Genomic DNA, 41,615 nt, shown 5'->3' with positions numbered 1-41,615 from the left:
GAGGGGGCCACGATCATGGCGCTGCGGATCGAAAAACTGCCGGCAGGTCCGCAAAAATTGGCCCAGGCGCTCGTTGCGTGCGACGGGATCGCCGCCGTGCAGATCGGCGCAACCGACGAGGCGCGGACGTTGGTGCCGACGACTGAGAAGGGCATGCGGAAGGACGAGGGCTTTTTCGCCGGGCTTCTGCTGGTCGAGGCACTCGACGAGGCCTCGTTGCAGGCCGCCTTGCAGCAGGCGCGCACGATTGCGCCTGACGTCATGGACCGGGCGAGCGAGCCGGAAGTCTATCAGGGTATGTTCGCGCTCGACGCCCGCATCGCGGATTTCGACTGATGGCCACGTTCTCGCTCGCCGCGTTAACCGTGCTCGAGCTGGCGCCGCCCGAGATGATCGAGCTGGCGGCGCGTTGCGGCTACGACAAAGTCGGGCTGAGGCTGTTGCCGGCAACGCCTGGCGGGGTCGCCTACCGTCTGATGGACGATGCGCCGCTGTTGCGGGAGACACTCCGGCGGTTGCAGTCGACGGGCGTGACCGTCGCCGATATCGAGGTCGTTGCATTCAGACCGGAGACGGATGTTGGCTCCTTCACACCCTTCTTCGAGGCGGGGGCGCGCCTCGGCGCCAAACACATTCTCGTCGCCGCCTACGATCCGGATCTGGCACGATTTTCCGACCGCTACCGGCAGTTTTGCGAGGCGGCGGCACAGTACGGTCTGACGTCCGATCTCGAATTCATGCCCTGGACCAGCGTTCCGGACCTCGAGACCGCAATCCGGCTCGTCGGTGGTATCGATCATCCCGCTGCCGGCATTCTGGTCGATGCGCTGCATTTCGATCGATCGCAGAGTTCGCTTGGGGATCTCCGCACCATCCCCGCGCGGCGGCTGCACTACTGGCAACTCTGCGACGGTCCGGCCGAACGCCCGTCGACGACGGAGCAGCTCATCCATGCCGCGCGCGAGGAGCGGATGTTTCCGGGCGAGGGCGGCCTAGATATCGTCGGACTGGCGAGGGCGATGCCGGACGACCTCACCATCAGCATCGAGGTTCCGACCGTCCAGTTGGCGAAGACTGTTGATGCCGAAACGCGTGCGCGCCGGGCGCTCGCGGCGGGTAAGACCGTGGTCGAGAGGGCGCGCGCGAACTCCTGAAGGAAGGGTGCTCCGGATGCCGGAAGGCGATCGCTCCTGGGACGTCGAGACCGATCTGCTGGTCGTGGGCGCAGGTGCGGCCGGAATGACGGCAGCGCTGGTCGGTGCCCTCGAAGGCCTCAACGTTGTCCTTTGCGAAAAGTCGGAGATGGTTGGCGGGACGACCGCGACCTCTGCCGGTACCGTCTGGATCCCGGGCAGCCGGCAGGGACAGCTTGCCGGAACGCCCGATACGGTCGATGCCGCGCGCACCTATCTGACCGCGATGCTCGGCGAGCACGCAACTGACGAACGCCTGGATATGTTCCTCAAGGCCGGGCCGGTCGTGCTCGACTATCTCGAGCAGAAGACAAACGTGCGGTTCGCTGCGCCGCCGGTCCATCCCGACTACAAACAGCTTCCGGGGGCGGCGATCGGCGGTCGCGCGCTCGGGGCCGTTCCGTTCGACGGCCGCAAGCTCGGCGACGATTTTGCCCGGGTGAGGCCGCCGCGCCGGGAATTCATGGTTCTCGGCGGCATGATGGTCGGGAAGGCGGATATTCCTGCGCTGCTGGCGCCCTTCCGCAACTGGACGAATTTTCGGCACGTCATCGGTCTTCTGACCCGACATGCGCTGGATCGCATCAGCCACAAGCGCGGAACACGCCTGATCATGGGCAACGCGCTTGTCGCAAGACTGCTTGAGGGCGTCCGCCGCGCCGGCGTCGACCTGAGATTTGAGACGGTACTTCGCGAGATCATCTGCGATGGCGACGATGTCGCCGGCGCGGTGCTCTCGGCTCCGATCGGAGAGGTGGCCGTCCGCGCCCGCAAGGGCGTGGTGCTGGCGACAGGCGGCATCGGCTGGAGCCGTGAGCTGCGCGAACGGCTGTTTCCCGAAGCCGCACGCCGCTTTTCGCTCGCGCCTTCATCCAACACTGGAGACGGTATCCTGACGGCCGAACGCGTCAACGCCGTCGTCGAGCGCGACCTCGAAAGCCCGGCCTTATGGATGCCGAGTTCGGTGATGGCGCAGGCCGACGGCCATGTGTCGGTCTTCCCGCACATCATGCTCGATCGTGCCAAGCCTGGATTGCTCGCCGTCAACAAATCGGGGCGCCGCTTCGTAAATGAAGCCGACTCCTACCACGACTTCGTCGCAGCGATGTTGCGCTCGAACGCTTCGGCAGCGACGGCCTTCCTAATCTGCGACCGCGCATTCATCAGGGATTTTGGTATCGGGCTGGTTCACCCCGGGACCAGCAATCTGAGCGGCTTCCTGGAGGCAAAGTACTTGCTGGAGGGCGAAACCATCGGGGCGTTGGCCCACAAGATCGGCGTGGACGGCGACCAGCTTGTTCAAACAGTCGAGCGATACAATGGCTTTGCCGAAATCGGCGTCGACGAAGACTTTGGCCGGGGCTCCAGCGAACTGAACCGGGTCAATGGCGATTCCCGGAGCAAGCCAAATCCGTGCCTGCGACGGATCGGGCCAGGACCATATTATGCGGTGACTGTCTGGCCGTCGGATCTAGCCAGCAGCGCTGGCTTGCGCACCGATTCATGCAGCCGCGTCTTCTCCCGCGACGGGAAGATTCTATCCGGGTTATACGCGGTCGGTACCGACTCATCCTCGATCTTCCGCGGCACCTACCCGGGGCCCGGAACAATGATTGGCCCGGCCATTGTGTTCGGCTGGTGTGCCGCGATGGATGCCGCAGAGGTTCTGCCGGATCTCACGGCCTCCTGCCACAACAGAGGGCTAAGGAGCGGGTGAGTTAGCCGTGAACTTCCAGGGAACTCCGCCCTCGACTGAGGCCCTTCAGCGCGGGCGCGGTTCGCTCTCCAAGACTTGACCGAGAGATCCTGCGTGGAGTTGTCGTTCATTTGGAAATGGCTGCTAAGTATTTGAGCTTCCCAGAGGTCATTTTGGGCCACTTTTCCAAACCCGCCCTGAAATCGTTGAATAATCAAACAGATTTTGATTCCGCCATTCGGAGGTTCGATCCCTCCCGCCCCAGCCAGCGCTTAAGCTGCTGTCTTGCGCAAGGCGGACGTTTAGCTTCGATCGTATGGCAGCGAAGAGCCGAAAACTGCCTCAATAAGCGCTTCACTGCGACCGCATTTTGCGTGGCCCTCGTTTCTTTGGCCGACTGGAAGGATGCAGCCCCCGCACTTCCTGCTGTTGAAAAAGTTCCGCGCAGATGCCACGCAGCCATTGGCTTGCCGGATCGTGATGGAAGCGGGCATGCCAATATTGCTTCACAGTAAACCCGGCGATCGCCAGCGGGCAGTCGAGCACGCGCAGTCCGTAATAGTGAGCCAGCGTTTCGCCAATGTGCCTTGGCAGGGTGGCGATCAGGTCGGTCGTCCCCACGATTGCGGGCAGTCCCAAGAAGCCGGGTAGCTCAAGCGCCACGTCAAGGACTATCCGCTGCTCCTGTAGCGCGGTCCCGAGCAACTGATGTCCAGTGCCGGAGCGAATGAGGACGTGGGCTTCGCGCCTGAAATTCTTTGCGGTGATACGGTCGCGGATCCGGGCATGTTTAGCGTTTGCCAAGCAGACCCAATCCTGCGGAAAAAGTGCCTGTTGGAAATGTCCGGCGTCGAGACCCGAGATGTATCCGAGGGCCAGATCGGCTTCACCGGATTGTAGCATCCGTGGGGTGTCCGCGCCGATCTGTGTCGCCTCGATACGAACGCCCGGGGCGACGCGGCGGATGTGAGCGAGGATGGACGGAAGCAGCGTGACGTGGCTTCCATCCGTCATGCAGATCGCAAAACGGCGCTTTGCGGTTGAGGGATCGAAGTCGGTGCGAAGCTCAGCCAGACGACGCAGCGTTTCCAGGGCCTGCCTCGCCGTGCCGATGAGAGCCTCGGCGCGCGGCGTTGGCAGCATTCCCTCCGCCGACCGGATGAAGAGCGGATCGTCCAGTTCCTTACGCAGTCGCGCCAGCCAGATCGAGATGGTCGGCTGACTTTGACCGAGCTTTTCTGCGGCCTTGGTGACGCTGCCCGTGGCGAATAACGCGTCAAAGAGCCTCAGCAGGCGCGGGTCCAGCAGGTTGGTCTCGACATTATCCGCGTACGTCATTGCGATTCACAATAATGGATATAATGATCATATCATATCTTAATATCGATCGGCCTGCTACCACGCTTCCAGCGCCAAGAAGGGCGCGCGGGGAAGCGTTCGGATGAGGATCTGCTTTATTGGAGCGGGAGCCTTGGGCTCGACCATCGGCGGCACGCTGGCGCGCGGCGGTGCCGAGGTGTGGTTGATCGATCCGTTCCAGGCTCATGTCGACGCCATCAATGCCGCGGGCCTTCGGATGCTCGAAGGCGACGCCGAAACCATCGTGAAGGTCGCCGCTTGCACCTCCGCGGCCCAAGTCGGCGTAGAGGCCGACCTCGTCATCGTCCTCGTCAAATCCTACTACACGCGGGATGCGATCCGCGCTGCAGCGCCGATCATTGGGCCGCAGACGGTTGTGATGTCACTTCAGAACGGTCTTGGTCACGAAGACATCCTTTCGGAGGAAGTTGGTCGTGAGCGGGTCATGGCGGGCAAGACCTACGTTGGTGGCGTGCTGCTTGGCCCCGGTCATGTTCGCTCCGGGGTCATCGGCAAGGAAACCATCATCGGTGAACTTGACGGACGCTTGACGGAACGCGCGCAGCGAATCTCCGAGGCTTTCGATCGTGCCGGCATTCTCACACTGCTCAGCGACAACATCTTGGGCACGATGTGGGACAAGCTCTTTATCAACGTCGCCGGCGGCGGCGTTACCGCCATTACCGGCCTGACCTATGGCGGCCTCTATTCGCTCCCCATCCTGGAGGAATGCGCGCTGGCAGCGATTTCAGAGGGCATCGCGGTAGCGCAGGCGGCCGGTGTGAAGATCTCGATCACCGACCCGCTCCGCGCCTGGACAATGGCATCCGCCGGTCTGCCGCCCGAGTTCAAGACGTCGATGTTGCAGAGCTTGCAGTCCGGCAATCCGACCGAGGTTGACTACATTCACGGCTCCGTCGTGCGTTGGGGCGCAAAGCTCAACGTGCCGACCCCGGTCAATTCTACCCTCGTCGCGTTGGTCAAAGGGCTCGAATACGCCCGCAGCGACTATCCTGGAAAGAGCTGAGACGATGTCGCTGCCTCGCGCTTATATCGAGCACGTCGCGATCCGTGTGCCGGACATTGATCGTCACGTCGACTTCTTTCGCGAGGTGCTTGGTCTCGCCATTCGCGACGAGCAACCCGCCGATGGTGCGCGCCCGCGCCAGGTGTGGGTGCTCGGAAGCGTGCAACTCATCGAGGATCCGAATTTTGTCGGACCGGAGGGGCGTCTCGCCCATCTCGGCATCATGGTCGACGACTACGAAGGCGTGCTCGCCCGCGCCGCCGCATGGGGCGCGAGGGCGTTGCCCGCGGGGCCAAACTGGCTCGAACTGCCGGGCGGGCTCAACGTCGAAATCTTGCAAGCCAGCGCAGGCGCTGTGGAAGCCGCCCTGGCGATCAATCCACGGGCCTAGGGAAAACGCGACATGATCGATGAGCGCTACTGGGACGATGCCAAGGTCGGTGACGAATGCGTCACGCCCTCGGTGACGGTCACCGAGGCGATGGTGAATGCCTATGCCGAGCTGACGGGTGATTTTACCCCGGTCCATGTCGACGAGGAATACGCCAAGACCACACCATTCGGCACGCGCGTCGCGCACGGGCTGTTTGGTCTGTCGCTGGCCGACGGTTTGAAGACCCGTGCCGACTACCGCTTCCTTCCAGGAATGTCGCTGGGCTGGACGTGGGATTTCAAGCTGCCGATCAAGCTCGGCGACACCGTGCACGTGAAGTTCCGTGTCGGCTCGATGCGCATCACGAAGCGTGATGGGTGGGGTATCGTGGTGCTGCCCTCGGAGCTGATCAATCAGCGCGGCGAAGTGGTGCAGCTAGGTGAGCATCGGTTGATGATTCCGATGCGCCCGAAGAACAACGCCGCAGGAGAGCAGGCATGACCGCGCAAGATCTGCCGCTCCAAGATCTGCCGCTCAAAGGCATTCGCGTCATCGACTACAGCCATTTCCTGGCAGGCCCGTTCATGGGCCGTTGCCTCGCCGCGATGGGCGCTGAGGTCATCAAGGTGGAGCGTCCGAAGCAAGGCGATGCGGGACGCGCCCACGGATATTTCAAGGACGGGCAGTCCGGCTACTTCCTGCAGCAGAACATGGGAAAGCAGGGGCTCTGCATCGACCTGCGCGACAAGCGCGGTCTCGAGATGATGATGAAGCTCGTCGACACGGCCGATGTCTTCATCGAGAACTACCGCCCCGGCGCACTCGAGCGCCTCGGGCTCGGTTACAAGGCGCTGTCGGCACGGAATCCCAGACTGATCTACTGCTCGGTCTCCGCTTACGGACACACCGGTCCCTATGCCGACCGTCCGGGCTTCGGTCTGATCGCAGAGGCGATGTCGGGTGCACTGGCGCAACTGGGCACTCCCGGTGAAGCTCCGCCGTTGCTGCGGATGCCGCTGGCAGACATGTATACCGGCATCCACGGCGTAGCAGCCATCAACGGGGCGCTGGTCGGCCGCGTATCGTCCGGCCGCGGCCAACACATCGATTTGGCGCTGTACGACTGCATGGTCTCGATGCACGATTATGCGGTTCAGCGTTACTTCCTCTCCAACGGCGCCGACATGCCGAAGCAGACCGGCAGCGGACAGCCGGACTCGACCGTCTACGGCGTCTTCCCTGCTAAGGACGGTAATCTCGTCATCGCCGCGCAAGTCGATGATGCCTGGCGGCGATTGGCGACGCTGATCGGCGGGAGCGCGTTGGCATCCGACGAACGCTTCGCCAAGCCTGCTGCGCGCAACGCCCATTACGCCGAGGCCATGGAGATTGTGCGCAACTGGACTCTGTCACAGCCGTCTCGAAATGCCTGTCTGGCGGCACTCGAGGAAGCAGGTGTGCCGTCCGCTCCCGTGCAGACCATCGAAGAGGTCGTGAAGGATCCGCAGATCCGCGCGCGTGGCATGCTGGTCGAGCAGGAGCATCCCGTGCTGGGCAAGGTGACGTTGCCGAACCTGCCCTTCCGCTTCTCAGATTGCGACACCACGGTGCGCACTCCGGCGCCGCTGCTCGGCCAGGACAATCGCCGCATTGCAGAGTCGCTGGGGCTGTCGGCCGAGCTCGTCGAGGCGATGGTGCGCGACGGCGTGCTGTACAACGAAGCCGCAGTGCAGGAGTGAGCCATGAGCGATCGTTATGCGGTGATAGGCAATCCGATTGGCTTCAGCAAATCACCCCTCATTCACAGTACTTTCGCCAAGACGACGGGACAGGACCTCGTCTATGAGGCGATCGAGGGCCCCCTCAATGGCTTCAACGGACGCGTTGATCAATTCCGGACCGAGGGTGCCAAGGGGTTGAACATCACCGCCCCGTTCAAGCTCGATGCCTTCGAGTACGCAAACGAGCTTTCGGAGAGCGCCGAGCGAGCTGGCGCCGCAAACTGCCTGAAGTTCGTCGGCGATCGGATCATTGCCGAGAATTTCGATGGGATCGGCCTCGTCCGTGACATCACCCTCAATCTCGGCGTCAAAATGGCCGGCCGCCGCGTCCTGATGCTCGGCGCGGGAGGAGCGGCGCGCGGCGCGATGCTGCCGTTCCTGCGCCAGGAGCCCTCGGAGCTGGTTCTCGTCAACCGAACGCTGTCGAAAGCCGTGGCATTGGCGGAAGAGTTTGCCGGCTGTGGTCCCCTGATCGTCAGCGGCTATGCTGAACTGGCCGATCTCGCGGAGGGCTACGACGTCGTTGTCAACGCGACGTCGGCCAGTTTGCGCGGTGAAATGCCGCCGCTTCCAGGCAATGTCTTCCGCGGTGCGGAGCTGGCGTACGAACTCGCCTATGGCAAGGGGCTCACTCCCTTTCTGCACGCGGCCCGCGCCGAAGGCGTGGCCAAGCTGGCCGACGGCGTCGGCATGCTGGTCGAGCAGGCGGCAGAAGCCTTTGCCTGGTGGCGCGGCGTTCGACCGAGCACGGCTCAGGTCATCGCGGCGCTGACCGTTCCATTGCGCTGACGGGCTATGCCGAGCATTCAACCCAAACCCAGCTTCCTCGTCGGCCTGATCGGCAGCGGCATTGCTGCGTCCCGCACGCCGCCCATGCACGAAGCGGCCGCTGATGCCGCTGGCATCCGCTATCTCTACAAGAAGATAGACCTGAACGAGTTGAAGCTCGGCGTCGAAGCCTTGCCCGAGTTGCTCGCCGCCGCGAAGCGGATGGGGTTTGGCGGATTGAATGTGACGCATCCGTGCAAGCAGGCAATTCTTCCGCTGTTGGACGAGCTCTCGCCGGATGCAGAAGCGCTTGGCGCGGTGAACACTGTGGTCATCAATAATGGTCGAATGACCGGCCATAACACGGACTGGTTCGGCTTCGCCGAGAACTTTCGCCGCAACATGCAAGGCGCCCCGCTCGGCCGCGTCGTCCAGTTCGGCGCGGGCGGCGCGGGCGCGGCAGTCGCTTTTGCGCTGATGAAACTCGGCGTGCAGGAGTTGATCATTGTCGACTTGGACCTGGCCAAGGCGCAGAGCGTGGTGGACGGATTGTCCCCCCGATTTGCAGAAGGGCGCTTAAAGGCCGGCCAGGATGTTGCAACGGCCGTGGCGGCCGCAGACGGAATCGTCAACGCAACGCCGATCGGCATGGACAAGTATCCGGGCACGCCGCTGCCGACGGCCTTGCTGCGTCCCGATCTATGGGTCGCCGAGATCGTCTATTTCCCGCTGGAAACCGCACTGCTGCGCGAGGCGCGGGCCCTCGGTTGCCGCACCGTCGACGGCGGCGGCATGGCGATCTTCCAGGGCACCGAAGCATTCCGCCTGTTCACGGGCATTTCACCCGATCCAGACGTCTTCTTCTCAACTTTCGCATCCCTGGGAGGGTGACACCCGGCCGATGGGCGAGCGGCACGCACAACGCCCGAGAGGAAACGCAAGATGGGCTATACGCTCGATTTCTCGGTGGTTTGGCATGCCATGCCCGCGCTGCTGTGGGGGTGCGTGGGCACGTTGGGTCTGGCGCTTGCCGGCATGACACTGGCGATGATTATCGGCGTCGCCGGCGTCGCGGCACGCGATTCGAAGGCGGCCTGGTTACGTGCCATCGTGATCGGCTTCGTCGAGATCGTGCGCAATACGCCTTTCCTGGTGCAGATCTTCTTTCTGTTCTTTGCACTGCCGCTCATCGGATTGAAGCTCAATCCGACCGCCACCGCCATTATCGCACTCGGCGTGAATGGAGGCGCGTACGCCATCGAGATCATCCGTGGCGGCGTGCAGTCTGTTCACCAAGGACAGGTTGAGGCGGGCTACGCGCTCGGTTTGCACAAAGGACAGGTGTTCCGCTTCATTGTACTCAAGCCCGCGCTTCGCGCGATCTACCCGTCGCTCACGGGGCAGTTCATCATGCTGACGCTGACCTCGTCGATCTGTTCGGCCGTCTCTGCCTATGAACTGACATCGGTTGCGCAGCGCATCGAAAGCGACACATTCCGCAGCTTCGAGGTCTATTTCTTCGTCACCGTCCTCTACCTCGCGATCTCCTGGCTGCTGATGTCGGGCTTCGCGATCATCTCCCATCGCTTCTTCTCATATCCGACGCGCTGAGGAGGACGGAATATGACACCGCATTTCGGTCTTCCCGAGTTCGGCTTCCTGCTGCATGGTCTGCAATGGACGGTGCTGCTGACGCTGGTTGCATTCGTCGGCGGCTGTACAGCCGGCCTGATCGTCGCGCTGTTGCGCACCTCTGGTCACAAGACCGTGGAATGGATGGTCCGGATCTATATCGGGATCTTCCAGGGCACACCGCTGCTGCTGCAACTGTTCGTGGTTTATTACGGCTTGGCGCTCGTCGGGTTGAAGCTGTCAGCGTTCGTGGCGGTCGCAATCGGGTTCACCGTCAACGCTTCCGCCTTTCTCGGCGAGATCTGGCGCGGTGCAATACAGGCCGTGCCGCGCGGCCAGTCCGAGGCGGCAATGGCGCTCGGCCTGCATTATTCCTCCCGCATGCGCGACATCGTGCTGCCGCAGGCGATCCGCATCTCGCTGCCGGCGACCATCGGCAATCTCGTGCAACTCATCAAGGGCACCTCGCTCGCCGCCATTGTCGGCTTCATCGAACTCGCCCGCGCCGGCCAAATCGTATCGAACCAGACCTACCAGCCGTTGCTGGTCTTCGGCGTGGTTGGCGCGATGTATTTCATCCTCTGCTGGCCACTCTCATGGTGGGGCAGCCGGATGGAGGCCAGGCTCGCCCTGGCCAATCAAAGGTAGGAACGGCGCACCTACCCAATCAAACACAGCCATCACCAGGAGGAGGAGAACACCAAATGCTATTTTCGATCACTCGCCGCCAGCTCGGCATCGGGCTACTCGCACTGGCGGCTGTCGCCACCGCGGGCAAATTGCAGGCCGCTACGTTGGAAGACGTGAAGAAGAAGGGTGTCGTTGTCATCGGCATTCAGGGCGATAATGCGCCTTGGGGCTTTGTCGACAGCTCGGGAAAGCAGGAGGGCATCGACGCCGACATGGGGCGTGCCTTCGCTGAATTCCTTGGCGTGAAGGCCGAGTTCTCGCCTCTGGCCGTGGCCAATCGTATCCCGGCACTGACCACGGGCCGTGTGGACATCCTGTTCGCGACCATGGCTATGCTGCCAGAGCGTGCGAAGGCGGTGCAGTATTCCAAGCCGTATGTCGCCAACGAAATTACGCTTGTCGCGGCCCAGGCAACGCCGATCAACAGCAATGCCGATATGGGCAAATATGTCATCGGTGTCCCGCGCTCCTCGACGCAAGATACGCAGGTCACCAACAACGCCCCGTCGGGCACCGAGATCCGCAGATTCGACGATGACGCGGCCACGATACAGGCACTGCTCTCTGGCCAGGTCCAGGCCGTGGGTGCCAACTTGTTTTACCCGCAACGTTTGAATGCCGCGAAACCGGAGCTCGGGTTCGAACCGAAGCTTCATTTCTCCGCTCTGTACAACGGTGCATGCACGCGCCTGGGAGACAAGGAGTGGAACGAGACGGTCAACAAGTTCATCGACCAGATCAAGTCGAACGGCAAGCTGGCCGCCTTCTACGCCAAATGGATGAAGGTGCCGGTCCCGGTCTTCCCGGACTCGGTCCCCGGCGTTCCTTTCACCGTTCAGTAGTCCCTGCGAGCGGCTGACGCGCGATCCGCGTTGGCCGCCGCCCGACAGCGGAGGCAAGCATGCAGGACCAGAACCTGATCGAAATGAAGGGCGTGCAGAAGTGGTATGGCGGATACCAGGCGCTTCGCGATGTCGATCTCACCGTACGCAAGGGCGAGAAGATCGTGCTCTGCGGTCCGTCCGGTTCGGGCAAGTCGACGCTGATCCGCTGTATCAACCGCCTGGAGGCGATCCAGCAGGGCAGTATCGTGGTGAACGGTCATCGGCTGGACGACAGCATCAAGGCGATCGATGTCGTACGTCAGGACGTCGGCATGGTTTTTCAGAGCTTCAACCTTTTTCCGCATATGACGGTGTTGCAGAACTGCATGCTCGCCCCCATTCGCGCACGCCGCATCGGCAAGGCCGAGGCAGAGGCGACCGCGCGAAAATATCTGGAGCGGGTACGCATCGGTGACCAGGCCGAGAAATATCCGGCTCAGCTTTCGGGCGGCCAGCAGCAACGTGTCGCGATCGCGCGTGCGCTATGTATGCAGCCGAAGGTGATGCTGTTTGACGAACCGACCTCGGCTCTCGATCCTGAAATGGTCAAGGAGGTGCTCGATACGATGATTGGCCTCGCCAACGACGGCATGACCATGATTTGCGTCACCCACGAGATGGGCTTTGCCCGCCAGGTTGCCGATCGTGTCATCTTCATGGCCGAAGGGCACATCATTGAGGAAGGCGCGCCCGACGCTTTCTTCCGCAATCCACAGCACGCCCGCACCAGGCAGTTCCTCGGCGAGATCCTTGCCCATCACTGAACGGAGTTCTTCCATGAGTCGTCTTGTCTACGTCCTCAACGGGCCAAATCTCAATTTGCTTGGCAAGCGCCAGCCTCACATCTACGGTCACGAGACGCTTGCGGACGTAGAGCGGGATTGCCGGGCGCTGGCCGGGGAGCTTGCACTGGAGATGCGCTTTTACCAATCGAACAGGGAATACGAGCTGATCGACTGGATCCACGAGGCGCGCGAGACGGCTGCCGGTATCGTGATGAATCCCGCGGCCTTCACCCATACGTCGGTCGCCATCCTGGATGCTTTGAACACGTTCGAGGGTATAGTGATCGAGGTGCATATTTCCAACGTGCACAAACGCGAGGAATTCCGCCACCACTCGTTTGTCTCCAAACGAGCTGATGGGGTCATCGCGGGCTTCGGAACACAGGGTTATCTGCTCGGCTTGCGTCGTGTGGCCAAGCTGCTCGATGAGAAGAAGGGGTAGTATCGCATGAGTGCACCCGTCGGCCTGTCAGTGATGGGAGCGGGTCTCATCGGCAAGCGACACATCGAACACATTCTCGCGCGGCCGGAGGCGGTGCTGTCGTCGATCGTCGATCCGACGCCGGCGGCACGCGAGTTGGCGGTTTCGCTGAAGGTGGACTGGTTTCCATCGTTGCAGGACATGCTGTCCAAGAACCGGCCCGAGGGGGTGGTTGTCGCCACCCCCAATCAGATGCACGTGGCCAACGGCATGGATTGTATCGCTGCGGGCCTCCCGGCTCTCATCGAGAAGCCGTTAGCGGATGACGTCGTCGCGGCACAGGCCCTGGTCGAAGCCTCCGAACGGGCGGGGGTGCCGCTGCTCACCGGCCATCATCGCCGCCACAATCCGATGATCCAACGCGCCAAGGCGGAGATCGAGAGCGGTCGCCTCGACCAGATCGTGTCGGTCCATGGCATGTTCTGGCTGATCAAGCCGGACGAATATTTCGATGTGGGCTGGCGCCGCGAAAAAGGAGCCGGGCCTGTTTTCCTGAATCTCATTCACGATATTGACCTGCTGCGGTACCTGTGTGGGGATATCGCGGCTGTTCAAGCTGCCCAATCCAATCGACTGCGTGGAAATGCGGTTGAAGAGACAGCGGTGATGATCCTGCACTTCGTCTCCGGCGCGCTGGGAACGGTCAACGTCTCCGATACCATCCAGTCGCCTTGGAGCTGGGAATTCACCGCTGGTGAGAACCCGGCGTACAGCCATACGCCGGAGACGTGCTATCACATCGGCGGCACGAGGGCATCGCTGGCTATTCCCCAGCTCGATCTATGGCATCATCCGAGCAAGGCCAGCTGGTGGGCGCCGATCGAGCGCGAGCGGCTGAGCTACGAGAAGGAAGACCCGCTCGGCCTGCAGATCGCAAATTTCTGCCGGGTTATCCGCGGCACGGCCAAGCCTGTGGTGAGCGGGCGCGAGGGGCTGAAGACCCTCAGAGTGATCGACGCGGTCAAACGCGCAGCGGAAACCGGATATCTCGTGTCCGTTTGATACTGGAAAGCCAAGCCGGTTTTGTTCAGATCCTTTGGCTGGTCCTCGATGACGGCGTTGCGGCGGCCCAGGGCCGCCGCAGCCGCATCGGGACGCCGCCGCCGGGCGGCGGGTCGTCGTCATCATCGAGCTTGCGGAGCGCGGCGAGGATGTCCGCGAGCCGGATCGGCTGATCCATGCCGGGAATCTCGCGCAGTGCCGGATGGGATTCGACGGCGTACATGTCCGAGGCCCAGGACGACAATATGATCCGCTTCTCCGCTGTCGAGAGCTTGCCGTCGTCGAGGACGGCGCTTGGCGATGCATAATGCGCAGCGGGATGGAACAGCGCGCCGAGACCGCCGGTGGTCGCATTGGCATTGGTCATCACTTGTCTCCCTCTACACTCCTTTCGAAGGGATGGTCCGATCGGCGGATGGCGATCCGGTCGCCATCCGCCATGGTCGTCGCAGTCAAACGCGTTCGACCGGCCTAAGCCGCCTTCTTCTGCTCGATCTGCGGTGACGCAGCACCCGCGATCTGGATCCGGCGCGGCTTCATGGCTTCCGGAATCTCGCGCAGGAGATCGATGACCAGGAGACCGTCCTGAAAAGCGGCCTGCTTGACCTGGACGTAGTCCGCGAGATTGAACACGCGGCGGAACGGACGCGCGGCGATACCCTGATAGAGATATTCGCGCGTGGCGCTGTCCGGCTTCCGGCCCTCGATGGTGAGCGCGTTCTGTTCGGCGGTTACGCTGATGTCGTTGACGCCAAAGCCCGCCACGGCCAGCGTGATCCGGTATTGGTCTTCGCCGGAGCGCTCGATGTTGTAGGGGGGATAATTGTCCTCGCCCGCCTGGCGCAGCGTGCTGTCGACGAGGTCGGCCAGATGGTCGAAGCCGATGGTGGAGCGCCACAGCGGCGCGAAGTCAAAGGTGGTCCTCATACCAAGTCCTCCAAAGAGCAAGATGGATACGAAGGAGCGCCAGTCAGGAATCGGAACAGATCCGAAGACCCGGCCCGGCGCCCGCGCCGGACCCGATCGGGGCATCCGGCACACCGCTCTCGCGGCGAAAAACGACTTAGAGCGCCGCAAGGACCTTGCAAGAGGGACGCGTAAAATTTTTTCGGTGGCTCCCGGCGGCGTCCGGGAAGCGGCGAGAGAGGGGCTTGACAGCAAAACAAGCCTGAATATTTTTTGCGCCGGAAGATGCTTCTTCCGACACTGCTAATTCGAAAAGGACCGTGAAAGACCGTCAGGAGTGACGACGATGCTCGATCAGGATTTCGCCCGCATCCGCGCGCACCGCAACAACCTCTCTCGTTATCGACGTTTGCTCAAGACTGAGCTGTCGGACATTGAGCGCCAGTTTATCGAACGACGCCTCGCCGAGGAGCAGACCGCGCTCGAGGCTCTCGCCGCCGATGCCTTCCCGGCCGCATTCACCGTTCCGAATACACCATCGGCGATTGCCACGACCGGAGCGGAACGATGAGTGACGTCCGCAACCTCCTCATCAGCGGCAGCGAGAAGGTGATCGGGCACTATCGCGTGTTGCTGGCCGGTGCCAGAAGCGAGAGCGAACGCGAGCTCTACCGCGCCCGGATCGAGCGCGAGCAGCGCCTGCTTGACGCTCTGCGGGGCGGCCTGCCGGATCGATCGGCGGCGTGAACAGGGCGCGCATGTGTCATTCCGGAAATTTGCTGGCGAGCGTGCGGCCTTCCTGCACCAGCATGGCCACGAACGCCGTGATCTTCGGCGGCCGGAACCGGGCCGCGGGGTACACGGCATGGATCCCGCCGGCCGGCAAGCTCCAGGATGGCAGGACATGGACCAGCCGGCGGGACTTCAAATGCTCCGCGGCCAAATAGTCGGGCAGCACGCAGAGTCCGCCGCCGGCGAGGGCTGCGCCCAGCACCGCAGGCGTCGTGTTGATCGAGATCGACTGCCGCATGCGGATCGTGCGGCTGTCGATATCGCGTCTGGTGAAGCGCCAGACCAGCGGCTCGTCGAGCGCTCCGTTGGCGATGAACGGCAGAGCCGCAAGCTCATCGGGCGTCATGCCTCTGAACGCCGCGGCCACGTCCGGCGCGGCCACCAGCAATTGTCGAAACGATCCGATCCGCCTGGCCTGCTGACTTGAATCGTTCAGCCAGCCGACCCGGATCGACAGGTCGATCTGGTTGGCGAGGAGGTCCGTTCGCGTGTCCGACAGGATCAGCTCGACACTGCAAGCGGGATATTTTCGCGCAAACTTCGCCGCCAGCGGCGCGATCATCGTTGCGCCATAGTCGTTCGGCGCGGCGATCCGCAGCATGCCCATCGGCTCGGCATTGGTCTGGGCGAGCTCGTCCACGGCATCTTCCGCCGTGCGCAGGATCATGACGCAACGGGCATGCAGCAACCGGCCGGCTTCGGTCGGCTCGACCCTCCTGGTGGTCCGCAGCAGCAAGGCCGTTTTCAATTCCGCTTCGAGCCGTGCCACCTGCTGGCTGACGACGGTCTTGGTGATGCCGAGGCGCTCCGCAGCGCGTGTGAACGAGCCGGCATCGACCACGGCTGCGAAATAAGCGAGGCGGTTGAGGTTGATCGCTTCCATGCGGTCGTCGCCATTGTTAGCTAATAACAAACAATATGTACCATTATCTGATATTTATCAAATAATGATCGGCCGCTAGGTTTCTCTGCATCGAACATTGGCGGCCCGAAATCATGCAAATCACCTATCTCTTCGACCCTCTCTGCGGCTGGTGCTACGGCGCATCGCCGGTGCTGGAGCAGCTTGCCGCGCACGGCGATGCCACCCTGGTGCTGGCACCGACCGGCCTGTTTGCGGGCCCTGCGGCGCGGACCATGGACCAGCATTTTGCCGCCTATGCCTGGCAGAACGACCAGCGCATCGCGCGGTTGACCGGCCAGCCGTTCAGTGAGGCCTATCGCACTGGCATTCTCGGCAATACCGGCCGCCTGTTCGACTCGGCGGCGGCGACCCTTGGCGTCGTCGCCGTGGGTCTCACTGACCCCATCCGTGAGCTCGAGGCGCTCAAGCTCTTGCAGCGCGCCCGCTACGTCGATGGCCGCGATAATTCCAGCCTTCAAATCGTCGCCGACGTGCTCGAGGGCGCGCAACTGACCGATGCGGCACGGCGCGTGCGGGCGCCTGACGATGCATTGATCGCGGCTTACCAGACGCGGATCGCGGCCGCGCGCGCCGACATGACGCGATTTGGGGCCGGTGGCGTGCCGGCTCTGGTGGTCGGCGAGGGCGCCGGACGGAGGCTGCTCGACGGCAGCATGCTGTTCGGGCGGTTCGATCTGCTGGCCGCACAACTCCGTGCCGCCTGATCACCCAAACCGATTTTCCCTGCAGAGTTCAATGGAGAGAGCCATGTTGTCGAGGAGACAGATCATGAAGACCAGCCTTGCCGCGGGTGCCGCCGCTCTATTCGCGGCCGCCGACGTCGGCCATGCCGCAGAGGCCAAGCTGAGCTGGAAACATTTTCCCGCAGGCCCCAACGGATTTTTCCGTGCGCCCGTCCTGCTTTCCGGTCCGACCGAGGCGGTGCTGATCGACGGCGGCTTCTCCTATCCGGACGGACGCGCGCTCGTCGAGGCGATCAAGGCGAGCGGCAAGAAGCTCACCACCATCTACATCAGCCAATCCGATCCCGACTATTATTTCAGCCTGAAGCCGGTGCGCGAGGCTTTCCCGAATGCCAAGGTGCTGGCGGCGTCCGTGACGCTCGCGGCCATCAAGGCGAATGTGGAGAAGAAGCTCGCCGTCTGGGGACCGCAGCTCAAGGAGAACGGTCCGCAGACGCTCGCCGATGTCGTTCTGCCGGAAGCGTTCGATGGGGCTTCTCTTGCGGTTGACGGCGAGGCGATCGAAATCGTCAACGCCGAAGGTCTCGCCAACCGCCGCTATCTCTTCGTTCCGTCCTTGAATGCCGTGTTCGGCGGCGTGATGGTCTTCTCCGGCGTGCATGTCTGGACCGCCGATACCCCGACCAAGGAGCAGCGCGCAGCCTGGATCGCCAACCTCGACAAGATCGCGGCCCGCAAGCCATCCCTCGTCGTGCCCGGTCACATGGAATTAGGTGTCGCCGTCGATCTTTCCGCTGTCGAGCATACCAGGACATATCTGCTCGCATTCGACGAAGAGCTGGCGAAGGCCGCTGACAGCGCTGCGCTGAAGGCTGCCATGGAAGCGCGCTTCCCGAATCTCGGCATGGGCGTCGCGCTCGATATCGGCTCCAAGGTCGCCAAGGGCGAGATGAAGTGGGGCTGAGGGCAGGGGATTCGCATTCGAGAGCTGTTCCTGCGGCCATCCTTCGAGACGCCCGCCTTTAGGCGGGCTCTCAGGATGAGGACAAGTCCGGGCCCGCGAGCCCGGCGGCAAAGGCCCATGCGCGCTGCGATCTTGCCGTGGCGGCCAGTCCCTGTAATCTGGCGAAAACACCAGGCAAACGGCGCAGGGAAGGAATCGATGGGAGGATTTCTGGAGGGCGTGCGCGTGCTCGATTTCGGGCGCTATATCGCAGGGCCCTATTGCGCGACATTGCTGGCCGAATTCGGCGCTGAGGTCATTCGCGTGGAGAAGCGCGAGGGCAGCGAGGATCGGTTCGTCGCGCCGGTCGGCGAAGGCGGCGAGGGCGCGTTGTTCCTTCAGGTCAACCGCAACAAGAAGTGCGTCACGCTCGATCCGATGAAGCCGGAAGGGCAGGAGGTGATGCGCCGCCTGGTTGCGACCGCGGACGTCGTCGTCGCCAACCTGCCGCCGCAGACCCTGCGCGCGATGAAGCTCGACTACGAGTCCTTGAAAGCGATCAAGCCGGACATCATCCTGACGACCGCAACCGCGTTCGGCGGGCCGGGGCCCTGGTCCGACCGCGTCGGCTTCGACGGCGTCGGGCAGGTGATGTCGGGATCGGTCTACATGACGGGCACCGGCAATCCGCCGTACCGGGCCGCGGTGAACTGGGTCGATTTCGGCACGGCGTTGCACTGCGCGTTCGGCACGCTCGCCGCGCTGATCGAGCGCGGCAAATCCGGGCGAGGGCAAATCGTCGAGGGCGCGCTGCTCGCAACCGCGCTGTCCTTCACCAATGCGACGCTGATCGAGCAGGCCGTGATCAACGTCAATCGCGTGCCGACGGGCAATCTCGGCCAGACCGCAGCGCCCGCCGACATCTACCGCACCCGGGACGGCTGGGTGCTGTGCCAGGTCACGGGACATCCGCTGTTCAAGCGCTGGGCGAGGCTGATGGGCGAGGAGGAGGTGTGGCTGAACGATCCTCGCTTTGCCGACGACATCAGCCGCGGCAACAACGGCGCCATCATCAGCGAGCGGATGGCGCGCTGGTGCGCCGAGCGCACCACGCAGGAAGCCGTCGATGCGCTGGGCCAGGCCATGATCCCGACCGGGCCGGTCCTCTCACCGCAACAGGCACTGGATCATCCGCACATCCGCGCCGCCGGCTTCATGCAGGACGTCGATTATCCCTGCCTGCCGAAGCCCGCCCCGGTGACGCGTGCCGCCGTCCGGCTGTCGGAAACGCCGGGCGAGATCGCGAGCCGCCCGCCGACGCTCGGTGAGCACACCGATCTGGTTCTTGCCGAGCTCGGCTATGACGCGGCTGCGATCGCGGCGCTTCGGCAACGCGGCGTCATCTAGAGCAGCTGCTTCAACGCCTTGGCGTCCGCGGGCGCCGCGCTCTTCTGGTCATTGTCGAAATAGACATAGACGTCGCAGCCCTGCCGCTTCCACGACTTGATGCGCTTCGCCCAGTGCGCCAGCGCCGCCCTGGTATAGTGCCCGTGATAGCGCCCGCCCGGCCCGTGCCCGCGCACATAGACGAAATCCGCAGTGCGCTTCCAGGGCGCGGGCGCATCGTGATGGTCGGACAGGCACAGCGAGATGTTCTCGTCCGCCAGCATTTTGAGGATGCGCGGCTGATACCAGCTCGGATGCCGGAATTCGAAGCTGTAACGCCGTTTCCGCGACAACAGCTTGAAGAAGGAGGCGAGGCGGTCCGCGTCCGCCTGGAATTGCGGCGGCAGCTGGAACAGGATCGGGCCGGCCTTCCCGCCGAGCCGTGAGATGCGGTCCTCCAGCAGCTCGAGGCTGTTGACGGAGCGCTCCGACAGGCGCTTCCAGTGCGTGATGAATTTCGACGCCTTCCAGGCGAACACGAAATCGCGGCCGGTCTGCTCGCGCCAGCCTTTCACCGCTTCAGGCGTCGGCGTGCGGTAGAACACGCCGTTCAGCTCTGTCGTGTCGAACTGTCCGGCGTAGTAGCGCAGCTGCTGCTTCAGCGTTACGCCTTCAGGGAAGAACGGGCCGCGCCAGGAATCGTAATGCCAGCCCGAAGTTCCGATCAGAACGCGCGCCATTGTTTCTGTGCCCTCCGTTGCCTTTGCCGGAGAGGAACGTCCAGGCAGCCGATACGTTGCTGGTGAACCCGCCAACGCAAGGACCGGAACCGATGTACGCGCTGTTCGAAGGCAACAAGCAGATCGGCGATCCCTTTCCGACCGAGAAGGAGGTGTGGGAAGCCGCCTTGATCGAGGGCCTCGTGACCGACGTTCCGGTCGCAGACGAGGAGGGCGGCCGGCTTCTCCCTGCCGGATATCACGTCGCGCCCGTCGAGGAGACGTTCGCGCCGCGGCGAGACTGGAAGCTGCCGCGCGAGATCTCGTGAACTAGTTCGACGCCAGCGCCGCCTTGGCGACTTCCGCCATCCAGCTCGACGCCACCGGCAGGATCGCGTCGTTGAAATCGTAGCGCGGGCCGTGCAGCTCGGCGCCGTCGCGCAATTCGCCGTTGCCGATCCAGACGAAGGCGCCCGGCCGCTGCTGGAGATAGTGGGCAAAATCCTCGCCGGCCATGCTGGGCGCGAGGTCGCGCCGCACCTCGGCCTGCACCTTCTCGGCGGCGATGCGCGCAAGGGCGGTCTCATCAGGCGTGTTGATCACGACGCCGACGCCCATCACGATCTCGGGCGTCACCTTGACGCCAAAGCTCGTTGCGATGCCGGCGCAGGTCCGTTCGATGCCGTCGAGGATGACGTGCTTGACCGCCTCGCGGTGGTACCGCAGCGTGCCGCGGATGGTGACGCGTCCGGCGATCTGGTTCGGCGCGGTGCCGCCTTCGATGGTGCAGAGCGACAGCACAGCGGTGTCGAGCGGATCGACGCTGCGCGAGGCGATCGATTGCAGCGCCACGATCAGATGGCCCGCCGCCATCACCGGATCGCGCGTCAGATGCGGCATGCCGGCGTGGCCGGCATGGCCCTCGATGGTGATGGTGATGCGTCCGCCGGAGGCCATGACGACGCCGTCATGCACGGCGATGGTGCCGGCGGCAAGGCCTGGCCAATTGTGGAAGCCGAATACGCGTTCCATCGGAAAGCGATCGAACAGCCCGGCCGCGACCATCGCGCGTGAGCCGCCAAAGCCTTCCTCGGCCGGCTGGAAGATGAAATCGACCGTGCCGCTCCAGCTGCTGTCGGCGGCCAGCAGCGCAGCGGCGCCGAGCAGCGAGGCGGTGTGTCCGTCATGGCCGCAGGCATGCATCACGCCTGATGTCCTGGAGGCGTAGGCAAGCCCGGTATCTTCGGTGATCGGCAGTGCATCCATGTCGGCGCGCAAGCCGACGCGGCTGCGCGCATGCCCGCGCGTCAAGGTCGCGACGATGCCGTGGCCGCCGATGCCCGCCTCGAAGGGTATGCCGAGCTCGGTGAGCTTGTCCTGCACGAAGGCGGCGGTCTCCTTCTCCTGGAGCGACAGCTCCGGGTGCGCGTGAAGGTGCCGGCGCCACGCGGTCAGTTTCTGGTGCAGCTCGGGTGTCAAGGCAGGACATCTTTCGAATGGTTGCGACCCGCCACCATACCGAAATCTTCGGCCTGTGCATCCGGGTCCAACGAATAGCTCGCGTGCAACCACATCGTCATGGCCGGGCTTGACGGCGTGCTCTAAGGCGCCAGCTTCGCCAGCCCCGACCAGTCGAAGCTGATGCCGTGCCCGGTCCGGTCCGGAGCCAGCGCCTTGCCCTCCTGGAGCACCAGCGGGTGCTCGATATATTTGTCGAGCCCGAAGCCGTGCGCCTCCAGATAGGATCGGTTCGGGCAGGCCGCGAGCAAGTGCACGGTGATGTCGTGCGCGCCGTGGCTGGTGACGGGCAGGTTGAAGGCCTCCGCCAGCCGCGCGATCTTCATGAAGGCGGAAACGCCGCCGCAATTGGTGACGTCAGGCTCGGGATAGGACACCGCGCCACTGGCGATGTAGCTCTTGAACTCCCACAGCGAGCGCAAATTCTCGCCCGCCGCGATCGGCACGCCGCCCGCTTGCAAGATGCGCGCGTGGCCGGCGACGTCGTCGGGGATGATCGGCTCCTCGAGCCAGGTGAGGTCGTAGGGAACGAAGGCCCGGGCGGCGCGGATCGCCTCCTCGACCGTCCATTTCATGTTGGCGTCCACCATCAGCGGGAAACCGTCGCCGAGGTGCTGGCGCATCGCGGAGACCTTCGCGACGTCGGATTTGAGATCGGGCCGGCCGACCTTCATCTTGATGGCGCGAAAGCCCTGGGCGAGATTGCCGTCGGTCTGCGTGAGCAGCGCCTCCACGGAGAGATCGAGGTCGATGCCGCCGGCGTAGCACGGCACGCGCGCGTCGAATCCGCCGAGCAATTGGTACAGCGGCAGTTTGGCGCGCCGCGCCTTCAAATCCCACAGCGCGATGTCGAGCGCGGAGAGCGCCAGCACCACCGGCCCGCCACGGCCGCCATAATGCAGCGCCCACCAGACGTGATGCCAGATCGCCTCGGTATCGTCGGCCTCGCGTCCTTCGATCAGCGCCGGGATCTCGCGCTTGAGGATGTCGGCGACAGCGCCGCCATTGCGCCCGACCGTGTAGGTGTAGCCAACGCCTTCGGCGCCGTCGGCATCGCGGATGCGGCAGGTGATCAGCTCGAACGCCGCGATCTCGCCATGCGTGGAGTCGGAGAGCGTGACGGGGAGGGGGATCCGGTAGAGCCCGGTCTCGATATTTGCGATGTGCGGCATTTGGGCCTCCCTTTCTTCTTATCGTAGGATGGGTAGAGCACAGCGAAACCCATCATCTTCAACGTTGGACGATGGGTTTCGCTACGCTCTACCCATCCTACGCCCTTGCCTCACCGCATCGTCGCGAGCTGCACGGCCAGCGCGCAGGCGCGGTCGTATTCGTCGAGATTGATCCACTCGTCGATCGTGTGCGCCTCGTTCTGGCCGGCGCCGAAGGTCACGGTCGGAATGCCGTGGCGGACCATCCAGTTGGCATCGAGGCCGCCATTGGCGGTGCGGACGTTCGGCGTGCCGCCGACCGCGGAGACGGCCTCGACCGCGCGCTTGATGACGGGCTGGCTGTCCTTCATGCGGAACGGATAATAGTCGGTTTCGGCCTTGAACTTGACCTTGCCGGATTTGCCCTGCGCATTCGTCACTTTCTTGGCCGCCTTTTCGAACGCGGCCTTGTAGGCTTTGGTGATCTCCTTGAAGAACTTTCCGTCATGGCTGCGGCTTTCGCCGCGGACATGCACGTAGTCGGTGACGACATTGGTGGCATCGCCCGCGGGGCGGCCCTCGCCGCCGGTGACGGGACCGACATTGCTGGTGCCTTGCCGCTTGCCCTTCACCACCTTGCCGAACCAGCCGCCGGCCTTCACCTCGGCGAGCGCGAGCGCCATGATCATGGTCGAGGAGATGCCGCGCTCCGGCGCGACGCCGGCATGCGAGGCGCGCCCCATGATCTCGACGGTCCAGCGGTCGGCGCCGACCGCGCCGATGACGACGTTGGAGGCCGAGCCGCCGTCATAGTTGAAAGCCATCACGGGCGAGCCAAGCTCGTCCAGCTTGACGTGGCGCGCGCCGTAGAGCCCGCTCTCCTCGCGCACGCAGAACAACAGCGTGATCGGCGGATGGTCGAGCTTGTGCTTCTCGAGCTCGGCCGCCAGCGTCACCAGCACCCCGCAGCCGCAGCGATTGTCGCCGCCGAGCGCGGTCTTGGCGGAGTTGACGATTCTGCGGCCCGATTTCTTCGGCTTGGCCCCGGCACACAGCGGCACGGTGTCCATATGGGTCATGAACATGATGCGCGGCTGGTTGTGCAGCGCGCCTCGGCCGGGCAGGTCGACGATGAGGTTGCCGGTCTCGGTCGGCACGGGAATGCGGGTGTTGGCATCGTCGAGCCGAATCGCCTTCGCCGGTACGCCGCTGTCCTTCAGCGCGGCCATGAGCTCTCGCCCGATCGCCGCCTCCTGTCCGGTCACGCCCTCGACGGCGAGGAAGCGCATGAGGCGGTCGGTGGCGGCTTTGGTGTCGACAGGCATGAGTTCATTCCCTTGATGCGCGATGCTTGTCAGCATCCCTTGCAGCACGCCGTTGTGCAAGGCGGCCTCGACGCATGAAGGACGGAGCTGCGTTGCCATGCGCGCATGGTCCCGCAGGCGGCGTCGCGTCGCGCGAACACAATGTGTCCGGATGTTGCTGTCAGGTGACAGCGTCGGCTGCGATTCGCTTCTAACTTAAGGTGTTTCTTGGCGCCGCGGCACGCCGATACTTGCCGAAATGCTGGGGACGACGATGCGGATCGCGGCCATTGCCGGAAGTGCCTTATTGTTCGGTGTCGTGGCGGCAAATGCCGCGGATATGGCGGTCAAGGCGAGACCCGCGCCGGTCGCTGCGCAGATCTTCAGCTGGACCGGCTTCTATGTCGGCGCCAATGTCGGCGGCGCCTGGACTCCCGGCAGCGGTGACAGCGATTTCGGACCGCTGTTTCCCGCTTTCGGCGTGCCGCCCCCGGTCGCACCCGTGCTGACGATTGTTCCCGAACAGAGGGGCACCATTCCCGGTGACGGCCGCCACAGCGGTGTCATCGGCGGCGGCCAGATCGGATACAATTGGCAGGTCCAGCAGTTCGCGCTCGGCGTGGAAGCCGACGCGGTCGGCACCGGCTTGAACGGCAGCAGCGGCAGCGCTTCGCGTACCTTCGGCGCTCCGACATTTGCGCCGCCGGTGACGCAGACGGTGACAGTCGATTTCGGTCATATCGACTGGATGGCCACCTTCCGCGGCCGCGCCGGCGTCACGGTGGACCGGGCGCTGTTCTACGTCACCGGCGGCGCCGCCGTTGCCGAGATCGGCGGTTCCAGGACCACCGTCGTCAACGGCCCGGGCATCGGCATTCCGGCGGGAACGTTCACGGCAACGAACGGCTCGACCACGCGCTGGGGCTGGACCGTCGGCGGAGGCATCGAGTGGGCGTTCACCCCGAACTGGAGCCTGGCCGGCGAATATCGCTACACCGACTTCGGCCGCCGCAGCGTCGCCTTCACCGTTCCCGATGGGTTCGGCGGCGTTTTCGCGACGGGGACGTCAAGCTCGCGGCTGACCGTCGAGCAAGCGACCCTCAGGGTCAATTATCGCTTCGGCGGGCCGGTCGTCGCCAGGTACTGAGCTCGGCCACGGGGGCGCTCTGAGAGCGTGGAAGGATGGGGGTGAGCGAGGCGCTCAGCCGGTCCCGCGAAGCGGCAGCGTATAGGCCAGGAAGACCAGCACGCCGATTGCCAGCATCGCTGCCATGAACAGCAGCACCGCCGGCAATCCCGCGAGCGCCGCTACCGCGCCGGTCACCGACTGCACCAGCGCCGCGCCGAGGAAGAAGGCGAGGTTCACGGCCGCCAGCGCCTTGCCCGTAGTCTGCGCGTCGACCAGCTGCCGCGACATGCCGAACAGCAGCGGCTGGGCGGAGGTCGCAAGGCCGATCAGCACAAACAGAACGAGGTCGTATTGCGGCGGCATCACGGGCACGCCGAACAAAACGGACACGGGGTAATGCGGCGCCCCGAGCGCCATCAGCGCCAGCAACAGCGCCCCGGCCATATGCGAGCCTGCCACTAGCGCGCGGCGGCGGCCGAGCCTGCGGTCGATCATGCCGATGCACAGGGGCCCTGCGATCATCGCCAGCGTGAACGCGCCGAGCTGATTGCCGGCCTCGACCCGCGACAAGCCCTTGACGTCCATCAGCCACGGTCCGCCCCAAAGGCCGCGCAGCACCAGCGAGGTTGCCAGCGACACCAGCGCGAGCGCAATCAGCCCTCGCAACGGACGCGAAAGGCCGAGCCTGAGCACCTCGATCATCTGCGACAACGGCGAGGAATCGTCCTTGTGCTCGGCCGGTTGCTGCGGCACCAGCGCGAACACGGCGAGCGCGACTGCAACGCCGCCAGCCGCGGACATCCAGAACCCGGCGCGCCAGCCGTAAGCGTCGACCACGAAGGCGAGCGGGCTCGACGACAGCAGCATGCCGACATTGCCGATCGAGAGGATCGCGCCCGACCACAGCCCGAAGCGGCCCGTCGACAATTGCTTGGCCGCCAGCGTCATCGGGCACATCAGCATGCCGGACGTGGCAACGCCCAGCATGAACTGCCCGACCGCAAAGCTCGCAGCCCCCGTGGCAAAGCCCGACGCCACCGCGCCGAATACGGTCCCCGCGAGCAGGCTCAGCGACACCGGCCGCACGCCAAACCGGTCCATCGCCGCCCCGACCGGGATCTGCGCTGCGGCAAAGGCGAAAGGATAGATCGAGGTGAGGCTGGCGAGGGCTTGCGGCTCGATGTGGAAATCCGCGGCCATGAGGTCGAGGCTGACGGCGGGAATAGTGCGCAACAAGGTCGAGAGCATATGGCCGCAGGCGAGCGCGAGCAGTGCAAAGATCAGCGTGCGGGTGGCGGTGCCCGCGTCGTCGGTGGTGGCCATGGGCGTCCCGTCCCGGAAGGTTTGGATGGGCGTACATGATGACGAGGCGGGCGCCAATGGCGGCAGCGCGACCCCCTCATTCCGGATTGTGGCGTCTCGGGATCAGCGCGCGGAAAGACGAGATACGGGCAGCCGAAGTTTCTTCGTCGGCTACCTCAGGGCCCGCGCGAGCACGACGTTGCTGATCGTCGCCGTTCGCGGGCCCCCTTTGGCCGACGGTCCGCATCGTCAGTGATGGGCAAGATGGAGCCGAACTGATTTCGCCAGTTGCGGACCCAAGCGATGTCAGTTGCCATGCGGCCCCCCTACGTTCGCGCACTCGGCATCGCGCGCAGCCGGCGCAACCTGCTCAGCTCCTTCGTCGCGTCCTTCATCAGGCCGTCAGCGGCCTCGCGTTCCTGGCCGACGACGACGCCCGATGCGAAAGCCTGGGCGCGGCGGTGCGCAGGTGGCGCCGTCAGCGCCGCCTCCGTTGCCAGCTCGCGGTGCGCCATGAAGTCGTTCAGCGATCCGAGCGCGGATTGAATCTGCTTCAGGCGGTCGGATAGGGCTGCAAGCTCCTTGCGGTCGCGATCAGCGTAGAGGCTTTCGAAGAAATCGACGGCGTAGCGGATCTTCTTGATCTTTATCCGCAGCTTGTGGCGCCGCATCGGATCCAGATCGTGCAGGCGCTTGCCCTCCTTTCGCGCCTTCCTGATGCGCCGGTCGAGCAACTCCGCGGCGTAAGCGGCGATCGAACGGTCATCATCGCCGTGAGGCCGTCCGACTTCGATCCACTCGATCACGTCGATCAGCAGGCGGCGGTAAGGCGCCGACATGACCGCATCGCGTGCCCGCTCGAATGCCGCCACCCGTTGCCGGGAGAACCTCTTGCGGATCGCGCGGGCGCCGCGTCGGGGCACGTCCCGTTCGGTGATCGGCCGGATGCTCTCGTTCAGGAATACGTCGATTTCACGCGCCGGCGCCAGCTCGCTCGTGAGCCATTTCAGCTCGGCCTTGATCCGCGCGGTGCTCGCCCGCGGAAGGATATCAGCGAACAGCGAGATGGCCGCACGCAGACGCCGCAGGCCGACCCGCATCTGATGAACCCCTTCGGCGTCCATCTCACGCACCGGATCGGCATTCTCGGTGACCTGACGTAACGTCGAATGCGCGATGACGCGGAACGCCTCGCGCGGTGAGAGTCCGTCCTCCAGCGCGATCGGCTCGGCGTGCTGTGCGCCGCCGCCACCGCCCGCGACGAGCAGGTAGCCGCGCTCGGATTTCGAACGCAGATCGAGCTCCGCCCCGGTTTTGCGTTCGAGATCGCGGGCAAGGCGGAACAGGTCCGCGACATGCCCGGCCTTCAGTTCCAGCTCCAACTCGGCGACGGGCCGCGACCGGTGGCCGGCGCTGATGCGGCCATGGTCGACCGCTAGTTCGATCTGGCTCTTCCGGACGCGCCGCGCCTGCGCCAGGCGATGAATGTCGGTCTGGAAGACCGGCTTCAGCTTGCGAGGAAGCTTTCGCGTCGCAAGATCCCGGAGCGGCGTGTGTCCCGTCTTGTTCAGGTCGGGACGTGCACCGGAAACCTCGTGCTCCCATTCGCCCCGCTTCACGCCATCCGTGCCGCCGGCTTTCACGGTCTGCACGTAGCGCCCCTCGATCTTGCGGACGCGCAGCGTCAGGCCATGGCGCCTGAGCTTGTGCTTGGTCGTATCGTAGTAGGTCGACACGAGCGACTGCTCGGACTGGTCGCCGCGCCGCCCACTCAAACCGCCCGTCCGCAACACTGACGACAATTTTCGCGGCGCAACGCGGAATTTCAGTTCCGTTTCGGAGGCCATGGCGAATTCTTCCGTTTGCTGAATTCAAAGTGGTGCCGGCTCGGGAAGTTCCGGGCCCGCCAGCTTTTCAACCCGCACGCTGCTGCGGGAGCCGCAAAGGCATGGAAACTTCACGGCAACGCCATGAACTGAAGCGGCGCCCGGGGCCGAACCAACGCAATCGCGATCCTCGTCATCGTTCGCGCGTACGGACCAGGCCGGCCGCCAGAGATTGTTCCCGGGAAAACGTGGTATCCTGCGGAGCAGGGAGAACCACGATCTGCGGTTGGCGGCGGCCATGTCTTCGTCCGAGAGTACGAGTAAAACGACCAGTGAAGCGGCCCGCCGCGAGCGGAGAAGGAGCAATTCCTTACTGCTGGTCCTCGCCGTTGGATTTCTCATTTTTGCCGCCGCGGCCGGCGCGCTTTATTATGCGTTGCGGCCGGACACTCTCCGGATCGCCGTTGGACCGTCCGGCAGCGATGACTACAAAGTCATTCAGGCGATGGCCGACACCTTCGCGAGCGAAAGCCGAACTGTCAGGCTGGTTCCCGTCAAAACCGACGGGGCGGTGGAGTCTCTGGCCCTGCTTGGGGCGGGCAAGGCCGACCTTGCCGTCGGCCGCGGCGATTTGGACATGCCCGCCGAGGCACAGACCGTCGCCGTCGTGCGCAAGAACTTCGTCGTGCTGTGGGCTCCGTCTGGACCTGCCGGCAAGAGCTCGAAAAGAAAGCCCTCGCCGAGAATCAAGGAGGTCGCCGATCTCGCAGGGCGCCGCGTCGGCGTGATCGGCCGGACCCCGGTAAACGCCGCATTGCTACGCGTCATCCTGAGCGCCTCCGGAGTGGAGGCGGACAAGGTCGTCGTGACACATTTCGGCACGGACCAGACCGAGGAGCTGGCACGCGATCTTACCATCGATGCATTCATGGCGGTCGGGCCGCTCGACAGCAAAGTCACGTCCGATGCCGTCGCTGCAACTGCGCGCCTGCGCGGCGAGCCGAAGTTTCTCGCCATCGAGACATCGGAAGCGATCGCCCTGAAGCATCCGCGGTATGAATCGGAGGAAATTCCGCCCAGCGTCTTCAAGGCGGATCCGGCCTGGCCGGGTGACAAGGTTGAAACGGTCAGCGTCAGCCATCTCATCGTCGCGAGAAAGTCCCTGCCTGAAACGACGGTGGCCGCCTTTTTCCGTCAGCTCTTTGCCGTTCGCCAGGCGATTGCAAGGCAGGTCCCGGGTGCTGCGCACATTACCAAGCCTGATGTCGACAAGGACACGGAGCTGCCGGTGCATCGGGGAGCGGCGGCTGTCATCGACGGCAACGAACGTACCTTCCTCGACCGATACGGCGATTTCTTCTGGTTCGGGTTGCTGCTTCTCTCCGGGATCGGCTCGGCCGCCGCCTGGTTGCGTCGCTATTTGAATCGCGACGAAAGAGAGGAAACCAACGACCACCGCAAGAGAATCCTGGCCATGGTGTCCAGTGCGCGAACTGCGGGATTGAACCAAGAGCTTGTGGCTCTGCAGCGCGAGGCCGACGCCATCATAGCTGAAACGCTCGAATGCTACGACGACGGCGCTATCGAGGAGGAGGAGCTCGCAGCATTCGGTCTGGTGCTCGGCCTGTTGAGCAACGCCATCGCGGAGAGACGAGCCGCGCTGCAGCCCGCCAACTTCGAAACCGTTCGAGGCGCGGCGAGCGCGCCGCGAGGTTGAGACGACCGGCGCTGCGACGCATCGGCCCGCAAATGCCAACGGATCGAGGGGCGGAGCCGCCTAGATCAACTTCTGCTTGTGCGCATGGGCTTCCGACGCGGTCGAAGTTCTCCGCCCCGACACACATCCTGCCGTCGATCGTGACGCTCTCGTCGCCGTTTCGCTTATTCCATCATTCGGTGCCCGCGCTGTTCGGGAAGAATCGGAACAAAACGGACATTATCGCTCTTAGTCTAGATAGGAGACCTGCTCATGCTGTGCTCAAGGCCGCCACGGGTCATTCGCACGACGCTTGATCTTGCGAACGCAAAGCAGGTCAAGTCCGTTCGAAAGCGCCTCAAGATCTCCGATGCCGATCTGGTCAGGATCGTCGAAAAGATCGGCAACTCTCTGACGGCCATCGAGAAGGAAGTTCAGCTCGAAAAGCTCGAGCTCGTGGAGCAGAGCAGCGCCAAGGATGGACTCAAGGATGGACTCACGTCCCCCGGATAGATTCAGTTACCCGATCGAAAAGGAGAACTCCGATGAACGGCCTGATTTACCTCATAGGATTAGTCGTCGTGATCGCAGCCATTCTGTCGTTCTTTGGCTTGCGTTGACCGTTCTTCTTGTGCGTTCGCGATGCGCCACCTCTTCCGGGTGAATCCGTTCGCAACTTCGCGTGCATCAAATGGATGATTTGCACCAGGTGAATACCATCATCGCCACGACCATTTGCGCGTTCTTCAAGGGACATCCCGACACGCAGATCGGGACCGAAGAGGCCAAGCTGCTGGCGAAGCAGATTGCCCAGGCGCTGGATGAGGCAGGGCTGCAGATTTCCGCAGTCGATCCGACAAACGCGCCGCGCTAGCTTTTCGGCTGGCACCCGGTGATGTGGCCAGTCGCCGGTTGCGCAGCCGGGCAGCCTTTGCAGGTCCTTCGCGACACAGTCCGATTGCGGTTGATCTTGCTGCGGGGCTCGGGATGCCGGCATTCAAGGCGCGACGGCCTGCTTCAGCCGGAGATCGCGCCTGCTAAGCGGTTTGATCCCTCGGATCGTCTGACGCCATCTCCCTCCGCAGTTTTCCTGCCTCATCGAGCAGTTGCCGGATCGCCCTTCGTTCCGCGATCCGCTCCTGTGTGAAGACGCCATGCTTGTGCGCGTTGCGGTTTCCCCAAGGCGCGCCCGATCCGGGCGCGCCTCCGTGCATACGGCAGCGGGGCTTGCCGCGCACGGCCGGCGCGCGGCAGGCGAGGCCGCCGCGGGTGCCGGCGCCGCAGCGCGGGCTCGCCGCCATCGCGCGTGTTGCGGACGTGACCGGCACTCATGCGGTGGCGACTTGCATGACGTCGGCCCGATCGCGTTCGCCGACGTTGCGGGACGGGCCCGGTCCCGCGTCGATCGCGGTGCCCGGCTCGGCAGCGATCAGATGCGCCTGTTGCGTGACATTCCCTACGATCGCGCTGCCGCCGTCCTGCACCGATAGATTCTGCACCGTGATGGGACGCTCGCCGTTGCCGCGATGGCGGTTGAGAGCCTCCATCTGGGCTGCGAAGGTGCGGGCCAGCCGGGTCAATGTGCGTGCGACGCCTTCCTGCTGCGGGATGCCTTCGGCGAAGGCGAGGCGGCAGGCAAAGCGCATGGTCGCGACGTGGACGGACACCATCTGCGCCGTCAACATGGTCTCGAGGGAATCCCGCGGCGCGATGCTTTTCACCATCGAGATCATGAAGGCGAGATTATCCTCATCGGGCTTCTGCAGGATCACGCTGGCTTTCATCAATTGCTTGAGGATGCCATGCAGAGCGTCTTGATCGGCGGCACCGAGCGCCTCGCCCATCAAGTGCTCGCCGGTCTCCGCGTCCGGATGCTGAATTGCGATCCGTTGTCCGGTGAGCTTGACCCGCGGGGTGGGCCTGCTGCCGTACCTGACGATTGGCGTCGTGCTGCTGCGTGTCATGGCTGTTGTCACGTCGATGTCTCCTTTGAGCCCACGGCACGGGCGAGCAGGCCCCTCTGGTGCGAAGCCGACCCTCTCGGTTGCCGTGCGGCGATTGCGTTTTCAAATGTCGATGGTGGGCTTGTGCGCGATCGAAGCGAGGCCCACATGACTGTGGAGGCCGATTGCTCACGCGGATCGCGATGATGGCATTATGGCCCTGTTTTGCCCGACGAGTCAAAATCGATTTCGTAACATCCGAAGGTCTCGGCCTGACGTAAGTCGTTGTTTCGACAAGGGCCGTCTACTGTGCATGGGGTTGTTTTCGCATTTTTTTGTTTGGCGGCGGCGCGCACGTGCCGTGCGGCGGAATGCCGGCGCCCAAACGCGATTGCGAAATCCGGGATGGCCGCTATTCATGATCTTCAGATGCGTCGCACCAACAAGCCTGCACAAGCGGCGCTGCTGATGTCTGGGAGAGAACCAATGCAACGAACCGCCCGCCTGCTGGTCGTCATCGCCGGATTGTGCGCCTCTGCGCTTTCGACGCAGGCCATGGCGCAGAAATATCCGGTGCGGCCGGTCAAGGTCATGGTCGGCTTCAGCGCCGGCGGTCCGGTCGACGTCGTCGCGCGCATCATCGGCGATCGCCTGGGCAACAAGCTCGGGCAGCCCTTCGTGGTGGAGAACCGTGCCGGCGCCAACGGCATGATCGCAGCCGAAGGTGTCGCGCATGCGGAAGGCGACGGCTACACCATGCTCGCCTGCAACTCGTCCACCATCACGCTCAACAAGACGCTGTTTAGGGATATCCGCTACGATCCGGAAAAGGACTTCGCGCCGCTGACCACCGTCGTGTCGGCACCGCTGGTGCTCGTGGTCAATCCGGAGAATCCAAAGACGGCTAATATCAAGACCGTCGCCGATCTTGTCGCCGCAGCGAAGGCCGCACCCGGTGCGCTGGCCTACGGCTCGGGCGGCAACGGCAACCTCGCCCATCTCGCCATGGAACTGCTCAGCCAGAAGGCCGGCATCAAGCTGATCCACGTGCCCTATCGCGGCGGTTCGGCCGCGGAGGTCGGCATCCTCGCCCAGGAGGTGCTGGCGGTGTTCGATCCGCTCTCCGCCGTGCCGCTGGTCAAGGCCGGAAAGTTGCGCGCGCTCGCGGTGTCGTCGGTCGAGCGGCTGCCGTCACTGCCCGATGTGCCGACCGTCGCGGAAGCAGGCTTCCCCGGCTTCGACATCTCGTTCTGGGTCGGCTTCTTCATGCCGAAGTCGACGCCGGCGCCGATCCTGGAGACGCTGCACCGGGAGATCGCCGCGGCGGCCAAGGATCCGGCGGTCGCGGAGAAGCTCGGCTCGCAGGGCGTGGTCAGCGTGCTGACCCCGGCCGAGTACGCCGCGAAGATCGCGAAGGAGACGAAGGAGCTCGCCGAGGTCGTCGCAGCCGCGGACATCAAAGCGGAGTAGGGAGCGCACCTGCTTCCATCGCTATTCGCCGCCGGCCATCTGCGCCAGCCGATCGAGCAGCGGGCGTTGTCCAGCGTTGATCTTTTCCCGCGCCTCTTCGAGCGTGAACCATTCGGCACCGTCGACCTCCGGGAAGACTTGCCGTTTGCCGCTGCGCGGCGGCCATTCCATCTCGAATGTGTTGCTGCGAATGCGGCGCACATCGATGTCGAGCTCGGCGGCGAACGCGGTGACGAGCTTGCCGCCGCGCTGCTTGACCTCGCCAAGCGCGATCAGCGGCCCGGACAGATCGAATCCCAGCTCCTCGGCAAATTCCCGTCGCGCGGCGGCCTCCGCATCTTCTTCGTCCGCATATTCGCCCTTGGGGATCGACCACGCGCCGAGATCCTTGTTGCGCCAGAACGGCCCGCCGGGATGGACGAGAAGGATCTCGATCGCCCGGCGTTTGCGATAGGCGATGATCCCGGCACTCTTCGATGGCATCACAGGTTCCGTGCAAAAGCGGTCCGCTTTGTCTCGGGAAAAAGTGGAACCGGCCGTTTTAGCGCAGGTTAGTAGCCAACGCTTATTTTGATAAAAGGGAGTGAACCATGATCCGCCTGTTGGCAACCACCGCATTGGGGCTGGTGCTGGCGAACGCCGCCTTCGCGCAATCGCCAAGCACGACGAAGTCTGAGCAGACGCCGCAATCCCAATCCAATTCCACGGCGCCAGCGACGACCTCGCCATCCGGCGCGGCCGGCACGCAGCAGACCACATCGCAGCCGCAGCAATCACCGCCGACAGGAACTTCGGCGCAGACGACGCAGAGCACCGCGCCGTCCTCCGGGGCTGCCAATTCCGGATCGGGCACGTCCAATGCTGCGAACAGCACGGACACCTCTCGGCCGCAGAGCGGCACGGCAAGCTCGAACACGACCGGCAACCAGCCCGCGACCCAGCAGGGCGCCAACCCGCCGTCGGCAAACACGAACCAGGCGCAGGATCGGTCCAATCCGCCGCCGGCCAATAGCAATCAGGCCCAGCAGGCGCCCGCTACATCCGGGACCAACCAAGCTCAGCAGGCGCCGACGGCGCCAACCGGCAATCAGGCGCAGGGCGAGCGGTCCGGAACCAACTCTCAGGCGGCTGCGCAGACCAACGTCAATCTGAACCGCCAGCAGGAGACCAGGATCAGCACCTCGATCTCGCGCCTGAACGTTCGGCCGCTGACCAGCGTCAATTTCTCGCTGAATGTCGGCACGGTGGTGCCGCGCGATGTGCATCTGTCGACACTGCCGCCTGACGTGGTCGAGATCGTGCCGCAATATCGTGGCTACAGCTTCGCGCTGGTGAAGAATGAGGTCGTCGTGGTCGATCCGGCGACCTACAAGATCGTGACGGTGCTGCCGTATTCGGGGCAGTCCACGGCAACGACGACCACCCGCGAGCGTAGCGCCAGCAAGTTCTCTGACCGCGATCGCGATGCGATCCGGAAGCATGCGAAAGCTCGTCCCGAAGGCCGGAGCGAACGGCAGACCACCGGTAGCACCGCGCGCACCGAGATCCATGTCGGCGATCGCGTCCCTGATAGCGTCGAGGTCGAGGAATTTCCGAGCACAGTCTACCGTGATGCGCCCGACCTGCGGGAGTACCGCTACATCCATCGCGATACCCGGACTTATGTCATCGAGCCTCGCGAACGACGCGTGATCGAGGAGATCGACTAGTCCGCAGCCGTCGGAAGCCGCCCATCGGGCGGCTTCTCGATCTGTGCGTCAGATCGCCGAACGTTCGCGCGCTGCGATGCGGATGGCGCGAGCCTTGGTGCCCTTCGCCGCGCGGACTGCAATCATGCTCCTCGCCTTGCCGTAGGCCGGGGTTTTCTTGTGGAGCAGGGATACGAACCGCTTGCGCGCGCGGTTGGTCGACAGGCGCGCCGCAAGCTGTTCGGCCTTGCGAATGATGGTCGCGACCGAGGGTGTCAGGTTGACCGGGACCCAGGCGATATCCTTCGCCTTGGAGAGGCTGCCGATGCCCTCGCACGGCGCCTCGCGCGGCAGGTCGATCCTGATCGCGAGCGCCTCCGACCGCTCGGTCCAGTCCTCAGCCTTGGTGCCGGTGATGATGCGGACATAGTCGCGCGTCTCACGTGGCAGCTCGCTCTCCTTGGCGAGCCACTTCTGAACGCGGCCGGGACCGGCATTGTACGCAGCCGCAGCGAGGCCGAGATTGCCGAAATCGTCGCGAAGCTTGCGCAGGAATTTTGCCGATGCGGGCAGCGCCTGCATGGGATCGAAGGGATCGTCGAGCCCGACTTCGGCGGCCGTCCCGGGCATGAACTGCGCCACGCCCTGGGCGCCGGCCTGGCTCACCTCGTTGGACTTGAAGCGGCTCTCCTGCCAGAGCAGGCGGGCAAAGAATGGAACGGGAATGCCGCTGGCCTCGGCGGCCTCGCGAAGCGCGTGGCAAAATCGCTCGGTCGGGGAAACCGGCGCCTGTAGGGCTGGCTCGTCCGCGCGGGGCGGCTCGATCACCTGCTCATGGGCGGCACGCGCGTTGGCGAGCTCGATGGCCTGCACACTTGCGAGGAAGAGTTCGACCACCGGAACAAGTGGGGAGGCCCGATTGTTCTGAATAACGGCGCGGTCGAAAGTTGATGTTTGCCGGGACGCCGACGGATCGAGGTCGCACATCAGAATCATGAACGCGGCGCAAGCCGCGATGACAAATCGCATTTGCGGAGACAACCTCGAACTGTGGGATGAACGGCCAGCGGTGCGCCGGCGATAAGGAGTTTTTAACCGTCCGATTGCGGCAAAGCTGCGGTCTCGTCGGTTCCTTCGGTGTTACTACGGTGTTCCCAAACAGAAACTTCCCGCGGTTTCGCGGATCTCTATTTTGCGAATTGGACGAGCGATCATGATGCGATGGATGCTTGGCGCGGTGATGTCGCTGTGGCTCATCTGCCCGGTGCTCGCGGGCAATCTCGATGCAAAAGCCAATCTCGATGCAAAAGCGGTGAATGATGCCCCGCGGCCCGCAAAACAGCCGGCCACCGACAAGCTCAACGCATCGGTGGTGAAGCTTCAGGTCCTGCTCGATCGTGCGCAATTCTCGCCCGGCGAGATCGACGGCAAGTTCGGCGAGAACGCGCAGAAGGCGCTGAAGGCATTTGCCGAGCAGAACGGTATCGCATCCGAGAAGGCAATTGCGCCCGAACTCTGGGACAAGCTGACGGCAGCGAGCGAGGGATCCATTGTCATCGACTACAAGATCGAGGAGGCTGATGTAAAAGGACCTTTCCTGAAGGAGCTGCCGGCCAGGCTCGAGCAGATGAGGTCGCTGAAGGCGCTGAGCTACACCAGCGCGCTCGAGGGGCTCGCCGAGAAATTCCACATGAGCGCGGATCTGCTCAAGGCGCTCAATCCGGGAAAGTCCTTTGACAAGGCCGGCGAGATGATCGTCGTTGCGAATGTTTCCGCGCGAAAGGAGCTGCCGCGCATTGCACGGCTCGAGGTCGACAAGAAACTGGGAACGCTCAAAGCGTTCGACGGGAGTGGTGCTCTGCTCGCGTTCTACCCGGCTTCAATCGGTAGCCCGGATCGTCCGACGCCGAGTGGCACACTCAAGGTCACGAGCACCAACGAGAGGCCGACTTACCACTACAATCCCGAGTACAAGTTCAAGAGCGTTAAATCCAGGGAGCCATTCGACATCAAGCCGGGCCCGAACAATCCGGTGGGATCGTACTGGATCGGACTGTCGGCGCAGGGCTATGGCATTCACGGGACCGCGGAGCCCGACAGGGTCAGCAAGTCGGCGTCCCACGGCTGCGTCAGGCTGACCAATTGGGACGCCCGCACGCTCGGCGAAAACACCAAGCGCGGTACGCCCGTCGTCTTCCTCGATGCGCCGACGGAATCCTCCTCCAAGCAGAAGAGCAAGACGGCCGGCAAGCGAGCCGCGAACTAGTCCTTGCTAGTCCTTGGGGAAATCCTTGCGCATCGCCATCTCGGCGGCGTCACCCGGCGACAGCACGGTCTGATCGAAGGCCGTTTGCGGCTTCGTCATGATGTCGTAGAGCGAGATGCCCTTGATCGGCTTGCCCATGAGCTCGCGGACGCAGTCGGCGAGCGTGCCGTTGTAGACGAGATAGGGCGGACCCCTGTCCTTCTGCCTCTCGCCCTTCAGCGACGGCCACTTCTTCAGTTCGGCCGGCGCGTCATAGGCGATCGGCGATCCCTCTTTGAACATGCGTTAGGCCCCGGTGGCTAGGATTGCAGGGAATCCTAGGGCTGCCGGGTAAACGCTCGTTAAAGAACTAGTTAAAATCAGCCGGCAATGAAGGCGAGCAGGGTGCCGTTGGCCTTGGCCGGCGGCACACAGATCGCAGCCCCGCTGCGCACCGCTGCCGAACCCAGCGCTTTTTCGGTCGCCGCCAGATCGCCGCTGACGAGCACAAGCGCCGCGCCGCCGCGCTCGGAGAGGCCGGCGAGCGGCACGCCCGGATAGCGTTTGGCGAGCTGGTCCAGCGTGAGATAGACGAAGTCGGCCCGATCGCCGCCAGAGGGCACCGTGACCGCGCCATCGGCCTCGGCGGTCGGTTCGCGGTCGATCAGCCTGCCGAGATGCGCGGCGTCCTTTGCCGGTTCCGGCGTTGCGATCAGCGTCTGCCTGATCCGCTTCGCCGCATTGGCGTGTTTCATCAATTCAGGAATCCAAACCGTCTCACGCGACTTGTGCTGGCAGGCGAAGATGCGCACCCCGCCGGGCGCTTCAGCGGTCGGCCACATGAAGGTGCGGAATTTTGCCGCCGAGACCGTGCCGTTGGGCAAGGTTACCGGGCGCTCGAAATCGGTCGGGCCGATCGGCGTGAAGCCTCGTGCGCGGATCTCCTCCGCGCCTTCAGCGGAATCGACCGCGGTGAAGGCGATGCGCTCGATGCCTTCGCCGCGCTTGTCGAGGAAGGCTCGCGCCGGCGCGTTGTGCTCGGTCGCCGCGACCACGCCCAGCAGCTCCATATAGTCAGGGTCGAACATGATGGTGTAATTGCCGGTGCCCATATGCGCGCTGTGGGTGCCGCGCGGCGACACGGTGAAGCCGAGCTGCCGATAGTTCTCGGCGGCCTTGTCGAGGTCCTGAACCATGACCACAGCGTGGTCGATACCGATGACGTTCTTGAGAGCCACTGTTCTTTCCCCGCGCATGCAAATGACTTTGGGCCGCGTCGGCGGCCGCTGGTCCTGTCTACGCCGGATAGGCGGTCAAGTCATTTTCAATTCGGTAGGAGATGCGGAATTTCATTCCGCGAAATGATCTGTCGCCGCACGGGCAGCATCAGCGGGCCTGCTCAAGATAGGCGGCGAGGATCGCGCGCTCCTCGCCGGTCATTTCGGTGATGTTGCCCGGCGGCATCGCATTGGACCAGGCCGCGACGCGGCCGATCAGGCGGATGTTGCGATGGATATGCTCGGGCGCATCGAGCAGGATGCCCTTCGGTGCGGTCACGATGCCGGCCCAGACCGGCTCGGCGGCGTGGCACATGCTGCAACGGGACGTCACGATCTCCTCGACAGCGGCAAGGGTCGGCTGTGTCGGCAGTGCGCCGGACTTGACCTCGCGCGGTCCTGCGGCGGAGAGGAAGAGGATCGCAATCACGCCGATTGCCGCGACGCTCCACACCCACCACGGCGATTTGCGCCCCGCGTGGCGCTCGTTGAAGAAGTGGCGGATCACGGGGCCCAGCGCCAGGATGATGGCGACGATGATCCAGTTGAAGCGCGTGGCGTAGAGCAGGGGATAGTGGTTGCTGATCATCAGCACGACCACCGGCAGGGTCAGATAGTTGTTGTGGACCGAGCGCTCCTTGCTGGCCTTGCCGAGCTTCGGATCCGGCACCTGTCCCGCGATCAGGCTGGCCACGATCTTCTTCTGGTTCGGGATGATCAGCGCGAAGACGTTGGCGACCATGATGGTGCCGATGATCGCGCCGATCTGGTTGAAAGCGCCACGGCCGCTCAGCACATGGGTGAAGGCATAGGTCAGCGCGACCAGGAACAGATAGCCGCCGATGGCGAAGGGCAGCTCGCGCTGGGCAAGGCCGGTACGGCAGGCGGCTTCATAGAGCAGCCACGCCAGTGCCAGGCTCGCGAGGCTGAACAGGCCGGCCTGAAACGGCGTGAGGTCGGCGACCGACTTGTCGACCAGGAACAGATCGGCCTCGAGATAATACACCACCACCATCAGCGCGAAGCCGGACAGCCAGGTGGTGTAGGCCTCCCATTTGAACCAGGTCAGCTCGTCCGGCATTTGGTTTGGAGCGACCAGATATTTCATGATCCGGTAGAAGCCGCCGCCATGGACCTGCCAGGCTTCGCCCTGGACGCCGTCGGGCAGGTCACTCGTTCGGTTGCCCTTGGGCCTGAGGCTGAGGTCGAGGGCGATGAAATAGAAGGAACTGCCGATCCAGGCGATCGCCGCCACCACGTGGAGCCAGCGCAGCAGCAGGCTCGCCCATTCCGATATGATGGATCCCCACATGATCATCCCGTCAATTGCGACAGCGATGCCGCAGCTTTGATGACCGCAACCCCGCCCTTACAATGTGTCGCACCTATCCGCGGTGTTTTCCAGTACGATGGGCGCAGCTGATGCACATCGTGCGGGCATCGGTTGACGTGGGATGCGGCAGAGCTTCGACCTGTCGCGGTGGTGTCGATGTTCGAGATCGCAGGCCGGGAGGACAATTTGAAGAGCAGAATTTCGTCCGTCGCGATATCTGCGGGGCTACTGATTGCTACCGGTGCGCAGGCCGAGCCGGTGTTGCAGGGCAAGGACGCTTATGGCGATTGGAAGGCTGACAAACCGGGCACGGTCAGGCTGATCCGGCCGCAGGATCTGGTCAGGCCCGGCGCGACGCGGTCGGTTGCGAGCTGGTCGCGCGTGGTGCCGCGCCCGGCCGAGGCTGCGCTTCAGGTGCCGGCAGGCTTCAAGATCGAGCTGTTCGCCGAAGGCCTGCGCGCGCCACGCATCGTGCGGGTGGCGCCGAACGGCGACGTCTTTGTCGCGGAGACTCGGGCAGGCACCATCCGTGTGCTTCGTGCCGGGGAGGGCAACAAGCTCGCGACCAATGAGGTGTTCGCCAGCGGACTAAAACAACCGTTCGGCATCGCCTTCTTCCCGAACGGTGACAATCCGCAATGGGTCTATGTCGCCAACACGGACAGTGTCGTCCGCTTTCCCTATCAGGCGGGCGATCTCAAGGCGCGCGGCAAGGCGGTGACGATCGTGGCAAGCCTGCCGCATGACGGCGGTCATTCCACCCGCGACATCGTCTTCACGCCCGACAATAAGCGTATGCTGGTCTCCGTCGGCTCGCTCAGCAACGTTGCGGAAGGCATCGGCATGCCGCCGGGCGGGATGGAGGCGTGGGCGAAAACGCAACCGCTCGGCGCGGCCTGGGCCAGCGAGACCGAACGCGCGGCGGTGCTGGCATTCAATCCCGATGGCAAGGAGCGGAAGATCTACGCCACCGGCATCCGCAATTGCGTCGGGCTTGCGATCCAGCCGCAGACCGGTCTGCCCTGGTGCTCGACCAACGAGCGCGACGGCCTCGGTGACGATCTCGTCCCCGACTATGTGACCAGCGTGAAGGAAGGCGCATTCTACGGCTGGCCCTGGTTCTATATCGGCGGCAACGAAGACCCACGCCATGCCGGTGCGCGGCCGGATATCAAGGACAAGGTGACGATCCCCGACGTGCTGGTGCAGCCGCACTCGGCCTCGCTCGGTATGGCCTTCTATCAGGGCACGCAGTTTCCGCCCGAGTATCAGAGCGACGCCTTCGCTGCCGAGCACGGCTCCTGGAACCGGTCGAAGCGCACCGGCTACAAGGTGATCCGCATCCGGATGAAGGACGGTAAGCCGACGGGAGAGTACGAGGATTTCGTCACGGGCTTTGTCGTCAGCGACACGGAGGTGTGGGGCAGGCCGGTGGGAGTGGCCGTGGCGAAGGATGGATCGCTGCTGGTGTCGGAGGACGGCAACGGCGCGATCTGGCGGGTGACGCACGCGCCGCAGTGACGGTGCACCCTCTCCCCTTGTGGGCCTGTTGCGTAATCCGCCAGTTGTGATTCCCTAGGGCAAAGCCTTGGAGGTATCGATGGCGGTGAAGCGGACAGGACAGCCGAGCTTTGTGGAAGCGCTGATGCCGAAGGGCGCCGGCGCCAATGCGGCGCTGGATCGGTTGGCTGGCCTGGTCAAGTGGTAC

The 41,615-nt window shown here is 64.0% G+C and carries 45 protein-coding genes and 1 pseudogene; 29 read left to right on the top strand and 17 right to left on the bottom strand.

All coding sequences use genetic code 11. The features are described from left to right. The 3 genes and pseudogenes from CV770_RS29965 to CV770_RS29955 form a co-directional block, all read left to right on the top strand. A pseudogene (locus tag CV770_RS29965) lies at positions 1 to 336 on the top strand (hypothetical protein); the annotation flags it as partial. Next, positions 336 to 1,154, top strand: coding sequence for a sugar phosphate isomerase/epimerase family protein (locus CV770_RS29960; RefSeq protein ID WP_104464929.1), 819 nt, complete (start codon positions 336 to 338; stop codon positions 1,152 to 1,154). The pseudogene CV770_RS29965 and the gene CV770_RS29960, both read left to right, overlap by 1 nt. A gap of 16 nt (positions 1,155 to 1,170) precedes the next feature. Further along, positions 1,171 to 2,910: an FAD-dependent oxidoreductase gene (locus tag CV770_RS29955; protein ID WP_104464928.1), complete on the top strand. Its 1,740-nt coding sequence runs from the start codon at positions 1,171 to 1,173 to the stop codon at positions 2,908 to 2,910. Positions 2,911 to 3,243: 333 nt separating this feature from the next. On the opposite strand, the gene CV770_RS29950 is transcribed toward CV770_RS29955, so the two are convergent. Then, on the bottom strand, positions 3,244 to 4,227 hold the full coding sequence (locus CV770_RS29950; RefSeq protein WP_104464927.1) for a LysR family transcriptional regulator: 984 nt from the start codon (positions 4,225 to 4,227) through the stop codon (positions 3,244 to 3,246). Between the two features lie 103 nt (positions 4,228 to 4,330). On the opposite strand from CV770_RS29950, the gene CV770_RS29945 reads away from it, so the two are divergent. The 12 genes from CV770_RS29945 to CV770_RS29890 are packed head-to-tail and all read left to right on the top strand — an operon-like array spanning position 4,331 to position 13,671. Next, entirely contained in the window at positions 4,331 to 5,275 is a 945-nt protein-coding gene (locus CV770_RS29945) for a ketopantoate reductase family protein (protein WP_104464926.1), read from the top strand. 4 nt (positions 5,276 to 5,279) lie between these two features. Beyond that, positions 5,280 to 5,666, top strand: a complete 387-nt coding sequence (locus CV770_RS29940) for a VOC family protein (protein ID WP_104464925.1) — start codon at positions 5,280 to 5,282, stop codon at positions 5,664 to 5,666. A 12-nt stretch (positions 5,667 to 5,678) separates the two neighbouring features. Beyond that, positions 5,679 to 6,149, top strand: coding sequence for a MaoC family dehydratase (locus CV770_RS29935; RefSeq protein ID WP_104464924.1), 471 nt, complete (start codon positions 5,679 to 5,681; stop codon positions 6,147 to 6,149). Next, the gene (locus CV770_RS29930) at positions 6,146 to 7,387 is read left to right on the top strand and encodes a CaiB/BaiF CoA transferase family protein (RefSeq protein WP_201760104.1); all 1,242 of its coding nucleotides are present in this window, start codon (positions 6,146 to 6,148) and stop codon (positions 7,385 to 7,387) included. The genes CV770_RS29935 and CV770_RS29930 overlap by 4 nt, the downstream gene beginning before the upstream one ends. Positions 7,388 to 7,390: 3 nt before the next feature. Next, positions 7,391 to 8,218 carry a shikimate dehydrogenase gene (gene aroE, locus CV770_RS29925; protein ID WP_091964657.1) on the top strand — a complete coding sequence of 276 codons (828 nt, stop codon included), beginning with the start codon at positions 7,391 to 7,393 and terminating at the stop codon, positions 8,216 to 8,218. Between the two features lie 6 nt (positions 8,219 to 8,224). Further along, positions 8,225 to 9,088, top strand: a complete 864-nt coding sequence (locus CV770_RS29920; RefSeq protein ID WP_201760103.1) for a shikimate dehydrogenase — start codon at positions 8,225 to 8,227, stop codon at positions 9,086 to 9,088. Between the two features lie 51 nt (positions 9,089 to 9,139). Then, positions 9,140 to 9,808 (top strand): amino acid ABC transporter permease, encoded by a 669-nt coding sequence (locus CV770_RS29915; protein ID WP_091964656.1) that lies wholly within the window; start codon positions 9,140 to 9,142, stop codon positions 9,806 to 9,808. Positions 9,809 to 9,820: 12 nt separating this feature from the next. Further along, positions 9,821 to 10,477, top strand: coding sequence for an amino acid ABC transporter permease (locus CV770_RS29910; RefSeq protein ID WP_104464923.1), 657 nt, complete (start codon positions 9,821 to 9,823; stop codon positions 10,475 to 10,477). Between the two features lie 56 nt (positions 10,478 to 10,533). Next, positions 10,534 to 11,361 carry a transporter substrate-binding domain-containing protein gene (locus tag CV770_RS29905; RefSeq protein ID WP_091964652.1) on the top strand — a complete coding sequence of 276 codons (828 nt, stop codon included), beginning with the start codon at positions 10,534 to 10,536 and terminating at the stop codon, positions 11,359 to 11,361. 59 nt (positions 11,362 to 11,420) lie between these two features. Continuing rightward, entirely contained in the window at positions 11,421 to 12,167 is a 747-nt protein-coding gene (locus CV770_RS29900; RefSeq protein ID WP_091964650.1) for an amino acid ABC transporter ATP-binding protein, read from the top strand. A 13-nt stretch (positions 12,168 to 12,180) separates the two neighbouring features. Further along, positions 12,181 to 12,630 carry a type II 3-dehydroquinate dehydratase gene (gene aroQ / locus CV770_RS29895; RefSeq protein ID WP_091964648.1) on the top strand — a complete coding sequence of 150 codons (450 nt, stop codon included), beginning with the start codon at positions 12,181 to 12,183 and terminating at the stop codon, positions 12,628 to 12,630. A 6-nt stretch (positions 12,631 to 12,636) separates the two neighbouring features. After that, entirely contained in the window at positions 12,637 to 13,671 is a 1,035-nt protein-coding gene (locus CV770_RS29890; RefSeq protein ID WP_104464922.1) for a Gfo/Idh/MocA family protein, read from the top strand. Positions 13,672 to 13,696: 25 nt separating this feature from the next. On the opposite strand, the gene CV770_RS29885 is transcribed toward CV770_RS29890, so the two are convergent. Then, entirely contained in the window at positions 13,697 to 14,038 is a 342-nt protein-coding gene (locus tag CV770_RS29885) for a hypothetical protein (RefSeq protein WP_091964644.1), read from the bottom strand. Positions 14,039 to 14,142: 104 nt separating this feature from the next. Further along, entirely contained in the window at positions 14,143 to 14,598 is a 456-nt protein-coding gene (locus CV770_RS29880; protein ID WP_018322651.1) for an Hsp20 family protein, read from the bottom strand. Between the two features lie 325 nt (positions 14,599 to 14,923). On the opposite strand from CV770_RS29880, the gene CV770_RS29875 reads away from it, so the two are divergent. Both CV770_RS29875 and CV770_RS29870 read left to right on the top strand, forming a co-directional pair. After that, positions 14,924 to 15,148 carry a hypothetical protein gene (locus tag CV770_RS29875; RefSeq protein WP_049815116.1) on the top strand — a complete coding sequence of 75 codons (225 nt, stop codon included), beginning with the start codon at positions 14,924 to 14,926 and terminating at the stop codon, positions 15,146 to 15,148. Further along, positions 15,145 to 15,324 carry a hypothetical protein gene (locus CV770_RS29870; protein WP_028143162.1) on the top strand — a complete coding sequence of 60 codons (180 nt, stop codon included), beginning with the start codon at positions 15,145 to 15,147 and terminating at the stop codon, positions 15,322 to 15,324. The genes CV770_RS29875 and CV770_RS29870 overlap by 4 nt, the downstream gene beginning before the upstream one ends. A gap of 16 nt (positions 15,325 to 15,340) precedes the next feature. Here the strand turns inward: CV770_RS29870 and CV770_RS29865 are convergent, their stop codons facing one another. Next, the gene (locus CV770_RS29865; protein WP_091964846.1) at positions 15,341 to 16,252 is read right to left on the bottom strand and encodes a LysR family transcriptional regulator; all 912 of its coding nucleotides are present in this window, start codon (positions 16,250 to 16,252) and stop codon (positions 15,341 to 15,343) included. Between the two features lie 113 nt (positions 16,253 to 16,365). Here CV770_RS29865 and CV770_RS29860 point away from each other — a divergent pair, with 113 nt between their 5' ends. The 3 genes from CV770_RS29860 (at position 16,366) to CV770_RS29850 (ending at position 19,327) form a co-directional block, all read left to right on the top strand. Then, on the top strand, positions 16,366 to 16,998 hold the full coding sequence (locus tag CV770_RS29860; protein WP_104464921.1) for a DsbA family protein: 633 nt from the start codon (positions 16,366 to 16,368) through the stop codon (positions 16,996 to 16,998). A gap of 43 nt (positions 16,999 to 17,041) precedes the next feature. Next, positions 17,042 to 17,941 (top strand): MBL fold metallo-hydrolase, encoded by a 900-nt coding sequence (locus CV770_RS29855; protein ID WP_129590982.1) that lies wholly within the window; start codon positions 17,042 to 17,044, stop codon positions 17,939 to 17,941. 198 nt (positions 17,942 to 18,139) lie between these two features. After that, positions 18,140 to 19,327, top strand: coding sequence for a CaiB/BaiF CoA transferase family protein (locus CV770_RS29850; protein WP_104464920.1), 1,188 nt, complete (start codon positions 18,140 to 18,142; stop codon positions 19,325 to 19,327). On the opposite strand, the gene CV770_RS29845 is transcribed toward CV770_RS29850, so the two are convergent. Beyond that, a complete protein-coding gene (locus CV770_RS29845; RefSeq protein WP_104464919.1) occupies positions 19,324 to 20,046 on the bottom strand; it encodes a DUF72 domain-containing protein in 723 nt (240 codons plus the stop codon). The genes CV770_RS29850 and CV770_RS29845 overlap by 4 nt on opposite strands. A gap of 92 nt (positions 20,047 to 20,138) precedes the next feature. Here CV770_RS29845 and CV770_RS29840 point away from each other — a divergent pair, with 92 nt between their 5' ends. Further along, the gene (locus CV770_RS29840) at positions 20,139 to 20,354 is read left to right on the top strand and encodes a hypothetical protein (protein ID WP_091964635.1); all 216 of its coding nucleotides are present in this window, start codon (positions 20,139 to 20,141) and stop codon (positions 20,352 to 20,354) included. A gap of 1 nt (position 20,355) precedes the next feature. Here CV770_RS29840 and CV770_RS29835 read toward each other — a convergent pair whose 3' ends face one another. From CV770_RS29835 to CV770_RS29825, 3 genes are all read right to left on the bottom strand, one after another. Then, positions 20,356 to 21,504 (bottom strand): amidohydrolase, encoded by a 1,149-nt coding sequence (locus CV770_RS29835; protein ID WP_104464918.1) that lies wholly within the window; start codon positions 21,502 to 21,504, stop codon positions 20,356 to 20,358. A gap of 122 nt (positions 21,505 to 21,626) precedes the next feature. Then, a complete protein-coding gene (locus CV770_RS29830) occupies positions 21,627 to 22,715 on the bottom strand; it encodes a mandelate racemase/muconate lactonizing enzyme family protein (RefSeq protein WP_104464917.1) in 1,089 nt (362 codons plus the stop codon). Between the two features lie 110 nt (positions 22,716 to 22,825). Next, positions 22,826 to 24,019, bottom strand: coding sequence for a M20/M25/M40 family metallo-hydrolase (locus CV770_RS29825; protein WP_104464933.1), 1,194 nt, complete (start codon positions 24,017 to 24,019; stop codon positions 22,826 to 22,828). Between the two features lie 253 nt (positions 24,020 to 24,272). Between CV770_RS29825 and CV770_RS29820 the strand changes: the two genes are divergently transcribed. Next, the gene (locus CV770_RS29820) at positions 24,273 to 25,145 is read left to right on the top strand and encodes an outer membrane protein (RefSeq protein WP_245453893.1); all 873 of its coding nucleotides are present in this window, start codon (positions 24,273 to 24,275) and stop codon (positions 25,143 to 25,145) included. 54 nt (positions 25,146 to 25,199) lie between these two features. Here CV770_RS29820 and CV770_RS29815 read toward each other — a convergent pair whose 3' ends face one another. Continuing rightward, positions 25,200 to 26,450, bottom strand: coding sequence for an MFS transporter (locus CV770_RS29815; RefSeq protein WP_104464915.1), 1,251 nt, complete (start codon positions 26,448 to 26,450; stop codon positions 25,200 to 25,202). A gap of 305 nt (positions 26,451 to 26,755) precedes the next feature. Then, positions 26,756 to 28,276 carry a CYTH and CHAD domain-containing protein gene (locus CV770_RS29810; RefSeq protein WP_104464914.1) on the bottom strand — a complete coding sequence of 507 codons (1,521 nt, stop codon included), beginning with the start codon at positions 28,274 to 28,276 and terminating at the stop codon, positions 26,756 to 26,758. 277 nt (positions 28,277 to 28,553) lie between these two features. Between CV770_RS29810 and CV770_RS29805 the strand changes: the two genes are divergently transcribed. From CV770_RS29805 to CV770_RS29795, 3 genes are all read left to right on the top strand, one after another. Then, a complete protein-coding gene (locus CV770_RS29805; RefSeq protein ID WP_104464913.1) occupies positions 28,554 to 29,972 on the top strand; it encodes a TAXI family TRAP transporter solute-binding subunit in 1,419 nt (472 codons plus the stop codon). A 252-nt stretch (positions 29,973 to 30,224) separates the two neighbouring features. Further along, the gene (locus CV770_RS29800) at positions 30,225 to 30,464 is read left to right on the top strand and encodes a DUF3606 domain-containing protein (protein ID WP_104464912.1); all 240 of its coding nucleotides are present in this window, start codon (positions 30,225 to 30,227) and stop codon (positions 30,462 to 30,464) included. Between the two features lie 178 nt (positions 30,465 to 30,642). Continuing rightward, positions 30,643 to 30,825, top strand: coding sequence for a hypothetical protein (locus CV770_RS29795; RefSeq protein WP_091964622.1), 183 nt, complete (start codon positions 30,643 to 30,645; stop codon positions 30,823 to 30,825). 163 nt (positions 30,826 to 30,988) lie between these two features. Here the strand turns inward: CV770_RS29795 and CV770_RS43930 are convergent, their stop codons facing one another. Both CV770_RS43930 and CV770_RS29785 read right to left on the bottom strand, forming a co-directional pair. Then, entirely contained in the window at positions 30,989 to 31,252 is a 264-nt protein-coding gene (locus CV770_RS43930; protein ID WP_283811404.1) for an HGGxSTG domain-containing protein, read from the bottom strand. 27 nt (positions 31,253 to 31,279) lie between these two features. Beyond that, complete coding sequence (locus tag CV770_RS29785) at positions 31,280 to 31,927, bottom strand: hypothetical protein (protein ID WP_502693621.1); 648 nt, start codon at positions 31,925 to 31,927, stop codon at positions 31,280 to 31,282. A gap of 453 nt (positions 31,928 to 32,380) precedes the next feature. On the opposite strand from CV770_RS29785, the gene CV770_RS29780 reads away from it, so the two are divergent. Then, a complete protein-coding gene (locus CV770_RS29780; protein ID WP_104464932.1) occupies positions 32,381 to 33,364 on the top strand; it encodes a Bug family tripartite tricarboxylate transporter substrate binding protein in 984 nt (327 codons plus the stop codon). 21 nt (positions 33,365 to 33,385) lie between these two features. Here the strand turns inward: CV770_RS29780 and CV770_RS29775 are convergent, their stop codons facing one another. Further along, complete coding sequence (locus CV770_RS29775) at positions 33,386 to 33,847, bottom strand: NUDIX hydrolase (RefSeq protein ID WP_104464910.1); 462 nt, start codon at positions 33,845 to 33,847, stop codon at positions 33,386 to 33,388. A gap of 107 nt (positions 33,848 to 33,954) precedes the next feature. On the opposite strand from CV770_RS29775, the gene CV770_RS29770 reads away from it, so the two are divergent. Further along, positions 33,955 to 35,073 (top strand): DUF1236 domain-containing protein, encoded by a 1,119-nt coding sequence (locus tag CV770_RS29770; protein ID WP_104464909.1) that lies wholly within the window; start codon positions 33,955 to 33,957, stop codon positions 35,071 to 35,073. Positions 35,074 to 35,121: 48 nt separating this feature from the next. On the opposite strand, the gene CV770_RS29765 is transcribed toward CV770_RS29770, so the two are convergent. Then, entirely contained in the window at positions 35,122 to 36,081 is a 960-nt protein-coding gene (locus tag CV770_RS29765) for a lytic transglycosylase domain-containing protein (protein WP_104464908.1), read from the bottom strand. A gap of 184 nt (positions 36,082 to 36,265) precedes the next feature. Here CV770_RS29765 and CV770_RS29760 point away from each other — a divergent pair, with 184 nt between their 5' ends. Further along, complete coding sequence (locus tag CV770_RS29760) at positions 36,266 to 37,318, top strand: L,D-transpeptidase family protein (RefSeq protein WP_104464907.1); 1,053 nt, start codon at positions 36,266 to 36,268, stop codon at positions 37,316 to 37,318. 6 nt (positions 37,319 to 37,324) lie between these two features. Here CV770_RS29760 and CV770_RS29755 read toward each other — a convergent pair whose 3' ends face one another. The 3 genes from CV770_RS29755 to CV770_RS29745 form a co-directional block, all read right to left on the bottom strand. After that, positions 37,325 to 37,600, bottom strand: a complete 276-nt coding sequence (locus CV770_RS29755; RefSeq protein ID WP_091964609.1) for a hypothetical protein — start codon at positions 37,598 to 37,600, stop codon at positions 37,325 to 37,327. A 77-nt stretch (positions 37,601 to 37,677) separates the two neighbouring features. Beyond that, entirely contained in the window at positions 37,678 to 38,535 is an 858-nt protein-coding gene (locus CV770_RS29750) for a VOC family protein (protein ID WP_104464906.1), read from the bottom strand. Positions 38,536 to 38,683: 148 nt separating this feature from the next. Continuing rightward, the gene (locus CV770_RS29745; RefSeq protein ID WP_104464931.1) at positions 38,684 to 39,886 is read right to left on the bottom strand and encodes a urate hydroxylase PuuD; all 1,203 of its coding nucleotides are present in this window, start codon (positions 39,884 to 39,886) and stop codon (positions 38,684 to 38,686) included. Positions 39,887 to 40,063: 177 nt separating this feature from the next. On the opposite strand from CV770_RS29745, the gene CV770_RS29740 reads away from it, so the two are divergent. Then, positions 40,064 to 41,428, top strand: coding sequence for a PQQ-dependent sugar dehydrogenase (locus CV770_RS29740; protein ID WP_245453892.1), 1,365 nt, complete (start codon positions 40,064 to 40,066; stop codon positions 41,426 to 41,428). Positions 41,429 to 41,615 lie beyond the last annotated feature (187 nt).

Origin of the sequence: Bradyrhizobium sp. AC87j1 (assembly GCF_002936975.1) — a bacterium.
Taxonomy (GTDB): domain Bacteria; phylum Pseudomonadota; class Alphaproteobacteria; order Rhizobiales; family Xanthobacteraceae; genus Bradyrhizobium; species Bradyrhizobium shewense.
The sequence above is the reverse complement of the archived record's forward strand: the minus strand, read 5'-3'. Positions and strand labels throughout refer to the sequence as shown.

Coding starts and splice junctions, on each gene's coding strand:
- CV770_RS29845 (WP_104464919.1), bottom strand. CDS start 20,046: ATGGCGCGCGTTCTGATCGGAACTTCGGGCTGGCATTACGATTCCTGG.
- CV770_RS29740 (WP_245453892.1), top strand. CDS start 40,064: ATGTTCGAGATCGCAGGCCGGGAGGACAATTTGAAGAGCAGAATTTCG.
- CV770_RS29850 (WP_104464920.1), top strand. CDS start 18,140: ATGGGAGGATTTCTGGAGGGCGTGCGCGTGCTCGATTTCGGGCGCTAT.
- CV770_RS29930 (WP_201760104.1), top strand. CDS start 6,146: ATGACCGCGCAAGATCTGCCGCTCCAAGATCTGCCGCTCAAAGGCATT.
- aroE (WP_091964657.1), top strand. CDS start 7,391: ATGAGCGATCGTTATGCGGTGATAGGCAATCCGATTGGCTTCAGCAAA.
- CV770_RS29815 (WP_104464915.1), bottom strand. CDS start 26,450: ATGGCCACCACCGACGACGCGGGCACCGCCACCCGCACGCTGATCTTT.
- CV770_RS29810 (WP_104464914.1), bottom strand. CDS start 28,276: ATGGCCTCCGAAACGGAACTGAAATTCCGCGTTGCGCCGCGAAAATTG.
- CV770_RS43930 (WP_283811404.1), bottom strand. CDS start 31,252: ATGGCGGCGAGCCCGCGCTGCGGCGCCGGCACCCGCGGCGGCCTCGCC.
- CV770_RS29745 (WP_104464931.1), bottom strand. CDS start 39,886: ATGTGGGGATCCATCATATCGGAATGGGCGAGCCTGCTGCTGCGCTGG.
- CV770_RS29775 (WP_104464910.1), bottom strand. CDS start 33,847: ATGCCATCGAAGAGTGCCGGGATCATCGCCTATCGCAAACGCCGGGCG.
- CV770_RS29885 (WP_091964644.1), bottom strand. CDS start 14,038: ATGACCAATGCCAATGCGACCACCGGCGGTCTCGGCGCGCTGTTCCAT.
- CV770_RS29870 (WP_028143162.1), top strand. CDS start 15,145: ATGAGTGACGTCCGCAACCTCCTCATCAGCGGCAGCGAGAAGGTGATC.
- CV770_RS29830 (WP_104464917.1), bottom strand. CDS start 22,715: ATGCCGCACATCGCAAATATCGAGACCGGGCTCTACCGGATCCCCCTC.
- CV770_RS29825 (WP_104464933.1), bottom strand. CDS start 24,019: ATGCCTGTCGACACCAAAGCCGCCACCGACCGCCTCATGCGCTTCCTC.
- CV770_RS29800 (WP_104464912.1), top strand. CDS start 30,225: ATGCTGTGCTCAAGGCCGCCACGGGTCATTCGCACGACGCTTGATCTT.
- CV770_RS29950 (WP_104464927.1), bottom strand. CDS start 4,227: ATGACGTACGCGGATAATGTCGAGACCAACCTGCTGGACCCGCGCCTG.
- CV770_RS29910 (WP_104464923.1), top strand. CDS start 9,821: ATGACACCGCATTTCGGTCTTCCCGAGTTCGGCTTCCTGCTGCATGGT.
- CV770_RS29940 (WP_104464925.1), top strand. CDS start 5,280: ATGTCGCTGCCTCGCGCTTATATCGAGCACGTCGCGATCCGTGTGCCG.
- CV770_RS29860 (WP_104464921.1), top strand. CDS start 16,366: ATGCAAATCACCTATCTCTTCGACCCTCTCTGCGGCTGGTGCTACGGC.
- CV770_RS29855 (WP_129590982.1), top strand. CDS start 17,042: ATGTTGTCGAGGAGACAGATCATGAAGACCAGCCTTGCCGCGGGTGCC.
- CV770_RS29945 (WP_104464926.1), top strand. CDS start 4,331: ATGAGGATCTGCTTTATTGGAGCGGGAGCCTTGGGCTCGACCATCGGC.
- CV770_RS29900 (WP_091964650.1), top strand. CDS start 11,421: ATGCAGGACCAGAACCTGATCGAAATGAAGGGCGTGCAGAAGTGGTAT.
- CV770_RS29805 (WP_104464913.1), top strand. CDS start 28,554: ATGTCTTCGTCCGAGAGTACGAGTAAAACGACCAGTGAAGCGGCCCGC.
- CV770_RS29765 (WP_104464908.1), bottom strand. CDS start 36,081: ATGCGATTTGTCATCGCGGCTTGCGCCGCGTTCATGATTCTGATGTGC.
- CV770_RS29955 (WP_104464928.1), top strand. CDS start 1,171: ATGCCGGAAGGCGATCGCTCCTGGGACGTCGAGACCGATCTGCTGGTC.
- CV770_RS29935 (WP_104464924.1), top strand. CDS start 5,679: ATGATCGATGAGCGCTACTGGGACGATGCCAAGGTCGGTGACGAATGC.
- CV770_RS29840 (WP_091964635.1), top strand. CDS start 20,139: ATGTACGCGCTGTTCGAAGGCAACAAGCAGATCGGCGATCCCTTTCCG.
- CV770_RS29960 (WP_104464929.1), top strand. CDS start 336: ATGGCCACGTTCTCGCTCGCCGCGTTAACCGTGCTCGAGCTGGCGCCG.
- aroQ (WP_091964648.1), top strand. CDS start 12,181: ATGAGTCGTCTTGTCTACGTCCTCAACGGGCCAAATCTCAATTTGCTT.
- CV770_RS29880 (WP_018322651.1), bottom strand. CDS start 14,598: ATGAGGACCACCTTTGACTTCGCGCCGCTGTGGCGCTCCACCATCGGC.
- CV770_RS29760 (WP_104464907.1), top strand. CDS start 36,266: ATGATGCGATGGATGCTTGGCGCGGTGATGTCGCTGTGGCTCATCTGC.
- CV770_RS29865 (WP_091964846.1), bottom strand. CDS start 16,252: ATGGAAGCGATCAACCTCAACCGCCTCGCTTATTTCGCAGCCGTGGTC.
- CV770_RS29905 (WP_091964652.1), top strand. CDS start 10,534: ATGCTATTTTCGATCACTCGCCGCCAGCTCGGCATCGGGCTACTCGCA.
- CV770_RS29920 (WP_201760103.1), top strand. CDS start 8,225: ATGCCGAGCATTCAACCCAAACCCAGCTTCCTCGTCGGCCTGATCGGC.
- CV770_RS29890 (WP_104464922.1), top strand. CDS start 12,637: ATGAGTGCACCCGTCGGCCTGTCAGTGATGGGAGCGGGTCTCATCGGC.
- CV770_RS29915 (WP_091964656.1), top strand. CDS start 9,140: ATGGGCTATACGCTCGATTTCTCGGTGGTTTGGCATGCCATGCCCGCG.
- CV770_RS29875 (WP_049815116.1), top strand. CDS start 14,924: ATGCTCGATCAGGATTTCGCCCGCATCCGCGCGCACCGCAACAACCTC.
- CV770_RS29795 (WP_091964622.1), top strand. CDS start 30,643: ATGGATGATTTGCACCAGGTGAATACCATCATCGCCACGACCATTTGC.
- CV770_RS29755 (WP_091964609.1), bottom strand. CDS start 37,600: ATGTTCAAAGAGGGATCGCCGATCGCCTATGACGCGCCGGCCGAACTG.
- CV770_RS29770 (WP_104464909.1), top strand. CDS start 33,955: ATGATCCGCCTGTTGGCAACCACCGCATTGGGGCTGGTGCTGGCGAAC.
- CV770_RS29780 (WP_104464932.1), top strand. CDS start 32,381: ATGCAACGAACCGCCCGCCTGCTGGTCGTCATCGCCGGATTGTGCGCC.
- CV770_RS29820 (WP_245453893.1), top strand. CDS start 24,273: ATGCGGATCGCGGCCATTGCCGGAAGTGCCTTATTGTTCGGTGTCGTG.